We start from the raw sequence: 55494 nt of genomic DNA on the forward strand, positions 1-55494 counted from the left end.
TAGCCAAACCGGGGGGGAACGTAGGCGGGAGTGTTCGCAGTGCCCAATCGGGCACGAAAGCGGTGCAGCAGTGATACAAATTGGATCAGTCGAACAGCGTCTGCGTGGTCTCGCCGCGATGAAAGGCAAACGCCGCCTCGAGATCACTTTCGATGGTGCGTCCCCGGGACAACTGCGGCAGGTCATCCAGGCTGAAAAAGCCTACCTCGGTGGTCTCGAACCCAGCCACCGGCGCCAGTTGATCCACCCGGTCACACAGGAAATACAACTTGTAGAAATCCCGCACATCCGGCCGGTACAACCCCTTGGCCTTGTGGGTGACGCTGTACAGTGCGCGCGCCGTGACGCTGAGCCCGGCTTCCTCGCGAATTTCCTTGATGATATTTTCCGCCGCCGACAGCCCGATATCGGCATAACCACCGGGCAGCGCCCAGCAACCGTCGGTGGCTTCGCGCACCAGCAGAATCCGCTCACCCTCGATCACCGCGCCACGCACGTCGATCATCGGCGTCGAATAGCGCTGGGCGAAATCCGAAACCAGCCCGGTGATGCGCTCCAACGGCACGTTGCCCAACTGCGCCAGCATGCTGTGGGCTATCTCGGCGATTTCCTCGAGGCGTTCGCGCTCGAAATCATCGGTGCAAAAGTGCAGCCCCGTGGAGGCCAATGCTTGCAAGCGTTTGGCTTGGGCCAGCCAGGTTGTTTCCATGGACATCTCCTCGGTTGCGAATAAAGGGAAGGGTGGAAGGTTGCTACGTGGGGCACAAAAAAACCACCGCAAGGGTGGTTTTTTAACATCGCCGGTTTACTCGCCGCGATAGATGCAGCCACTGGTGCAGGTCTCGTGGATGCGGATCGCACTGAGCTCCGGCAGCAGAGGTTTGAGTTCATTCCAGATCCACTTGGCCAGCACTTCGCTGGTGGGGTTTTCCAGGCCTGGGATGTCATTGAGGTAGTTGTGGTCGAGGCGTTCGTAGAGCGGCTTGAAAATCGCCTTGATCTCCGAGAAGTCGCGAATCCAGCCGGTATGGGGATCCAGATCGCCGCTCAGGTGGATCGCCACCTTGAACGAATGCCCATGCAGGCGCCCGCACTTGTGGCCTTCCGGTACATGGGGCAGGCGGTGGGCGGACTCGAAGGTAAACTCTTTGAAGATTTCCACAGTATTTTTCAGCTCGGTCAGGTATCTGGCAGGCGGCGAGTTTAACAGCTTGATCCCGTACCGCGCATACCGCTTGGTCAGAGCGCCTGCAAGCGCTCGCCCAAGCCACCGTTATCGGCCAGTTGCAGAAACTCATCCCCCAGCCGCCGGCTCTCGCTCATCGCGGTTTGCCAGTACTTGTTGCGGCTCGGGTCGTCGCCCATGAAACGCTTGAAGTCGCTGCGGTCCGGCAGTTTGCCGTGGGGCAGGCGGGCCAGGTAGTCCTTGGACGGTGCCAGCAGCAACACATCCTGCAAGCCTTGCTGGTTGCTGCGCCGCCATGGCAGGCCCTTGTCGAACCAGCCGGGGATGACCCGGTCGGTGAAGTGCGGGTACAGCACGATGTCGTCGCCGTGGTAGGGCAGGTCGAGGTGGTAGTCCAACAGGCCGCCGTCGCGGTAGGTGCCGGTGCCTGCTCCGGGCAGGTCGCGCACGCCTTGCATCACCATGGGGATCGAACCGGACGCCAGCAGCGCCTGGCGCAGGTTGCCGAGTTCCAGCTCAAGAAAGCGTGATGGAAAATCCTTCAACGGATGCACCGGCGGGGCCTGGCGCGGGTCGTGGATGATCAGCCGCTCGAAATGCCGCGCCAGCCGCGCACGGCCGCGCAGGTTGTCGGCAATCACCGATGACAGGGCCAAGCCCAGGCGCCCGCGGTGGTCATCGGCGAGCAGGCCGTGGCTCTTGACCACCATGATGTTCAGCCGGTAGTCGGGGTTGTCCAGCACCCGCGCATCGCGGCCGGCCAGCAGGTCGTCGAGCATGCGCTGGCAGCTGCGGCTGACTTCGGCCATGGTCACGCCTTTGGCAAAGCTTTGTTCGTTGTACAGGCGGCCGAGGTCCAGCAGGCCTTGCACCGGATCGGGCAGGCAGGCGCTGGCAAACCGCCAGGAACCGATCGATGCGCCGATCAACGCGCGTTCCCGTGGCGCGCGCGGCAGCCAATCGCCGAACAACGCCAGGTCCAGGCCCTGGATTCCCAGCGCCTTGGGGCCGCCGGCCGCACCGGGAAGGATGCCGACATCCGCAGGCGCAAGGCCTTGTTCACGAATGCGCGTAAAGGCGCGTTTACCGGCCTTGAGGGTCAGGGCGGGGAACTTGATGTGGATGGCTGTCATACCGATCTCTGTTCAAGCGAGGTGTAGGAGCAAGCGTGCTCGCGAAAAACGTTAACGATACCGCGTGAATCCTGAATAAACATCGTAGCCCGTCGTGCCTGCTGGAAATTGCCATGGTGGCAATTCAGTTTCAGTTAAGTTGCAGCAGATACCGTGGCCGATGTAGGAAAAATATCGGTAACGGAGACTCATCATGAAACGCCTTACTGCTCTGGTCGCCGCCTCTATCATCGTCTCCACGGCGACTCTGGCCGGAGCCGTGGACCCCGACAAACCACTGACCGTGCCCGCCACTGTTACAATTGTCGCTTTCGACCAGCTCGAAGCCACAGCCCAGGCTTTGCACCCCGGTTCAACGCTGCTGGACACCGACCTGGACGAGGCTTACGGCAAGTATGTCTATGAAGTCGAACTGCAAGATGCCGACGGCATTGAATGGGAGGTCGAATTGGACGCGCTCACCGGGCAGGTTCTCAAGAATCATCAGGATACGTAATGAAGGTTAATTTACGCGCCGGCAGTCGAGCGGCGCTGGTGCTGGTGGTGTTTTGCTCAGGCTTGCAGGCCCGCGACCTCAACCAGGATGAAGCCCTGGCGCTGCGCCAGCAGGGAGTGATCCTGCCCCTGGAGCAACTGTTGCAGCAAGCCATGGCGCGGTATCCCGGCTCACGCTTGCTGGAAGCCGAGCTTGAGAAAAAGCACGGCCAATATGCTTATGAAGTGGAATTGGTGACCACCGACGGTGTGGTGCGCGAGATCAAGCTCGACGCCACTAACGGTGTACTGATCAAAGACGAGGAAGACTGATGCGCCTGCTCCTGGTGGAAGACAACGTACCCCTGGCCGATGAACTGCTGGCCGGCCTGCAACGCCAGGGTTATGCCGTCGACTGGCTGGCCGATGGCCGTGACGCCGCGTACCAGGGCCGCAGCGAACCCTACGACCTGATCATCCTCGACCTCGGTCTGCCCGGTTTGCCTGGCCTTGAAGTGTTGGCGCAATGGCGTGCCGCCGCGTTGGCCACCCCGGTGTTGATCCTCACCGCCCGCGATTCCTGGGCCGAGCGCATCGAAGGGCTCAAGGCCGGTGCCGACGATTACCTGAGCAAACCCTTTCACCCCGAAGAGCTGCACCTGCGCATCCAGGCGCTGTTGCGCCGTTCCCACGGGCAGGCCAACCAACCTACCTTGCAAGCCGCTGGCCTGCATCTGGACGAAGGACGCCAATGCGTACTGCGCGACGGCGATGAGATCCAACTGACGGCCGCTGAATTTCGCCTGTTGCGCTACTTCATGTTGCACCCCGAACAGATCCTCTCGAAAAGCCACCTGGCCGAGCACCTATACGACGGCGAGACCGAGCGCGACTCCAACGTGCTGGAAGTGCACGTCAACCACCTGCGTCGCAAGCTCGGCCGCAGCGTGATCGAAACCCGGCGTGGCCAGGGTTACCGGTTCGGCGCCAGCCCTGCATGAAGTCGATTCAGCGCCGCCTGAGCCTGGGCCTGATCAGCGTGATGGTGATCGTCGGCGTGGTGCTGGCGCAAACCAGCCTGTGGTTGTTCGAGGCCGGTTTGCAACGCTACCTGGAAGCCGGGCTGCGCAACGATGCCGAGAACCTGCTGGTCGCCCTGGTACGCGGGCCAAACGGTGTACAGCTGGATGAACAGCGCCTGTCGCCGGCTTACCAGCGACCGTTTTCCGGGCATTACTTCCGTATTGATTTTGCCAACATTCACTGGCGCTCTCGTTCGCTGTGGGACCAGGAGTTACCCCAGCTGCCGGAGGCTGGGCTCAAGGGCAACCTGCAGTTGGGGCCGGAAGGCCAGCAATTGCTGGTACTGCGTTCGGACTACAAACGCTTCGGCCAATCGATTTCCATCAGCGTGGCGCAGGACTACACCCCGGTGCGGGAAAGCTTTCGCCTGATGCGTCGGATCGGCCTGGTGCTGGGGCTGGCGGCGTTGCTGCTGGTGTTGTTTTTGCAGCGAGTCACCGTACGTCGCGCCTTGCGCCCGCTGGAAACCGCGCGTAACCAGATCGCCCAGTTGCAACAAGGCCAACGCTCGCAACTCGACACCCACGTGCCGCTGGAGCTGGAACCACTGGTCGCCCAGATCAACCACCTGCTGGCTCACACCGAAGACAGTCTCAAACGTTCGCGCAACGCCCTCGGCAACCTCGGCCATGCACTGAAAACGCCACTGGCGGTGCTGTTGAGCGCAGCGTCGAGCGAGGCGCTCAAGGATCACCCCGAACTGAGCAAACTGTTGCGCGAGCAATTGGAGCAGGTGCAACAACGCCTCAACCGCGAACTCAATCGCGCCCGCCTGGCCGGTGAGACGTTGCCGGGTGCCTTGTTCGACTGCGAAAAAGAACTGCCCGGCCTGCTCGCCACCTTGAGCATGATCCACGGCGAACACCTGGACCTCACTTACCACGTCGCGCCGGGGCTGCAACTGCCCTGGGACCGCGAGGATTTGCTGGAGCTGCTCGGCAACCTGCTGGACAACGCCTGCAAATGGGCGGATGCCGAGGTGCGCTTGAGCGTCAACGAGACGCCGCACAGTTACCTGCTGGCGGTGGAAGATGACGGCCCCGGCATTCCCGAGGCCCAACGGGACCAGGTATTCAGCCGGGGGGCACGCCTGGACGAACAGATCGACGGCCATGGCCTGGGACTGGGGATCGTGCGCGATATTGTCGAGGTGTGGGGCGGGGTGTTGCAGTTGCAGGAGAGCGAGCTGGGCGGCTTGAAGGCGTTGATCGAATTGCCCAAACGCCATGGCTGACACACCGTAGATCAAACTGTTGGGGCGTCCTTAACCTAAAAACTCAGAGAGCCTTTGTATCGCCACTGCGGAGTTTTCTTTGTTCAATCGTTCAATTTAAACCTGAAAGCGGCGCCGTTTTTTGACATGCGGCCCGGCCTGCTGCAAAGTGCGCGCCCTCTAATAAGACCTCTTTCAAGCCTGCACGCTGGCTGCCACCCGATGGTTGCCTGGGCGCGGGCATGCCTGTTTTTATGTTTCTGCTTGAGGTAACCATGATTAACGCAGTCATCGCCGCGGTCGGCACCATGCTGGTGCTCAGTCTGTCCCGCGTGCACGTGGTCATCGCCATTATCGTCGGCGCCCTGGTGGGCGGCCTTACCGGTGGCCTGGGCATCGAAGCCACGCTCAAGGCGTTCAACGGCGGTTTGGGTGGTGGTGCGACCGTGGCCTTGTCCTACGCCTTGCTCGGCGCTTTCGCCGTGGCGATTGCCAAGTCCGGCCTGGCCCACGCCCTGGCGGACAAGGCCTTGCTGCTGGTCGACCGTCAGGAAGCCACCGGCGGCAACCATGTCAAATGGCTGCTGATCGGCCTGCTGTGGGTGGTCGCGATCGCGTCGCAGAACATCCTGCCGATCCATATCGCGTTTATCCCGTTGCTGGTGCCGCCGCTGCTGTATGTGCTGACCAAGTTGCAGCTGGACCGGCGCCTGATCGCCTGCGTGATGACCTTTGGCCTGATCACGCCGTACATGTTCCTGCCGGTGGGCTTCGGCAATATTTTCCTCAACCAGATCCTGCTGGCCAATGTGGCCAAGAGTGGCGTGGACATCAGCCAGGTCAACGTCACCCACGCCATGAGCCTGCCGGCGCTGGGCATGGTGGTCGGGCTGCTGGTGGCGGTGTTTGTCAGCTACCGCAAGAAGCGTGTGTATGACCTGGAGAAAATCGAGCGGGTCGAGCAGGTGGCGGTGCAGTACAACCCGCTGACCCTGCTGGTGGCCGGCCTGGCGATTGCCTCGGCGTTCATCATCCAGTTGTGGCTGGACTCGATGATCATCGGTGCCCTGGCCGGGTTCCTGATTTTCTCGGTCTCGGGCATCGTGCGCTGGCGCGACACCGACGACCTGTTCACCGAAGGCATGAAGATGATGGCGATGATCGGCTTCATCATGATCGCCTCGTCAGGCTTTGCCGAGGTGCTCAAGGCCACCGGCGACGTGCGCTCGCTGGTAGAGGCCTCGGCGGCGTTCATCGGTCATAGCCGTGGGGTGGGCGCGTTGTTGATGTTGCTGGTGGGGCTGCTGGTGACCATGGGCATCGGCTCGTCGTTTTCCACGGTGCCGATCCTCGCGGCGATTTTCGTGCCGCTGTGTGTGCAGTTGGGCTTCAGCCCGCTGGCCATCGTGTGCATCGTCGGCACTGCCGGGGCGTTGGGCGATGCCGGTTCGCCCGCCTCGGACTCCACCCTCGGCCCGACCTCCGGCCTGAATATCGACGGCCAGCATCACCATATCTGGGACACCGTGGTGCCGACGTTCCTGCACTACAACATCCCGTTGCTGGCGTTTGGCTGGTTTGCGGCGATGACACTCTGATCTACAGATTCACCGCCGCAGGCCGATAACCTCTCAAGTCGCCAAATAAGAGAGAAAAGCCATGCGTCTGAGTCTGAAGGCCAAAGTCCTGTCCCTCGCCGTTGTGCCGGTGTTGCTGTTCGCCGTGGTGATCAGCCTGACCACCGTGTGGATCCTCCAGGGGCAAGCGCGCAACGAGGTGGATGAAACCCGCCAGCGCTTGCTCAATAACGCCAAGGCCACCCTGCAAAGCTATGTGGAAGTGGCCATGACCACCATCAAGCCGCTCTACGACGCGGCCGCGCCCGGCGATACGGCGGCGCGGGCCGAGGTGGTCAAGCTGCTGTCCAACACCAGCTACGGCAAGGACGGTTACTTCTTTGGCTACGACTCCGAGACCATCCGTCTGTTCAAGGGCAACAGCCCCGACGGCGTGGGCAAGAGCTTCAAGGACAACCGTGATCCCAACGGTGTCTACGTCAACCGCGACCTGGTCAAGGTCGGCAAGGACGGCACCCACTACCTGCAATACAGCTCGACCCAGCCCGGCCAGACCGAGTTGGTGCCCAAGATGGGCTACACCGAATATCTGCCCAAGTGGGACATGGTCATCGGTACCTCGGTGAACCTGGATGGCATCGAAGCCCAAGTGGCGGTGGTTGAGGCCAAGGTCGAGAAGCGCATGGAAGGCGTGCTGCTGAGCATCCTCGGCGTGGCCGTGGTGGTGCTGTTGGTGATCGCCGCCGCCGGCATCTTGCTGGCCAACACCATCCTGCGCCCGCTGCATTTGATGAAAGCCAACCTCGACGACATTGCTGCCGGCGAAGGCGATTTGACTCGCCGCCTGGCCATCACCAGCCAGGACGAGCTGGGTGACCTGGCCGGTGCGTTCAACCGCTTTGTCGACAAAATCCACGGCCTGGTGCGCCAGATCACCGAGATGACTACCCAGCTCACCGGCCTGGTCAGCCAGGTGTCGGACCAGGCCCAGCGCTCGGAGCAGGCCATGGAGCGCCAGCGTCACGAGACCGACCAAGTCGCCACCGCCATCAACCAGATGTCCTCCGCTGCGCAAGAAGTGGCGCGCAGTGCCCAAGGCGCCTCCGTGGCCGCGCAACAGACCGACGCCGAAGGCCAGGCCGCCAAGCGCGTGGTGGACGGTAGCATCGCGCAGATCCACGCATTGGTGAATGACATCCGCAGCAGTGGCGTATCCCTCGACAGCCTAAAGCAGGATGTGTCGTCGATTGTCAGCGTGCTCGGCGTGATCCGCTCGATTGCCGAACAAACCAACCTGCTGGCGCTCAACGCAGCGATCGAGGCCGCGCGGGCAGGGGAGGCCGGGCGTGGTTTTGCCGTGGTCGCCGACGAGGTGCGCGCCCTGGCCAGCCGCACGCAAACCAGCACCCAGGAAATCCAGGGCATGATCGACCGCCTGCAAAAAGGCACCGAGGCTGCCATGGATGCGATGCGCCGCTCCAGCGATGCGGGCGATGGCACCTCGGCCAAGGCCAACGAAGCCGGGGCGTCCCTGGACACCATGGCCCAGTTGATCGGCACCATCAACTCGATGAACGCGCAGATTGCCAGCGCCGCCGAAGAACAGACCGCCGTCGCCGAAGAGATCAACCGCAGCGTGCATCAGATTGCCGTGGCGGTGGACAGCGTGGCCGATGAAACGCAGTTGGGCGCCCAGACCTCGCGCAGTCTGGCGGACCTTGGTCAGCGGCTGGGGCAATTGGTCGGTCAGTTCAGGATCTAGACGTCGCGCATCAACAGGCCAAAGCGCAAATCCATCTCGGCCGGCAGGGGCACATACACCGTGTGCCCATCCCCAGGCGCCACGTCGATGGCTTCGCCTTTGGTGTTGTGCAGGCTGGCCAGGTCAAAGTGGAAGTTGCCGGCGGGTGTCATCAGTTCCAGGTGATTGCCCACCGCAAAGCGGTTCTTCACCTTGACCTCGGCCAGCTCGCCACGGCGCTCACCGGTCAACTCGCCGACAAACTGCTGGCGCTCGGACACTGAGCTGCCGTTCTGGTAGTTCTGGTATTCGTCGTGAACATGGCGGCGCAGGAAACCTTCGGTGTAGCCGCGTTGGGCCAGGGATTCCAGGTTGGTCATCAGGTTGCGGTCAAACGCACGGCCGGCCACGGCATCATCGATTGCCTGGCGATACACCTGGGTCGTGCGTGCGCAGTAGAAATGCGATTTGGTGCGGCCTTCGATCTTCAGCGAATGCACACCCATGTGGGTCAGGCGCTCCACATGTTGCACGGCGCGCAGGTCCTTGGCATTCATGATGTAGGTGCCGTGTTCATCCTCGAAGGCGGGCATCTGCTCGTCGGGGCGGTTGGCTTCCTGCAGCAGGAAGACCTGGTCGGTAGGCGCGCCGATTCCCAGTGTGGGTTCCGGTTGATACACCTGGACAATATCGCCCGTGGCGTTTTCCACCGCCGGGGTAGCCTGGTATTTCCAGCGACAGGCATTGGTGCAGGTGCCCTGGTTGGCGTCACGCTTGTTCATGTAGCCGGAGAGCAGGCAGCGCCCGGAATAGGCCATGCACAAGGCGCCGTGCACAAACACTTCCAGCTCCATGGCCGGCACCTGCTGGCGAATCTCGCCGATTTCTTCCAGGGACAGCTCCCGCGACAGGATCACCCGGCAAATCCCTTGCTGCTGCCAGAACTCCACGCTGGCCCAGTTCACCGTATTGGCCTGCACCGACAGGTGGATCGGCATCATCGGGAAGTGCCGGCGCACCAGCATGATCAGGCCCGGGTCGGACATGATCAGCGCATCCGGGCCCATGGCGATCACCGGGGCGAGGTCCTTGAGGAACGTCTTGAGCTTGGCATTGTGCGGAGCGATGTTCACCACCACGTAGAACCGCTTGCCCAGCGCGTGGGCTTCCTGGATGCCGAGCGCCAGGTTGGCGTGGTCAAACTCGTTGTTGCGCACCCGCAGGCTGTAGCGCGGCTGGCCGGCGTAGACCGCGTCGGCGCCGTAGGCGAAGGCGTAGCGCATGTTTTTCAAGGTGCCGGCGGGGGCGAGCAGTTCGGGAGCAAGGACGAGAGGCATGGGGATCAGGTCGCAAAAGGCCGCGAGCGTAGCCGAACGTGTGCCGGGCTTTATTGATCTGGGTCTACGCTTACCGCAACAAAGATGGCACTCCCAGGATTTGCGGTGGACTAAGCAGCTGGACGCAAACGCGCGGCCTGCTTTTTTGACATGGATCGGACATGAATCAAACCAACCTGCAATTCAAGACCCTGCTGTTACTGCTGGCCCTGGTGACCGTCGCCTTTATCTGGATATTGCTGCCGTTCTACGGTGCGGTGTTCTGGGCGGTGATCCTCGGCATCATCTTTGCGCCGATGCAGCGCCGCCTGCAGCAGCGCTTCGGCTGGAACCGCAACCTGACGTCCCTGACCACCTTGATGGTGTGCCTGGTGATCGCGATTCTGCCGGTGATCATTACCAGCGCTCTGCTGGTGCAAGAGGGCGCCACACTCTATAAAAATGTCGAGAGCGGCAAACTGGATGTGGCCGGCTATATCGAGCAGTTCAAGAACTTCCTGCCGCCATACTTCCAGCACCTGCTGGACCGTTTCGGCATGGGCAATCTGGAAGGGCTGCGCGAGAAGATCGTCAAGAGCGCGATGCAGGGCAGCCAGTTCTTTGCCACCCAGGCGTTCAGCTTCGGCCAGGGCACATTTGATTTCCTGGTGAGTTTTTTCATCATGTTGTACCTGCTGTTCTTCCTGCTGCGCGACGGCCCGGAACTGGTGCGCAAGGTACGCACGGCGGTGCCGTTGGCCGAGCCGCAGAAGCGTCGGTTGCAGCTCAAGTTCAATCGGGTGGTGCGTGCGACGGTCAAGGGCAACGTGCTGGTGGCCGTGACCCAGGGCGCGCTGGGTGGTTTGATCTTCTGGTTTCTGGACATTCCCAGCGCGTTGCTCTGGGCGGTGTTGATGGCGTTTCTGTCACTGCTGCCGGCGGTAGGTGCGGGGATTGTGTGGGGGCCGGTGGCGGCCTACTTCCTGTTGAGCGGTTCGATCTGGCAGGGCGTGGTGTTGGGCCTGTTCGGCGTGTTTGTGATCGGTCTGGTGGACAACGTGCTGCGACCGATCCTGGTGGGCAAGGACACCAAGATGCCGGACTACCTGATTCTGATCTCGACCCTGGGCGGCCTGTCGGTATTCGGCCTCAACGGGTTTGTGATCGGGCCGCTGGTGGCGGCGCTGTTTATGTCCAGTTGGGCGCTGTTTGTCGAAAGCAAGCCGCGGGTCAAGCTGCCGTTGCCGTAGGGGGCAGCTTCAAGCTTCAAGCTTTAAGTTTGTAGCTTGTAGCTTGCAACTGCTTCTCTGCTGCTTCTTTAGTCGTCAGCGGGCCGCTGATGGCTTCGCCGTCGCGAACCAGGTACCAGCAGGCGAGCAAACCCAGCTCTCGGAGCGGGGCGGGGACGGCGCTGCCAATGACGGACATGATTTGAACAGTGGGCATAAGAACCTCCAATCGCTATGGAGGTCACCTTACGGGGCGCGGGCGCTCAGGAAAAATCATCTGGCTCGATAGTCGACATCAACGGAAGGCGTCAGTCGACCACTTGATCGAGCATGCTCACCACTTCCTGCTCATTAAGCAGGCCTTTGCGCACCAGGTTTTCCGCCAGCAGCGCGAGAAACTTGGCGCTGCGGTGGCCTTCCAGGTGCTTGAGCTCCGTGAGGGCGCTGTAGACCTTGCTGGACGTACAGAGGCCAGCGGTGCGATGCGGGTTTTGTGTGGGCATGGTCAGTCGTCCTTGTTGTTATTGAGTGGACAGGATTGATAGTGAGAGTGTGTCGTGACACAAACATGACAGCGTGAGCCCCGTTCGGGCAAGTAGACTTTCGACCTTAATAGTGTGGGATTGCAGTCTGGGCATTGTCCTCAGAGCGACCTTGGCAGGATAAATCCGGACGTTACCCACAAAAAAAGGCCCCGCGAGTGGGCGAGGCCTGTTTCATGTGTGACGGTTGAGACTTACCAGCCGCGGCGGTAGTAGCCGTGGGGAGGGCCATAGTAGCCGCGCGGTGGACCGTAATAGACCGGCGCCGGGCGGTAATAAACTTCCTGTTGCACGTACACCGGTGGCGGTGGTGCGTAGTAGACCGGCGGCGGCGCGGCATACACCGGCTGCGGTTGCACATAGACCGGCTGCTGCACATAGACCTCACGGGGTTGGCTGGCAACCACGGAGCCCACTACGGCGGCGCCGACCAGCGCACCCAAGACGGCTGGGCCACCCCATCCACCACCACCGTGGGCGGAGGCTTGGCCTGCCATAGCGAGTGCACCTACCAGCAAGGCGATCTTGGGGATTGTACGAATCATGGTCATTCCTCGGTTAGCCCCTGCGCTTGTGGTCTGCAATCAATAGACTCAAGTAATGTCGCGGGGATACTTTTAAGACAACGTATTTCTGAAAAACAGCACGGCCGATAGGTAAAGGTTGTGTAAGGTCTGTACCGATTTGCTTACTCAAAGGAGTTATCCATGCAGATGCACCCCAACAAGGACACCCAGTTGTGCATGTCACTGTCGGCGCGTCCCGGGAACTTTGGCCTGCGTTTTCATAACCACCTGTACGAACAGCTGGGTCTGAACTTTTACTATAAAGCCTTCAGCAGCCAGGATTTGCCCGGCGCGATAGGTGGTATCCGTGCATTGGGCGTGCGTGGTTGCGGGGTGTCGATGCCCTTCAAGGAAGCCGCCATTGCCTTGGTGGACGAACTGGACGATTCGGTTCAAGCCATCGACTCCCTCAACACCATCGTGAACACCGACGGGCACCTCAAGGCCTACAACACCGACTACATCGCCATCGAACAATTGCTCAAAAAGCATGCCGTGCCTAAAGACTCGACCTTTGCCCTGCGTGGCAGCGGCGGCATGGCCAAGGCCGTGGCCAGCGCCTTGCGCGACGGTGGCTATGCCAATGGCGTGATCGTGGCGCGCAACGAGGCAGCAGGGCGGGCATTGGCCCGGAACCTGGGGTACGAATGGCGGGCTGGGCTGGGTGAACTGCGCCCGCAGATGCTGATCAACGTGACGCCCATCGGCATGACGGGCGGGGCCGAGGCGGATGCCCTGGCGTTTGAGGCGGATGCCGTGGATGCAGCAGATACTGTCTTCGATGTGGTAGCGATCCCCGCCGAAACACCATTGATCGTGCGCGGTCGTGCCAAAGGCAAGCGGGTGATTACCGGGCTGGAGGTGATTGCGATCCAGGCGTTGGAGCAGTTTGTGCTTTATACCGGCGTGCGGCCTACGGATGAACAGTTCCAGGCGGCGGTAGCCTTCGCCCGCAACTGAAGGCCACTGCTGCTCTAATGTGGGAGGGGGCTTGCTCCCGATAGCGCTGGGTCAGTCAACACTTTCATTGCCTGATACACCGCTATCGGGAGCAAGCCCCCTCCCACATTTTTACCGCGTCAGGCCTGTTCCAGTTGCGCCAACCGCTCTTCCAGAGCTGCAATTCGCGCTTCAAGCTCTTCGATACGATCCAGCGAGACTGCGCCGGCAGAGCGTTCCACCGGGCTTCCCCGTGCGGCGATAATCACCTCGATGTCCGCCGGATCGCCCAGCGCATGGGTATAGCGATCTTCCCGCTGCCCCGCCTGGCGCGGCACCAGCAGCGCCAGCCCGCGGGCAATCAGGCGTTCCAACTGGTGCACCACCTGCTCGGCATCTTCGAAGTCATGCATGCGCCCGCTGCGGGTCAGCAGTTCGTTGACCGTCTGCGGCCCACGCAAGAACAGCAGCCCGGTCAGGATCACCTGGGCCGGTACCAGTTCCAGCGCCTTGTCCACGCGATGCTCCCAACGGTCGGCGCGGCTGCCCATCACCAGACGCGTGAAGCCTTGGCCTTCCAGTGCACGCAGACTCTGGCCAACCTGGCCCTGGCTCAGGTTCATCACCGGTTCGCGGCTGGTCTTCTGGTTGCAGGCCAGGACCAGGGCGTTGAGGGTCAGGGGGTAGGTTTCCGGGTTGGTCGCCTGTTTTTCGATCAGGCAACCCAGGACGCGAATTTCCGTGCTGTTCAGGCGCGGCTCAGGGGTGTCGGTGTCGTGCTCGGCGGTCATCGCGCTTTCCCTATGCTGTGAACGCACTAGCGTAAGCCGGAAAAAATAAAAGACAAGCGCCTGGCGTGTCTATAATCGCCGCTGGTTCCAACCCTGCCATTACCCATGAGACTGCCATGACTATTTCCCTGTACGCCGCTTCCATCCCGGTCTTCAAGCAAATGCTCACCGCCCTGAGCGATGTGCTGAACAAAGCCGAAGCCCACGTCACGGCCAAGAACATCGACCCTAACGCCTTGCTGCAAGCGCGGCTGTTCCCGGACATGTTCCAACTGGTACGCCAGGTGCAGATCGCTGTCGACTTCGCCAAGGGCGTTTCCGCGCGCCTGGCCGAGATCGAAGTGCCGAAATACGAAGACACCGAAGTGACCTTCGCCGACCTGCAAGCACTGATCGCCAAGGTGCTGGCGTTTGTCGACTCCATCAAGCCGGAACAGATCGACGGCAAGGAAGGCATCGAGATCATCACTCGCCCAGGCACGCCGAAAGAGAAGCGCTTCAGCGGCCAGTCCTACCTGTTGACCTACGGCTTGCCGCAGTTCTTCTTCCACGTCACCACCGCGTACGCCTTGTTGCGTCATAACGGTGTGGAAGTGGGCAAGCGTGACTACATGGGCGCTTTCTAAGCACCCAAAAAAAGCCCGGGGTGGTTCAAGCATGAACCGCCCCGGGCTTTTTTACGCCTGGCGTTTAAGCCGACTGCTCTTCCTTGCCCAGACAGGCGGCTGCTGTAAACAGCACATCGGTGGACGAATTGAGCGCGGTTTCCGCCGAATCCTGCAGCACACCGATGATGAAGCCTACGGCCACGACCTGCATGGCGATCTCGCTGGGAATACCGAACAGGCTGCACGCCAGGGGAATCAGCAGCAGCGAGCCACCGGCCACACCCGACGCGCCACAGGCACAGACCGCCGCGACCACGCTGAGCAGCACGGCGGTCGGCAGGTCCACGGCAATGCCGAGGGTGTGCACGGCCGCCAGGGTCAGCACGGTGATGGTGATCGCAGCACCGGCCATGTTGATCGTGGCACCCAGTGGAATCGACACCGAGTAGGTGTCTTCATGCAGGCCCAGGCGTTTGCTCAAGGCCAGGTTCACGGGGATATTCGCTGCCGAGCTACGGGTGAAAAACGCAGTGATGCCGCTTTCGCGCAGGCACATCAGCACCAGCGGGAAGGGGTTGCGACGCAGTTTCCAGAACACGATGGCCGGGTTGACCACCAGTGCCACGAACAGCATGCAGCCGATCAGCACCACCAGCAGGTGGGCGTAGCCGAGCAGGGCGCCGAAGCCCGAGGTGGCCAGTGTCGAAGCCACCAGGCCGAAGATACCCAGCGGGGCGAAGCGGATCACCACGCGCACGATCAAGGTCACACCGTTGGACAGGTCATCGAGCACCGTGCGGGTGGTTGCGCTGGCATGGCGAATGGCAATGCCCATGCCGATGGCCCAGGCCAGGATGCCGATGAAGTTGGCGTTCATCAACGCGCTGACGGGGTTGTCCACCACGCTCAACAGCAGGCTTTGCAGAACCTCGCCGATGCCGCCGGGGGCGCTCACGGTTGCGTCGTGGGTGGCAAGCACCAGCGATGAGGGAAACCACATGCTGGCAATCACCGCCACCACGGCAGCCGCAAAGGTACCCAGCAAATACAGGAACAGAATCGGCCGGATATGGGTTTCCTGGCCGTGTTTATGGTTGGCGATCGACGCCATCACCAGCACAAACACCAGGATCGGCGCCACGGCCTTGAGCGCGGTAACAAATACCTTGCCGATAAACCCGGTGGCCTTGGCCGCCTCGGGCAACAGCAAGGCCAGCAGGATGCCGGCGATCAAGCCGATGACGATTTGCGTGACCTGGCTGATACGAGCCAGTCGTTGGAAAAGAGAAGGGGCAGTAGTCATATAAAGGTTGTCTCTAGTTTTTTTAAGGGCGCAGCAATGCAGGCGGAAAGGGCTGTAGGAAGCAGGTCGCGAAGTCTAGCATGCTGCTGGACCTGTCCCGCCCGCTGCGGCATTGGGTCGCCGGGGCTTCGCAAAAGCCGGACATACTCTGTTAAGATTCATCCCTCTCACCTTTCCTATCCGTCAGCGGGCCCTTCGGGCTGTCGTTGATGTCGTCGTTTCTGGAGTTTTCATGTTGTTTCCCATCCTGCTGCTGTCGGCCGCCGGCTTTACCGTGCTGACCACAGAATTCGTTATCGTCGGCCTGTTGCCGTCCATCGCCCGGGACCTCAACGTCAGTGTGTCCCAGGCCGGCCTGCTGGTGACCTTGTTCGCGTTTACCGTGGCGGCCTTTGGTCCGTTTCTGACGGCGTACTGCGCCCGTTTCCCACGAAAGCGTCTGTTTATCAGCATCCTGATCCTGTTCGGCGTGGCCAATACCGTGGCCGCATTGGCGCCGAATATCTGGGTGATGGCGTTGGCGCGCTTGATCCCGGCCCTGGGCCTGCCAGTGTTCTGGGCCCTGGCGAGTGAAACGGCGGTGGATATTGTCGGCCCCGAATACGCCGGACGCGCCATCGAGAAGATCGGCTTCGGCATCGTCTGCGCCACGGTGTTCGGGATTCCGGTGGGCACGCTGATTTCCGATATGTTCGGCTGGCGTTCCGCGTTTGCGATCCTCGCCGTGGTCGCGCTGGCCAAGGCCTTGCTGCTGTTTATCTACCTGCCGGTGACCCAGCCGAAGAACGACCAGGTGTCGTTGCGCTCGCAATTCAAGATCCTGCGCAACCCGCTGATGCAGGGCCATATCCTGCTGTCGATCCTGGTGTTCAGCGGCATGTTCACGGCTTATACCTACCTGGCGGACATCCTTGAGCGCCTGGCCGGTTTCGACGGCACGCTGGTGGGTTGGTGCCTGATGGGCTTTGGCGCGGTCGGGCTGATTGGCAACTCCTTGGGCGGGCGTGCGGTGGACCGTCACCCGCTGATCGCCTCCATGGTGTTCTGCGGTTTCATGATCGCCGGCATGGTCGCGCTGGTACCGGCGATTCACTCCACGATCGGCCTGGCGGCGGCGATGGCGGTGTGGGGCGTGACCCAGGCGGCGATGTTCCTGGTCAGCCATGTGCGGTTGATGAAGGCCGCACCCCATGCGCCGGCGTTCGCGGCGTCGTTGAATATCGCCGGGGCCAACCTGGGGATCGGCCTGGGGGCGATGGTCGGCGGGCATGTGATCGACACCCTCGGCCTGGGCAGCCTGGGCTTTGCGGCTTCCGGGTTTATCCTGGTGTCGATCCTGCTGGCGCTGTGGCTGATGACCGCCAAGCAAGCGGTCGCGTCCAACGCCTGAACGCTCAGGGCAGGGCGGTAAACAACTCTCGCCGTGCACCTTCGGTAATCGCCACGATGCCGGGGTGCTTGACCTTGCGCTCCACTGAAATCGCGTAGAACGACTCGGTGACGGCATCGGTCTGGCCAATCAACGCCACGCCGTACTGGCGCACCACCTCATCGGCGATCACGCTGGGTGCGATGAAAATCCCGCTGCCGGATTGGCCAAACGCCTGCATCAAGGCGCTGTCATCGAACTCGCCGATGATCCTGGGTTGGATCTGCTGCTCGGCAAACCAACGCTGCAAGCGGCTGCGTACCACGGTTTCCGCGCCGGGAATCAATAGGGGGGCGCCATGCAGGCACTGTGGGAAATCACCGGCGTACCTGTCAGCCAATGCCTGGGTGGCGAAAAAACTGATGCCACATTCCCCCAGTTTCTGGCTGTAGCCCTTGATGTCCAGGTGAGAGGGCATGGGGCTGTCGGAGATCACCAGGTCCAGGCGCTGGATCGCCAGATCGGCCAATAAACGCTCCAGTTTATCTTCACGGCAGGTGATGCGCAGTGGCTCGCTCAATTCCATGGTCGGCGCGATCAACCGGTACACGATGGACTTGGGCACCACATCCGCCACCCCGACGCGGAACACAATCTGTTGCTCATTGGGCTGCGCGCGCAGCATTGCCTCCAGTTCATTGCCGGTCTGGAACATCTGTTCGGCATAGGGCAGGGCCTGGCGCCCGGCCTCGGTGAGTTCAAGCTGGCGGCCTACCCGTTGAAACAGCGCAATCCCATAGGTTTGCTCCAGCAGGCTGATCTGCCCGCTGATGGTCTGGGGCGTGAGGTTCAGCTGCTCGCAGGCGCGCACGATGCTGCCGGTCTTGGCCACCACCCAGAAGTAATGCAACTGTCGATAATTAAGCATGATGGCTATCACTTCGTAAAAACCGAAGTATATGCGAGAAAAATACGAATTTTCCTGAACTGTTTGCCTGCATAGAATGCCTCGCTATCGCGGGGCCACTATTTGGACCCAATGGTTCTAACGAGGAAGACATCATGAAACTCAATTCCCTGGGCGCGGCATCGTTGCTTGCGCTTTCATTGGTGATGATCAGCGGTTGCGATCAGGTCGAAAAAAGCGCGCAACAGGTCATGGGCAAGGCCACCGAGTCGGCCAAGCAAGCCATCGATGACACCCAGAAGGCTGCCGAGCAGGCATTGAGTGAAGCGACAAACGGCCTGATCAATCCACAAAAAAAGGACGATCAGGAAGAAAACGAGTCTGAATCGAACACCAAAGAAACCTAATCTCCCAGTACAACGTCAGGACTGACCTATGGATTACCTTTTACAACTGGCCGCCAGCCCCACCGCCTGGATCGCCCTGGCCACCTTGATCGTGATGGAAATCGTGCTGGGCATCGATAACCTGATCTTTATCTCGATCCTCACCAACAAATTGCCCGAGAAGCACCGGGCCAAGGCGCGGCGCATCGGTATCAGCATGGCGTTGGTGTTGCGCCTGGGCCTGTTGAGCACCATTGCGTTTATCGTGCAATTGACTACCCCGGTGTTCGAAGTGCTCGGCCAGGCATTCTCGTGGAAGGACATGATCCTGATCGCCGGTGGCCTGTTCCTGGTCTGGAAGGCCACCACCGAGATCCATCACAGCATGGACCCGGAGCCTGAAGAGAAGACCAGCACCGGTAATGTCGTGGCCATTGGCTTTGCTGCGGCCATCGGGCAGATCCTCTTGCTCGACCTGGTGTTCTCCATCGACAGCATCATTACGGCGGTGGGCATGACCGAGCACTTGCCGATCATGATCATTGCCGTGGTGACCTCGGTGATTGTGATGCTGGTGGCGGCCGAGCCGTTGGCCAAGTTCATCAACGACAACCCGACCGTGGTGATGCTGGCCCTGGGCTTCCTGATCATGATCGGTATGACGCTGATCGCCGAAGGCTTCGGTGCCCATGTGCCTAAAGGCTACGTCTACGCGGCCATGGCCTTCTCGGCGGCCATCGAGTGCCTGAACATCGCTCGGCGCAACCGCCACAAGCGTCTGCTCGCTGCCCGGCAGTAACGCTGCAACCCCAAAGGCCGGCTGTGCTCACAAGAGCCCAGCCGGCCTTTTGCTGTCTGCTAGAATCCGCCCACTTGATAGCTTGAGGTCCACCATGAACGAGCCGATTCGCCTTACTCAGTACAGCCATGGCGCGGGTTGTGGCTGCAAGATTTCGCCCCAGGTGCTGGAAGTGATCCTGGCTGGCAGCGGCGCGCAGAACCTCGACCCCAACTTGTGGGTGGGCAACGCCTCTCGCGATGACGCGGCGGTGTACGCCATCGACGACGAGCGCGGCGTGGTCTCCACCACTGACTTTTTCATGCCGATTGTCGATGACCCCTTCGACTTCGGCCGTATCGCCGCCACCAACGCAATCAGTGACATCTACGCCATGGGCGGCGACCCGTTGATGGCCATCGCCATTCTTGGCTGGCCGGTGAACGTGCTGGCGCCGGAGATCGCCCGTGAAGTGATCCGCGGCGGCCGCTCGGTGTGCGACGAAGCCGGCATTCCCCTGGCGGGTGGGCACTCCATCGACGCCCCCGAGCCGATCTTCGGCCTGGCCGTCACCGGCATCGTGCAAAAACGCCATATGAAGCGCAACGACACCGCCACCGTCGGCTGCCGCCTGTACCTGACCAAACCGTTGGGCATCGGCATCCTCACCACCGCCGAAAAGAAGGGTAAGTTGCGTGAAGCGGATATCGGCCTGGCCCGTGACTGGATGTGCACCCTGAACAAGCCCGGCAGCCGTTTCGGCAAGCTGGCCGGTGTGACGGCAATGACGGATGTCACCGGTTTCGGTCTGTTGGGCCACTTGGTGGAAATGGCGGACGGCAGCGCTGTGACCGCACGCATCGAATACGACAAAGTCCCACGCCTGCCGGGGATCGAGGACTACCTGGACCAGGGCTGCATGCCTGGCGGCACCTTGCGTAACTTCGACAGCTACTCAAGCAAACTCGGGCGCCTGCAGGAGCTGCACAAGCGCGTGCTGTGCGACCCGCAGACCAGTGGCGGCCTGCTGATCGCGGTCACCCCTGAAGGCGACGCCGAGTTCCACGCGACGGCGGCTGAATTGGGCTTGAGCCTTGAGCCGATCGGCCAATTGGTTGAGCGACAGACCCACGCGGTAGAGGTGTTTTGATGGCAACTGACATCACCGATTACCGCGACATTTTCCTCAACGACCGGCCGATGATGGATACCCGCGCGCCGGTCGAATTCGCCAAGGGCGCGTTCCCAGGCGTGATCAATCTGCCGCTGATGACCGATGACGAGCGGCAACGCGTCGGCACCTGCTACAAGCAGCAGGGCCAGGAAGCCGCCATTGTGCTGGGGCATGAGCTGGTGTCGGGGGCGATCAAGACCGACCGTATCGAACAATGGGCACGGTTTGCCCAGGTCAATCCTGACGGTTTCTTGTACTGCTTCCGTGGTGGGCTGCGCTCGCAGATCGTGCAGCAATGGTTGAAAACCGAAGCCGGTATCGAGTATCCACGGGTCGGCGGTGGCTACAAGGCCATGCGTACCTTCCTGCTGGATACCCTTGATCAGGCGGCAGCCCACTGTGATTTCGTGCTGTTGGGCGGCATGACCGGCACCGGCAAGACCGAGGTCCTGGGCCAGTTGCGCAACGCCCTGGACCTGGAAGGCCATGCCAACCACCGCGGTTCCAGCTTCGGCAAGCGCGCCACGGCGCAACCCTCCAACATCGATTTCGAAAACCGCCTGGCGGTGGACCTGCTGAGAAAACGCGCGGCTGGCATCGAGCAGTTCGTGGTCGAGGATGAAAGCCGCATGATCGGCAGCTGCGCGCTGCCGTTGCCGTTGCACAAGGGCATGCAGACCTTTCCGATGGTGTGGCTGGAAGACAGCGTCGAAGGCCGCGTCGAGCGCATCCTGCGCGACTACGTCGTTGACCTGTGCGCGGAGTTCATCGCGGTGTTTGGTGAGCAGGGCCAGGCGTTGTTTGCCGAGCGCCTGACCCAGAGCCTGGCCAATATCCACAAGCGCCTGGGCGGCGAGCGCTTCCAGCGGTTGCAGGCGATCATGCAGGATGCCCTGGCGGAACAGCTGCGCAGCGGCGCCGTGGACCTGCATCGCGCCTGGATTGAAGGGCTATTGCGCGAATATTACGACCCGATGTACGCCTTCCAGCGTGAAAGCAAAGGCGCACGGATCGAGTTTGCGGGAGAGCAGGGCGCCGTCACGGCCTATCTGCGCGAGCGCGCCCTTAGAGGATAAACGCGCCGATCAACCCACACACCACGCCTACCAGCATGGTCAGCCCGGCCACCGTCACCAGGACCCGCGCATCGAAATCCTTGCGCAGCATCAATAGCGACGGCAGGCTCACGCTGGGCAGGGTCATCAGCAGGGCCACTGCCGGGCCGGTGCCCATGCCCAGGGTCATCATGGTTTGTACGATGGGGATCTCTGCCGCTGTAGGAATCACAAACAGTGTGCCGACAATCGCCAGCGGCACCAGCCACACCAGGCTGTTGGTCATGGCGCCGTCCACATGGGGGAACAGCCAGACCCGCGCGGCGCCTAGCACCAGCACCGCCAGGATATAGATCGGTATCGTGCTCCAGAACAGCTGCCACAGGGTACGCAGCCACCGACCGAGGAAAGGTTGCGCGTCGACCTGGCTGGCCTCGGCCACCGCGTCCAGCGCGACTTCCGGCACCTGCTCCGGCCGCGCGATGCGCTGTGCCACCAGTGACACACCCACCACCAGCACAATGCCCGCCACCAGCCTCAACGCGGTAAAGCCCCAGCCCAGTACAAAGCCCATGAACACCAGCGTCGCCGGGTTCAGCACCGGGTTGGCAATCCAAAAGGCCAGCGCCGCGCCCACCGACACCTGCTGGCGGCGCATGCCCGCCGCGACGGGGGCCGCGCAGCAACTGCACATCATCCCCGGCAGGGCGAACAGCCCTCCGCGCAAGGTCGAGCCCAGGCCGGCGCGGCCAAACAGGCGCAGCAACCAGTCGCGGGGGATCAGCACTTGCAGCAACGAGCCGAGGATCACCGCCAGCACGGCGGCTTTCCAGATCGCCAGGAAATACACCTGGGCGTAGGCCAGCGCCGCTGCCAGGGGTGAGCTTTGTTGATCGTTGAGGATCGAGGCGCCGATGCTGTGGTTATCAGCGGCGACAAACGCCTTGAAGTAGTAGGGCGACCACTTCACGTAGTAGAGGCCTACGCAGGCTACCAATAGGAATAGTGCAGGTTTCCACCAGAACGACCAGCCCCGGACGGGCTGGGTGGAGGAGAGGTTAGGCATGGTGAGGATCCGCTGATGAGTCAATTGCGACGCATCATACGCTCTCAGCTGTCGGCACTCACCTGCGTCGGTTGCGGGCAGGATTCCTCGCCGTCGTTCAAGCCCTGCTTGTAGTTGCGGCTAAGCAGCGAGGCTTTGCCGTTATGCCAGGTCAGCGTCAGCACGTACAACGTGTCGTAGTCGCTGCCGGACCAGTCGTCGGTAATCGTGTGTTTTTCGCCGGAGGCTTCACTCGCCACCTTGTTGATCAGCTCCGGCAGGTAGCCGTGGGACCAGGCGGTGTAGATGGTGGCATTGTGGTACTTGTCTTCCACCAGCTCGTCGGCCAGGTCGCTGGTGTCATTGGCCGAGAACTTGATGTTCACCGGCAGGCCCAGCTTGATGGCGCTGGGGCTGATGGTCATTAACGGGCGAATATAACTGTAGGAGTTGTCCAGTTCGCCTTCCTCGACATTGCGCGTCGGGTTGGCGGCGAACACGAAGTTGGCCTTGCCGAATTTTTCCGGCAGCAGGGTGGCCAGGTTCATTGCGCGGTTCAAACCCTGGCAATTGAGCTGCCCCAGGCCGCCGGCAGGTTTTTCGGCGTGGCGCAGGAACACCAGGGTTTGCACGCCGTCCACCGGTTGGGCGCGGCTTTCACGGGCATCAAGGGCGGCAACCATGGCGCCGCTCACCAGCAGCAGTGGCAACATGATGTATGAGTAGCGTTTGAATCGTTGCACAAGGCGCAGAGGCTTGATCTTCATTATAGGTTCGAGTCTTCGTGCGTCACGTTAAGGCGGACAAGCCTGGCCCCAGTGACGCCTGGAGGCGTCCTGCGGTGTTCCGTGTCGGGTATAGCGAGGCGCCTCCATTCACCGTTTGAGCGCACTTAAGAGTGCGCGCGGGCGTATTGGTTCGCCCACGCGGGATAATAGCCCGCTGATGTTGCGCATTGATGACCCATGCAGGACACCGGGCAGATGACTATGATGGGGACTTTCTGCCTAGCCAGGGATTTCCTGATGAACCCACTCGCCGCGTTCCCGATCAACAGTAAGTGGCCCGCCCAGCACCCTGAGCGCCTGCAACTGTACTCGTTGCCCACGCCCAACGGGGTAAAAGTCTCGATCATGCTTGAAGAGCTGGGCCTGCCTTATGAGGCACACAAGGTCAGTTTCGAGACCCAGGACCAGTTTTCCCCCGAGTTCCTGTCCCTGAATCCCAACAACAAAATCCCCGCGATCATCGACCCCGACGGCCCGGCCGGCCAGCCGCTGGCGCTGTTCGAGTCCGGCGCGATCCTGATCTACCTGGCAGAAAAAACCAGCCAGTTGCTCTCCGAAGATCCGGCGACACGTTATGAAACGATTCAATGGCTGATGTTCCAGATGGGCGGTATCGGGCCTATGTTTGGCCAGCTGGGGTTCTTCAACAAATTTGCCGGCAAGGCCTACGAAGACAAGCGCCCCCGCGACCGTTATGCCGCCGAATCCCGGCGCTTGCTGGAGGTGCTGGAAAAGCGCCTGCTCGGCCGCACCTGGATCATGGGTGATGACTACAGCATCGCCGACATCACCACCTTCCCCTGGATTCGCAACCTGATCGGTTTCTATGAATCGGGCGATCTGGTCGGCATTGCCGACTTCCCTAACGTACTGCGCGCGCTGGACGGCTTTGTCGCCCGGCCGGCGGTCATCCGTGGCCTGAGTATTCCGAGCTGACGTATGCCGACTTTCGATTTTAAACAACTGGATGTATTCAGCAGCGTGTCGCTCAAGGGCAACCCGCTGGCCGTCGTCCTGGGGGCCGACAGCCTCGGCGACCAGCAGATGGCCGACTTCGCCAAGTGGACAAACCTCAGTGAAACCACGTTTTTGCTGACACCGCGCGATCCTCGGGCTGACTACCGGGTGAGGATCTTTACGACCTTGCAGGAGTTGCCGTTCGCCGGGCATCCGACGCTGGGCAGTTGCCATGCGTGGCTCAAGGCTGGAGGCATGCCCAAAGGCGACGAGATTATCCAGGAGTGTGAAATCGGCCTGGTGCGTATCCGTCGTCAAGGCGATGAACTGGCGTTTATTGCGCCGCCGTTGATGCGCTCCGGCGCTGTGGACTCCACGTTGTTGGAGCGTGTTCGCCTGGGATTGGGCCTGGCGCCGGGGGCCATCGTGCGCAGTCAGTGGGTCGACAATGGCGCGGGGTGGCTCGCGGTGATGTTGGCTGAGCGTGATCAAGTCCTGGCTTTACAGCCGGACTATTCGCAACTGCAGGGACTGGCCGTCGGCGTGATTGCACCTTGCAACCCGGCTGACGACGACGTGGACGCGCAGTTTGAGGTGCGTGCCTTTGTCGCAGGTGACGGAGCCCAGGAAGACCCGGCCACCGGCAGCCTGAATGCCGGCGTTGCGCAATGGCTGCTCAGCGAAGGGCTCGCGCCTGAGTGCTACGTGGTCAGCCAGGGCACGGCCATGGGGCGTGCGGGGCGTATTCGCGTCGAACGCCAGGGCGATGAAATCTGGATCGGTGGCGTCGTCGCGGTGTGCATCGAAGGGCGTCTACAGCTCTAGATCAATAAATTATTACCGCCCCCGCAATACACTGTTGGCCCCTTGGCGTTTGTACTGCCGGGGCCTTGGGGCATAAGCTTTCGCCCCAAAGATTTCCAGCCACTTTTTCAGGACAGCCATGACCAGCCAGTTCCCCCAAGCCCGCCCCCGTCGCCTGCGCCGCTCCCCGGAGCTGCGTGGCTTGTTCCAGGAAACCGAGTTCACCCTCAACGACCTGGTGCTGCCGATTTTCGTCGAAGAAGAAATCGACGACTTTGTGCCGATCACCAGCATGCCTGGCGTTCGACGCATCCCGGAAAAGAAGCTGGCGGCTGAGATCGAGCGCTATGCCCGCGCCGGTATCAAGTCGGTGATGACCTTCGGCGTGTCCCACCACCTGGACGCCAACGGCAGTGACACCTGGAAAGAGCGCGGCCTGGTCTCGCGCATGTCCTCGATCATCAAGGACGCGGTGCCGGAGATGATCGTGATGTCCGACACTTGCTTCTGCGAATACACCGACCACGGCCACTGCGGCGTGATACACGGTGCCCACGTCGACAACGACGCGACCCTGGTCAACCTCGGCAAGCAAGCCGTTGCCGCCGCCCGCGCCGGTGCCGACGTGATCGCCCCCTCGGCCGCTATGGACGGTCAGGTCCAGGCCATCCGCCGCGCGTTGGATGACGCCGGCTTCACCCATATCCCGATCATGGCCTACTCGACCAAATTCGCCTCGGCCCTCTACGGCCCATTCCGCGAAGCTGGCGGCAGCGCGCTCAAGGGCGATCGCAAAAGCTACCAGATGAACCCGATGAACCGCCGCGAAGCCGTGCGCGAATCGCTGCTGGACGAACAGGAAGGCGCGGACGCACTGATGGTCAAGCCGGCCGGTGCCTACCTCGACATCATCCGCGACATCCGCGAAGCCTCGCGCCTGCCGGTGGCGGCGTACCAGGTCAGCGGCGAATACGCGATGATCAAATTCGGCGCCCAGGCGGGGGCGATTGATGAGGATCGGGTCGTGCGTGAAACCTTGGGCTCGATCAAGCGCGCGGGTGCGGATTTGATCTTTACCTACTTCGCGATGGACTTGGCGTTGGCTGGGATCTAAGGGCAGCGTAAACCCTTGGTGAGCGAACACTTGTGGCGAGCGAGCTTGCTCGCGTTGGGCTGCGTAGCAGCCCCACCCCCACGATCTACCTTAAATACTTCATCTCCCTGACTAACTGCAATCTGTGAAGATTGAATTGTGTGTTTGGACGAAGAAAATTCTTTTCAATCGCTGGTCTGAATTTTATATATTTTTTCTGGCTTTATTGTTGCTTTTATTCGTTGTTGATAGCTTCTGCGTTGTATTTTCCAAGGCAATCAAGCAGGACTTTCATAAATTGCCTTTTGTCAGTTATTTCGTCATTGAAGTAAGTGTCAAAAAGATAAAATACGGACTCGAAGTTTTCGTCTGTATTTAAGAAGTGTTGGAGGGTGTTGATGTGCCATTCTCTTTCATCTCTCTTGTATTTTATGAATTCAGGTTTGGTAAGTTTGTCAAGTAACTCGATGAGTTCTTTGTCATCATTTATGTTTTTTGATGCAATGAAGATCTCTCTTTCGGAGTCGTCAAGGTTTTCGATGTTGTAGGTGAATAATAGGCTGCGGAGGATTGAAAGTTTAGGTTGATATTTCATGTTAGTAGTCCGTATAGGCGGTGATTGGGTTTCCGTCTGTATCTAGTATTACTGTTGCTTTTCTTTGTGTTCCATATTCAAGTGTGTCTTTTTTATAGCCCTCTCCGATTGTTTTTCCCATGTCCGTGGGCTCGCGAGATGTTGCGAGGTTGGTCCGTCTGAATATTAACTTGGCACGATAGATGGCGTTCAGTTGGTCCCTATGACTAAGGTATCGAGTAGCTGCACTAGGTATCTTTGGCTGCCCGCTCATAGTGCCTCCAGCGTATCTCTCAATTACTCCGGTGGTTGGGTTTTTGCCTGTCTGTACCCTTTCAAGTTGGGATTGAAGAGTTGTCTGCGCCCCATGTTTCTCTAAAAAGTGTGCCCTTGGGAATGCCTGCTCAATCTCACTCAAACGTCTGTGGGCGTTTGCCTCTGCAAGCTCATCAATTCTTGCCTGTCGCTCCACACGTGTCAGTTGCGGTAAAGCGGGCTCTCCGTGATTGACACTTTCCGTAGGTGTCGGAACGCTCGTGCTTGGCTTACATCCATCCCCACCTGGACATGTGCTCAAGCCTAACGGATCCACCCATCCCGTTGGATTGGGCACGTACTGGTACGCGTTGATCCCACCCGCCAACTTCACCGGGTCTGGCGTGAGGTAACCACCAATATCCGGATTGTAGTAGCGATGACGGTTGTAGTGCAGTCCGCTTTCCTGATCGAAGTACTGCCCCTGAAAACGCAGAGGGTTGTCGATTTTGCCTTTGTCGAGACGGCTGATCTGGCCGTAGGCGCGGTAGTGGGCGGACCAGACGATGTCGCCGTCGGGTGCGGTGAGTTCCTGCGGTGTGCCGAGGTGGTCGAGTTGGTAGTGGTAGGGCTTGGTGTCTTTTGGGCCGAAACCTTCAAGTAGCGCCAGCGGGCGAAAGCTGTCCGGTTCATAGAGATAACTGCGATGGCGGTCCGCATGGTGCTCGGCAATCAGCTTGTCGCCTTGCCAGAAAAACTCCGTCGTTAGGCCGTCAACGGTTTTGCTGATGCGCCGCCCAAACGGGTCGTAGCGATAGCTCGCGGTTTGGCCATTGGGCTGCGTAATGCCGATCAGACGGTGCTGACAGTCATAGCGATATTCGGTGACGAGTTGATGGCCTTTGCCACGGCGTTCGCGGATCAGGTTGCCGAAGGCGTCATAGTCGTAGTGACGGTCACCCTGGATCATCAGGCGGTTGCCGGCGACGATGTCGGGGCCGGGGCGGTCGTGCATGAGCAGGTTGCCGGCGGGGGTGTGGCCGAAGCGTTCCTGCAGGTCTTGGGAGTGGTCGGCGCGGGTGAGGCGGCTTAGGGGGTCGTAGTGGTAGTGGTGGTCGCCTTTGCGGGTGTCGAGCAGGCGGGTGAGGTTGCCGGTTTTGTCGTAGTCGTATTGGCGTTGGTAGAGGTGGTCTTGTTGTTGAGTGACCGCGTGGGCGTGCAGGCGGTGTTGGTCGTCGTAGTGGTAGTGGCTGAGGAGTTGGCCTTGTTGGCGTTGGTGTTCTTGGCCGGCTTTGAATAGATGAGAGGTCAGCGGTGCGCCGTTTAACTCGACGGTGGCGAGGTGGCCGCCTTTGGCGTGGTTGAAGGCGAGGCGGTTGTTATCCGGCAGGCGCAGGTGTTGAAGCTGGCCGCAGGCGTCATAGCCGTAGCGCAAGGTGCCCCAGCCTTGGTGTTCGGCGGTGAGGCGGTTTTGTGGGTCGTATTCGTAGGCCAGCGCCCAGTGGCCGTCGTCGACGCTGAGGAGGTTGCCCTGGCGGTCGTAGGCATATTCAACAAGGCTGCCGTCGGGCAGGGTTTTTCGTACGAGGCGTCCGGCATGGTCTCGCTCATAACGAGTAACGAGCTGACTGCCATCGTCACCGGATTCGGTCTTTTCCAGCAGGTTGCCGTTGAGGTCGTAGACGTAGGCGGTGCGCTGCCCATCAAACCCGACTTCCTGCTGGATCAGGCCGTTGGGGTGATAAGCAAGTCGGTAGGTCTCGCCGATCTCATTTTCGATCTCTGTCAGCAATAACCGCACGTTGTCGTAGCGGTAGGTGACCTGGGTGCCATCGGCGTTGATGCGCCGGCTGATCAGGTGCAAACCGTCGGCATATTCGTAGCGGGTGACATGCCCCAACTCATCGCGTTCGGCGGTGATTTTTCCGTAGGGGTTGTAGCTGTATTCCCTACAAGCACCGCCGGGTAAAACGACACGCGTTAACCGACCGACACTGTCCCATTGGTACTGGGTCAGCGCCCCATGTTCATCCTCACGGGCAATCTGTCGGCCAAGATCGTCATAGCGATACCGCTTGATCCCGCCATTGGGCAGTTGTTCCTCTATGAGCTGCCCACGATCATTCCACACCAGCCGCTGACAACTGTGATCCGGGTACCAAACCCCAACCAGTTGCCCGTATTTGTCGTAGCTGTAATCCGTAACATGTCCATCGGGATCGATCTTACGAATGACATCGCCCTGGTCATTGCGCTCGTACTTCCAAACCGCCAGACCCCGCCTTACAACCCGTACGAACCCGTTGTCATGCTCGTAGGACGTGGGCTCATCATCCCCCGGAAACAACGCCACCAAGCGTCCGGCTTCTCCGTACTGATACGCCGTCACCGCCCCCAGAGGATCCTGCTCGACCGTCAGCCGGCCCTTGTCATCGTAGGATTTGAAGTGCTGCGCACCGTCCGGATCAATCCGCTGCACCAGTCGCGCCCGGTCGTCATGGACATACACTTCCTGGCTGCCATCGGCGTTGTGCACCGTGACACGGCCGTCGTCCCCCCAGGCATACCGCGTATCCATCTGGGAAAAACTGGCCCAATGCCGGACACATCGCGCCGCTTTGCCGGACCGTTCCCATTCCCAAAAGAAACTCGCCCCACCGGCCAGCCCACGCTCAAGAATCACGTGCTGATCGTCGTAGCGATAAACCTCGCTTTCGCCTATCGCATTGGTCGCCGAGACCAGCCGGCCAGCGTCGTCATAGGCGTAGGAAACGACGTTCTGCTCCGTGACCCAAACGTAGGGTTCACGTCCCTTGGCCCGCTGCACCTGGTAGTCCACCGCCACGATGCGGGCCGACGCATAGTGCAGGAACAGCGCACAACCCGCCCCGTTATCCAGCCGCTCAATGCGCCCGGAAAAATCCCGAGAAATCCGCAACAGGTTGTCATACGCATCACTGATCGAGACCAACACCCCGTCACGAAAGTGATAAAACCGCGACGCCTGGGCCAGCACCAACTCGTCCGGCAAAGAACCCAAATAGATCGCCGCTTCGGCCAAACTATTGGTGATTGCAGGTCGAGCAACAGTCGGCATCGGGAACGAAGTAATGCGATTCTCATGGTCCGTCCACACCACCGAATCGCCCGACACATCAAGCCGATGCGCCAGCGAGTGACTCCAACCAAACCCCAACCCGCCATCCACTTCCACCGCACTGGTGCGATACAACCGTGTCCACTCGAACGGCAAGATCCCATCCAACGTGCCATCGGTCAGGGTCAGCAATTCCTCCCCGGTAACCATCGACACCGGGCAGCCATTGGTTGCCGTCCTATCCGAAGAAGCCGCCGCATCGCCATTCGGGTTCTTCCCCGAAACAGGCACATCGTCGACAGGCTCCTGCCTGACCAATACCGTCTGCTGAGTCTTCCTGCGAACCGCCGGCACAGGGTTCGAAACCACATGCTCCCCAGCCTTCAACGGCGCAACCGGTACAGTCTTGATTGCTGTCGCCGGGCCACTGAGCAGCAAAGGCTTCACCGCCTCGACATGCGCCTCCAACTTCGGCCCCACCAACTGATCAGCCAGCCTCTCCAGCCACTGGCGCGCTCGCCCGGATTTGATATGTCCCAGCACCTGAGCGCCCAGGCGAATCTGCACGCCCATGCCACGGGTCGCCCAGATCAGAAATAGATTGATCAGTACCTCTCCGGTGATCTCGCCCAGCACTTCATACATCTCGGGCGGCGGTAGCAGGCGTATCCAACTGACCATGGCCGACAGATAGATAAACAGCAGCGGCTCGTCGCTGAGCACCAGCAAACCCTTGGCAATCGTGTCTTTGCCCAGCCTCAGCAGCTCATCGAGTTCGGCCTGGGAGAGGTAGGCCAACAGCTTCTCGCTGTTGGGCTTGAGATCCGCCAACAGGTCATACAGCTGCGTAACGTTGTCCCACAAATTGAAGAGGGCTTTTCCAAGGCCGCTGACAAACGCGGCTTCCAGCATTCGGCGCCGATCGAGCGGCTTGGCTTCGGCATAGCCTTTCCACTGATCCTGGAAAGTGCTGGCCCACTCTTCACGCAGGCGAGCCTCCAACCCCGAGATCACCGACTGATAAGACGCATACAGCGCCTTGACGTGATCCTTGGAAACGTTGGGGTAGAAGCTGATTCGGTACGGCTGGTTACGATCACACTCGGTGATTTCGAGGATGCCGCTGGGGCCGATGGTCTTGTGGATCGGCTCGCCCAACGGTCCGCCATTGGGATCGACGCGCTGCAGCATCACCGGCGTGTTGCCGATGGGCACGGACCGTGTGCTCTGGAACATATGCACCAGCGTCAGGGTGCCATTGGCCGGGCACGTGGCGACGGTGCTGCTGGGGATGACTGAGCGATTGATCGGCGCGACCAGCGCGACCTCATCGCCAACCTTGAAGACCTGTTCGACATCCAGCGCCGAGAAGCTCCAGAAGCTTTGCGCCCAGTCATCGAACGTATTAAGGCATTCGCGAAAGTCACGGAAGACGCTTTCAACGTCGACCGTCTTCACATCCATCGGGGTCAGGGCCAGCCTGCCAATGGCCGGGTTCAAGACGCAGCCCCTTCAACCAGGCCCTTAACGAAAACAACCATCTGCAATCCCTCGCACTGTGTATTCAGACGAGGGACTTTGCAGCGGTTTTCAGGCTGGGGCTGTAGAGCTTATCTTGCCGTTACGTGGGATCTTTCAGGGGCTATCGTCCCTTTTTGGCTGCGTATCAAAAGCCTTCAACGCTGCGCAAATGCCAGGTTCAGCCCCAGCCCCACAAACACCGCCGCAAAACTGCGGCGCAGCCAGTTCTGCACCCGTGGCGATTCGATCACCGCGCGGCGAAACCCGGTTAGACTTACCTGTCGATATCAGCAATGCCCGGCCCGTCGTTATCCAAGGAAGCCTTATGTACCCAAGCCGCCTGATCCTGTGCCTCACTACTTTGCTGGTGCTGGCCGGCTGCTCCACGTCACGCGGCCCGCAGCAACCAGAGCGCAGCGAAGCCGAGGTGAAGGCGCAGATCGTGCGCCTGCTTCCGGCTAAAGTCGCAGACCGCGACGGCTGGGCCCAGGACATCTATACCGCTTTTGACACTCAGAAGATCTACCCCAGTACCGAGAATATCTGTGCCGTATTGGCGGTGACCGAGCAGGAATCCACCTATCAGGTCGACCCGCCCGTGCCCGGCATGGGCAAGATCGCCCAGGATGAAATCCTGCGGCGTGCCGGCAAGGTGCATGTGCCGGCCTTTGTGGTGCGCAGCGCCCTGCAACTGCGCTCTCCCACCGGCAAGTCCTATGCCGAGCGCTTGAATGCCGCGCGCACGGAGAAGGACCTGAGTGGCATCTTCGATGACTTCATCAGCATGGTGCCCTTGGGCAACACGTTGTTTGGCGGCTTCAACCCGGTGCACACCGCAGGCCCCATGCAAGTCAGTATCGACTTCGCGCAGAAACAGGCGCGAGGCTATCCCTACACGGTGGATGGCACGATTCGTCGGGAAGTCTTCACCCGGCGGGGCGGCATGTACTTCGGTATCGCCCATTTGCTCGGTTATCCGGTGAGCTATGACCAGCCGCTGTACCGCTTTGCCGACTTCAATGCGGGTTGGTACGCCAGCCGTAATGCGGCGTTCCAGGCTGCGGTCAGCCGCGTGTCGGGCACTGAGTTGGCGCTGGATGGGGATTTGATTCGCTACGGCTCATTGTTGCCCGGCACCACCGAACTGGCGGTGCGCTCATTGGGCGCGAAGCTGGACATGCGCAACCCCAGCATCCGCAGCCAGCTGGAACAGGGCGAACAGCTGGATTTTGAAGATACCACCCTCTACAAGCGCGTGTTTGCCCTGGCCGACCAGGCCGCCGGCAAGCCGATGCCGCGCGCGATCCTGCCGGGCATCGTGCTCAAAAGCCCGAAGATCACCCGCAACCTGACCACGGCGTGGTTTGCCAAGCGCGTGGATGAGCGGTACCAACGTTGCATGAAGCGCTGATCAGCTATGGCGCCTGACAAATTTGCGCCACAGCCACAGCCACAGCCACACCCACAACCACACTACCGGAAACGCCAGGATCATGAACGGCAGCACATAGCTGGCGCGTGCCAGGGCGTCTGCGGTGCCGTCCACCATAAAGCGGGTTCGGCGAATTAACGCAAAGCATCGTGCAAGATTTGCAGGGCTGATGGTGATGGCTGCCGTTGGGCATGTGGCGTACATCTCAAATCCGACCCCAAGGAAGACTCGCCATGATTGCTCACGCTGTGCCCGAAGGTTTTGTCCCGCTGCCGCGCAGCAGCCCGTTGCTGGATTTGCTCGGCCCGGCGTATTGCCGAGGTGACGGCCTGCAACTGGAGATCGGCCTGCGCGCCGACAATCGTCATGCCAATGGGCGTGGGACTGTGCACGGTGGGGTGTTGGCGACCCTGGCGGATGTCGGCATGGGCTATGCCATGGCGTTTTCCAGTGAGCCGCCGTTGCCGTTGATTACAGCGAGCATGACCGTGGATTACCTGGGGGCGGTGCAGGTGGGGGAGTGGATTACCGTGCGCTTGGAACATCACAAGCGAGGGCGGCAAATGGCGTTTGCCACGGTGAGCCTGCAGGTGGGGGAGAAGGTGGTGGCGCGGGCGAACGCGGTGTTTGCCGTGCCTCAATCTGACAGGCAATGAAGATCTAATGTGGGGGCTGTATTTTCAGGGAAACCGCGTAAAGAAAAGGCCTGGCTTTTCGTGGAGCCGGGCCTTTTCGGTGTTGCTCTTTTATCAGCTGCGTTCGAGGGCCAGGGCTACGCCTTGGCCGCCACCGATGCACAGTGTCGCCAGGCCTTTCTTGGCATCGCGCTTGATCATTTCGTGCAGCAGGGTAACCAGCACGCGGCAGCCTGACGCGCCGATCGGGTGGCCGATGGCGATGGCACCACCGTTGACGTTGACCTTGTCCGCATCCCACTCCAGCTCTTTAGCTACCGCCAGGGATTGCGCGGCAAAGGCTTCATTGGCTTCGATCAGGTCCAGATCGTCCAGGCTCCAACCGGCTTTGTCCAGGCAGCGGCGGGTGGCCGAGACCGGGCCGATGCCCATGATCGCCGGGTCAACGCCCGCGTTGGCGTAGCTGGCGATGCGCGCCAATACCGGCAAGCCGAGGGCCTTGGCCTTGGCGGCACTCATCAGCAGCACCGCGGCGGCACCGTCATTGAGGCTGGAGGCGTTGCCGGCGGTGACGCTGCCGTCTTTCTTGAACGCCGGCTTGAGCTTGGCCAGGGACTCGGCGGTGGTACCGGCGCGAGGCTGCTCATCCACGGCGAAGGCAACCGGGTCGCCCTTGCGCTGGGGGATCAGGATCGGCGTGATCTCATCGACAAAACGCCCGGCCTCGATGGCGGCAGTGGCTTTTTGCTGGGACGCAGCGGCGAAAGCATCCTGGGCTTCACGGCTGATGCCGTATTTGTCCACCAGGTTCTCGGCGGTGATGCCCATGTGGTAGTCGTTGAACGCATCCCACAGGCCGTCAGTGATCATGCTGTCGATCATCTTGGCGTGGCCCATGCGCAAACCCGTGCGTGCAGCAGGCAGTACGTACGGTGCCAGGCTCATGTTCTCCATGCCGCCGGCGATGATGACCTCGGCGTCACCGCAACGGATGGCCTGGGCGCCCAGGTGCAGGGCTTTCAGGCCTGAGCCGCAGACCTTGTTCAGGGTCAGGCTCGGCACGGCGTGGGGCAGGCCGGCGAGGATCGAGGCTTGGCGTGCGGGGTTCTGGCCGCTGCCGGCAGTGAGTACCTGGCCGAGGATGACTTCATCTACTTGGGCCGGGTCCAGGCCGGTCTGCTCCAGCAGGCGACGGATCACGGCGGCGCCCAGCTCCGGTGCCGGAATGCTTGCCAGCGAACCTTGAAAGCTGCCCACGGCGGTGCGGGTAGCAGCAACAATCACGACGTCTTGCATGGAATCTGTCCTCACTGGAAGTGCATTTCTGGAACGTGGTCCGGGACGATCAGTTTACCGGCGGTCTTGCTCACAATCTCTTCAACGCTGACGCCAGGTGCGCGTTCCTTGAGGACAAAAGCGCCATTTTCGATTTCCAGGTACGCGAGGTCTGTCAGCACACGCTTGATGCAGTTGGCACCGGTCAGCGGCAGGCTGCATTGGCTGAGCAACTTGGACTCGCCGTCCTTGGAGGCGTGGGTCATGATCACGATGATGTTTTCCGCACCGGCCACCAGGTCCATGGCGCCGCCCATGCCCTTGACCAGTTTGCCGGGGATCATCCACGAGGCGATGTTGCCATGTACGTCCACTTCAAACGCGCCGAGCACGGTGAGGTCGACGTGGCCGCCACGAATCATCGCGAAGGATTCGGCGGAGGAGAAGATCGAGGCGCCGATGCGCGCCGTCACGGTCTGTTTGCCGGCGTTGATCATGTCGGCATCGATGGTTTCTTCGGTAGGAAACGGGCCCATGCCCAGCAGGCCGTTTTCCGACTGCAGCATCACTTCCATGCCTTCGGGGATGTAGTTGGCCACCAGGGTCGGAATGCCGATGCCCAGGTTGACGTAGAAACCGTCCTGCATTTCGCGGGCGACGCGTTGAGCCATTTGTTCGCGGGTAAGAGCCATTTTATGAGTCCTTATTGTTCGGGCTGGGGGCGGATTATTTGCGCACGGTGCGCTGTTCGATGCGCTTCTCGAACGTGCCGCAGATGATCCGGTCGACGTAGATGCCAGGGGTGTGGATCTGCGCCGGGTCCAGCTCGCCCGGTTCGACGATTTCCTCGACCTCGACCACGGTGATCTTGCCGGCGGTGGCGGCCAGCGGGTTGAAGTTCTGGGCGGTGTGGCGATAGATGACGTTGCCGAAGTGGTCGGCTTTCCAGCCTTTGACGATGGCGAAGTCACCGGTGATGGACTCTTCCATCAGGTACGGGCGACCGTTGAATTCGCGGGTTTCCTTGCCTTCTGCGACCGGGGTGCCGACGCCGGTGGCGGTGAAGAAGGCGGGGATACCGGCGCCGCCTGCGCGCATTTTCTCCGCCAGGGTGCCTTGGGGGGTGAGGACCACTTCGATTTCGCCGCTGAGCAATTGCTTCTCGAACAGGGCGTTTTCACCGACGTAGGACGCGATCACCTTGCGGATCTGCTTTTCTTCCAGCAGTACGCCCAGGCCAAAACCGTCGACGCCGCAGTTGTTGGAAACCACGGTGAGGTCGCGGGTGCCTTTGCGCTTGATCTCGGCGATGAGGTTTTCCGGAATGCCACACAGGCCAAAACCCCCGGCGAGCACGGTCATGCCGTCTTCCAGGCCTGCCAGTGCTTCCTCGTAGGACGCCACGCGTTTATCGAAACCTGCCATATGCACCTCTTTTATTGTTTGTGGGCCAGCCAATGAATCGAGTGTTGCGCCGACGGATTGATTTGTTAAGTTGTTTTTTAAGGTTGATTGGTTTGGAAAACAGCATAATCAGCTTCAAGCCGCAAGCTTCAAGGAGAAGCAACGGCTGCTTTTACTTGTGCCTTCAACTTGTAGCTTGGAGCTTCCAATGACCGTTAAACAGATGCGTGCCTTTCTTGCCGTGGCCCAAAGCCTGAGTTTTGCCGCCGCCTGCGAGCGCCTGCACCTCTCCCAATCGGCGCTGAGCCTGACCATCAAAGGCTTGGAAGAAGGGCTGGGCGGGCGCTTGTTCAGCCGTAATACGCGCAACGTGGCCCTCACGCCCGAAGGTGAATCCCTGTTGCCCCTGGCACGTCGGCTGATGGCCGATTGGGACAATGCCGAGGATGAACTGCGTCAGTTGTTCACCCTGCAACGCGGGCGGGTCACCGTGGCGGCGATGCCGTCGTTTGCCGGCAACCTGCTGCCGCCGATCCTGAAGATATTCCGCGCGCGTTACCCCCAGGTGAACGTGACGGTGCATGACTTGATCAATGAGCAGGTGCTGGAGATGGTTCGCGACCGCCATGTGGAACTGGGCGTGGCGTTTGAACCCTCGGAAGGCTCGTCGCTGGCCTTTACACCGCTGTACCTGGACCGCTTTATTGCGGTGGTGCCCGGTGATTCATTGCTGGCCCAGTGTGCCGAGGTCGACTGGAAAACCTTGCTGGAGCACCCGTTCATCACGTTGCAGCGGCCTTCCACGCTGCGGGTGATGCTGGAAGAGCATCTGGGGGCTTTGAAGATGAAGTTGCCGGTGGCGTTGGAAAGCCATCAATTGGCAACCGTGGGCAAGATGGTCGCCAGCGGGCTGGGCGTCAGCGCCGTACCAGCCTTGTGTGTGCAGCAGATGCAGGAGGCGGGGGCGCATTGCATCACCTTGACCGATCCGGTGATCGAACGGCCGATTGGTGTGCTGACCAAGCCAGGGCATGAACTGTCGGCGGCGGCGCAGGTGTTGTTTGATATTTTTCGGGACGAAGCGGGGAAGGGTAGGTTTCCGGCGTTGTTATAAAGCAGGGTTATAAAACAGGTATTAAAAAGCCCGCTCGAGTAAACGAGCGGGCTTAAATTTAAAGTTGCACCGTTATCAGCAGTATCTATCAATCACTTTAACTTGCGATTGGCCTTTGAGGTTCTGCCATTCGGTATTAAGTGTATGGAACACTTGCTCGATAAAGTTGCGATCGGCCGCGGCTTTCTTGCCGACATAACCCTGACCACGGCGGTACATCTTCAGGCGCGCCGCCAGTTCACGGTTATTGCGGTCGAACTCGGCTTCTTCGGTGTGGGGCGCCAGGCAGTCAATTTGCACTTCGCCCGATTTGCCAATCCACAGGATATGGTCGTCGAGTGTGTCTTTCTGCGCTGCGAACATCTCAGCCAATTCATCGATAGTTGGTTGGTTGTTCAGATTCATGTGTAAGCCCCTTGACCAGTTGGCGATCGATCAGTTGATTCCGTTAAAACTGCTTAGTTGTCTCCGGCTTCGAAAACCGGGCGTCAGTGACTGTCTGCCGAATACGGGCAGGGTCTTGAACCTGATGCATGTAGTCTTGCTGATGAACTGCTACGCAATGGTTTCATAACGAAGACAAGCAGCGTTTGAGCTCCTTGTACCGATCCTTACGGGTCGGTCAGCTTCATCAAGCTGCCTTGTGAGCAGTGCACATCCGGAAAAACAGCTCGGCGGTCAGACGAGCTTGTTCAAAACGCTTGTTACCAACGCTCCCGATCCGGGAGACGTCTAGATCATGCAAGGACAAAAAGGTTACGTCAACGGTTATGTAGTGATTATTTTTGTTCACTACATAAATCGTCGTGGGGACGGGGGGATGCGGGAGAAGGTGACTTGGGCGTCATTTTTTGTGCTGATTAGTCGCAGGCGTCAGTGGTCGATTCCGCGCTTAAGCATTGTGGGAGGGGCGGTTTTTTATGGCCCCAGCCGCTCGGCCAGTAACGGCAACAACCGCTCGCAAGAGGCTTCGATCTTCACCTGCAACAGCTCATCCCCTCGGGTCTTGCCCAAGTTGATGGCGATCACCGGCTTGCCCTGTTCGACCATCGCCTTGCACAGGCGAAATGCGGAGTAAGCCATCAGCGACGAACCTACCACCAGCAACCCCTCGGCATGCGTTACCGCCGCCATCGCCCTGGCCGCCGTCGCCGGCGCGACGTTCTCGCCAAAAAATACCACGTCCGGCTTGAGTCGCTCACCCTCGCAATGGGGGCAGCGGGGGACCTGGAAGTGCTCTTCAAACGCGGGGTCGAGCAAGGTGTCGCCATCAGGCGCCTGTACCGCATGGACCTGCGCCAGGTATGGGTTATCGACCTCCATCTGTCGCTGGATCACGTCGCGTGTGCTGTGCAGTTGGCAATCCAGGCACAGTACCCGGTGCAGGCTGCCGTGCAATTCGGTCACGTCATGGCTGCCGGCCTGGTCATGCAAGGTGTCGACGTTCTGCGTGACCAGGCCGGTGATGTGCTGGCGCTGTTGCAGGGCCGCCAATGCCCGGTGAGCGTTGTTCGGCTGGGCGATACGTACCCTCGGCCAGCCCAGCATCGCCCGCGCCCAGTAGCGGCGTCGCGCCTGCGCGGTAGCGAGGAACTCCTGGTACATCATCGGCGCTTTGCCCCGGCGCACACCTTCGCTGTCGCGGTAGTCGGGGATCCCCGACGACGTGCTGATGCCTGCACCGGTCAACACCAGGAAGCGCCGTTCGGCCATGGCGCGGTGCAGGGTGTCGAGGTGGTCTTCCTGATGTTCCAGCGTGTCGAGCATGGGGTCTCCTATTCGCCGCGGATGTATTGCTCCAACTGCTTGATCAGGTCAGCCTGTTCGGCAATGGCTTCCTTGACCAGGTCACCGATGGAAAGCAGGCCCAGCAGCTTGCCGTCTTCGACCACGGGCAGGTGGCGCAGGTGGCTGTCGGTCATGATGTTCATGCACTCTTCGACACGTTTATGGGTATCGACGGTGATAACTGGGGAACTCATCACCTCGTGGACCTTTGTGGTGACCGACGACAGCCCCTTGAGCATGATTTTGCGTGCGTAATCGCGCTCGCTGATGATCCCCACGACCGCGCCTTCCTTGACCACGGGCAAGGCCCCGACGTTTTTCTCCGACATCCGGACCAGCGCTTCAAACACGGTGTGATCCCATTGGATGGTGTGAACGTCCTGGTTTTTCTGGTCCTTGGCTTTCAGCAATTGTGCAACGGTCTTCATGGCGGCCACTCCGGTGTTGTTGTTAGGAAGTCAGCGAGTTCCCTACAGAATCCTAGACGGGCTACGTCGCTGCAAGGACCAAAGCGGCGTTAAACCCGTCGAAAAACGTCATTCGCCGGTTTTTTTCACCTTTCATCCCGCATTCGCCGGCTTTTTGGCGCGTTTGGTCGTCCCGGTTGCCTTGCGGGGTGCCGCCTTGCGCTTCTTTTTCCACGGCGCAGCACTTTGGCCCGCCGGGCTGGCGGGCCCCGTGATGGTCATGCGCATGCTGTTGCAACGCGCCACTTGCTTGCTCATCCATGCCGCCTGCTTGGCGACGAATTCTTCCAGGCTCATCTCGCCGCTTTGCACCATGTCCAGCGCCTGCTCCCAGATCGCGGTGGTGCCGGGGTCGGCGATGGCACGGGGCACCGCGTCGATCAGGCTGAAGGCTGCCGGGGTCGCCGACAGTGCCTTGCCGTTCTTGACCAGATAACCCCGGTCGAGCAACCCTTGGATAATGCCCGCGCGGGTGGCTTCAGTGCCGATGCCGGTGGTGTCCTTGAGTTTTTGCTTGAGCAGTGGGTCTTCCACCAGCTTGGCGACGTTTTTCATCGCCTTGATCAGGTCTCCTTCGGTAAAGGGCTTGGGCGGTTGGGTCCACAGGTCCTTGAGGTTGACCTTGGTCACCGCGTAATCCTGGCCTTGCACCAGTGTCGGCAAGGCCTGCGGTGCCGGTGCTTCGCGCCCCTTTGCCGGTGCGAGGGCTTCGGGCAAGGCGCGTTTCCAGCCCGGCTCGATTACCACTTTGCCCACTGCGCGCAATGCCTGGCCCGCACAGTCGAAATCCGCCTGGGTGCGATCGTATTCATGGTTGGGCAGGAACTGCGCCAGGTAGCGCGCGCGAATCAGGGTGTAGACCGCACGGTGCTTGCCGGTGAGTTGGCCAACGTCCTTGCCGGCGCCGGTGGGAATGATGCCGTGGTGCGCGCTGACCTTGGCATCGTTCCAGGCCCGTGATCGGCGATGGGGATCGATATGTGGCATCAACTCATTCACTGCCGCATCCGCACGGCCCAGTGCGGCGAGGATCTTCGGCGCCTCGCTGTGCTGGCTCAATGGAAGGTAGCCGCAGTCACTGCGCGGGTAGGTGATGACCTTGTGGGTTTCGTACAGGGATTGGGCGATATCCAGGGTTTCCTGGGCGCCGAGGCCGAGCTTCTTCGAGCAGATTTCCTGCAGGGTGCCGAGGTCGAAGGGCAGGGGCGCCACTTCGCGCATGCGTTCGGTACGCAGCTTGATCAGCCGTGCGCTGGCGGCGTTGGTCATGGCGTCGGCAGCGTCGCGGGCCAACTGCGGATTAAGGCAGCGGCCCTGGTCGTCACAGGCATCTTCGGCGGCACGCCATTGGGCGGTAAAGGTCATGGATTCGTGGCGCAGGTCCACATCAATGGCCCAGTAGGCCACGGGCACGAAGTCGGCGATGCTGCGGTCGCGGTCCACCACCAGGCGCAGGGTCGGCGTTTGCACCCGGCCCACTGGCAGCACGCCCTGATAGCCGGACTGGCGCCCCAGCAGGGTAAACAGGCGACTCATGTTCATGCCGATCAGCCAGTCGGCGCGGGAGCGGCCCAGGGCCGAGTGATACAGGCTGAACGTTTCGGCGCCTGGCTTGAGCGCCGCCAGGGCCTTGCGGATGGAGGCATCGTCCAGCGCCGACAGCCATAGCCGCTGGATCGGCCCGCGATAGCGGCAATGCTCGACCAGTTCGCGGGCGATCATCTCGCCTTCACGGTCGGCGTCGGTGGCGATCACCAGTTCCTGGGCTTCCCCCAGCAAACGCTTGACGGCCTTGAACTGGCTGGCGGTCTTGGGCTTGACCAGCATCTTCCATTTTTCCGGGACGATCGGCAGGTCGGCCAGTACCCAGCGTTTGTATTTGGCGTCATAGGCGTCGGGCGGGGCGGTTTCCAGCAGGTGACCGATGCACCAGGTGACGGTGACCCCATTGCCCAACCAGCAACCGTCGCCGCGGCGACTGGCACCGAGCACAGCCGCAATATCCTTGGCCTGGGAGGGTTTTTCACAGAGGTACAGCCGCATGGTCAGCCCATTCGTTACACAGTTGAATGGGGAGCAGGATGGGCAAAAGAAGGAAATTGAGCAACCATTATCTGTATGGATGTACAGCTGAAAGTTTCAAGCTGCAAGCTTCAAGAAAGAGCCGATTGGCTTTTACTTGGCGCTTGCAGCTTGCCCCTTGAAGCTTATTCAGTTGTTATCGATGTCCACATGCCGCGTTTCCTTGAGGCAGAACATCCCCACGATCAGGCTCACCCCCGTCACCGCCACCGGGTACCACAAGCCATAGAAGATGTCGCCGGTGTACACCACCAGCGCAAACGACACGGTCGGCAGGAACCCGCCAAACCAGCCGTTACCGATGTGGTAGGGCAGGGACATCGAGGTGTAGCGAATACGTGTCGGAAACAGCTCCACCATCAGCGCCGCAAGCGGGCCATAGCACATGGCGGCGATCAGGATCAGCACCACGATCAGCACTACCACCATGACCTTGTTGACCTGGGCCACATCCGCCGAAGTCGGATAGCCGGCCAGGGTCACCGCACCGCGCAGCGCTGCCTCGTCGAAGCCATCGATACGCACTTCACCCACGCTGACCTGCACCGGGCTGCCCGCCGGGGCGGCGGCGCTGCTGTAGGGCAGGCCTTGCTTGACCAGGAAGGTCTTGACCTTGTCGCACGGGCTGTCAAATTTCGCCTTGCCTACCGGATCGAACTGGAAGGTACAGGTGGCCGGGTCGGCCAGCACGGTGATCGGTGCCTGGCGGCTGGCCTGGTCCATCGCCGGGTTGGTGTAGTGCGCCAGGCCCTTGAAGATTGGGAAGTACAGCGCGGTCGCCAGCAGCAGGCCGAGCATCAGCACCGGCTTGCGCCCGACCTTGTCCGACAGCCAGCCAAAGAAGACAAAGAACGGCGCGCCAATCACCACGCTGATGATCAGCAGCATATTGGCCAGGGCCGGGTCCATTTTCAGGAACTGCGTGAGGAAAAACAGCACATAGAACTGCGACGCATAGAACGTCACCGCTTGCCCGCCGTTGATGCTGAACAGCGCGATCAGCACCACCTTGAGGTTTTCCCATTTACCGAAGGACTCACGGATCGGCGCCTTGCTGGCCTTGCCTTCCTCTTTCATTTTCAGGAATGCCGGCGACTCATGCAGGCTCATGCGGATCCAGGTCGAAATACCCAGCAGCACAATGGAAAACAGGAACGGAATACGCCAGCCCCAGACTTCGAACTGATCGCCGGTAAAGTACCGGCACGCCAGCACCACCAGCAACGACAGCAGCAAACCAAGGGTCGCGGTGGATTGTATCCAGCTGGTGTTGAGGCCGCGTTTGCCGGCCGGCGCATGCTCGGCCACATAAGTGGCTGCGCCGCCGTATTCACCGCCCAAGGCCAGGCCTTGCAGCATGCGCAGCACGATCAGGATGATCGGCGCGGCGATGCCGATGCTGGCGTAGGTCGGCAGCAGCCCGACGCAGAAAGTCGCCACACCCATCAAAATGATGGTTACCAGAAAGGTGTACTTGCGCCCGATCATGTCGCCCAGGCGGCCGAACACCAGCGCACCGAACGGGCGCACCACAAAGCCGGCCGCAAAGGCCATCAAGGCAAAGATAAACGCCGTGGTGTCGTTGACCCCGGCAAAGAACTGCTTGCTGATCACCGCCGCCAGGGCGCCGTAGAGGAAAAAGTCATACCACTCGAACACCGTCCCCAGGGACGAGGCGAAGATGACTTTTCTTGATTCGCTACCGATGCTCGCGTTGGTCGCCGAGCCCAGGGGTTGAGCATGTTCTGACATTGGGAAGTCCTCACAGTGATTATTTATTGTTGTTCCACTGTCGGCGCCAGGTTTGGCGCCGCTATTCAGATTGCATGAACCAGTTCTTTCTCCGGGGCGAGACTCCTTGTGTTCGGCGAAAGGATCAACTGCGCGGCTTTTTCCGCGATCATCAGCGTGGGTGAACAGGTATTGCCGGACGTAATGCGCGGCATGATTGACGCATCGGCGATGCGCAGGCCGGGCACGCCATGCACGCGCAGTTGGGCGTCGACCACCGCGTCTTTATCGCTGCCCATGCGGCAGGTGCCGACCGGATGGAAGATCGTCGTGCCGATACGCGCGGCGGCTTCATGCAGTTGCTCTTCGGTTTGCAGTGCGTCGCCGGGCAGGTATTCCACCGGTTTGAACTGGCTGAGGGCTGGTGCGGCGACGATACGTCGGGTCAGGCGAATCGCGTCGGCGGCCACCCGCAAGTCTTCCGGATGGCTGAGGTAGTTGGGCCGGATCAGCGGCGCATCCGCCGGGCTGGCCGAGCGGATATCGATGCGGCCACGGCTTTGCGGGCGCAGGTCGCAGACCGAGGCGGTAAACGCCGGGAACCCGTGCAGCGGTTCGCCAAAGCGCTCCAGGGACAGCGGCTGCACGTGGTATTCAAGGTTGGCCGAGGTCTGTTCCGGGCCCGAGCGGGCAAATGCGCCGAGTTGGCTGGGCGCCATCGACAGCGGGCCGCTGCGGTCATACAGGTAGCGCAGGCCCATGCCCATCTTGCCCCATACGGTGCCCGCGATCTGGTTCAGGGTGCGGGCGTTTTCCAGCTTGTAGATCAGCCGCAGTTGCAGATGATCCTGCAAGTTGCCGCCGACACCCGGCAGTTCATGCAGTACATCGATGCCCAGTGGCTTGAGCACGCTGGACGGGCCGATCCCCGAGCGTTGCAGGATCCCCGGCGAGCCCACGGAGCCGGCGCACAGCACGATTTCCTTGCGGGCCTTCCAACTCATTTGCTGGCCGTTTTGACGCCCGAGCACGGCCGAAGCGCGGCCGTTTTCCAGCACCACGCGGTCCACCTCGACTTCGGTCAGCACCGTCAGATTGGGCCGCTGGCGGATCGGCTTGAGAAACGCCTTGGCCGCGTTCCAGCGCACCCCGGCCTTCTGGTTGACCTGGAAGTAGCCGCACCCCTCGTTATCGCCCTGGTTGAAGTCGCTGATGTTTGCGATGCCGCTTTGCGCCGCCGCCTCACGAAACGCATCGAGGATCGGCCACGACAGCCGCTGCTGCTCAACCCGCCATTCGCCGCCGTCGCTGTGGAATTCCGAGCCGCCCGCAAAGTGGTTTTCGCTCTGCTTGAACAGTGGCAGCACGTCTTTCCAGGCCCAGCCCGGGTTGCCTGCGGCCGCCCAGCCATCGTAGTCCTGGGCCTGGCCGCGCATGTAGATCATGCCGTTGATCGAGGAGCAGCCACCGAGCACCTTGCCCCGTGGGTAACTCAGCGCACGGCCTTGCAGGCCTTCCTGGGCTTCGGTCTTGAAGCACCAGTCGGTGCGTGGGTTACCGATGCAGAACAGGTAGCCGACAGGGATATGGATCCAGGGGTAGTTGTCGCGGCCGCCGGCTTCGAGCAGAAGCACGCGGTGGGCGGGGTTGGCGGACAGTCGATTGGCGAGCAGGCAGCCTGCGGGGCCGGCGCCTACCACCACATAATCGTATTCAGCAGTTGCAATGGGCATCTGAGGTCTCGCTTGTTTTTCTTATTGGCTCCATCCTAGTTGTTAGTTTTCGTCTTAAAAATGTTAGTTTTTACCCAGCTGCTGTGCGTTTTTAAACAGCGCTGCCTGGGGCGCATGCAATGGAGGCGACATGTTCGACTGGAATGACCTGCGGTATTTTCTGGAGTTGCAGCGCAGCGGCCGCCTGCTCACCGCCGCGCAGCGCCTGAAAACCACGCACGCCACCGTGGCCCGGCATATCGAAGCCATCGAGAAGAGCCTCGGCACCGCGCTGTTCGTGCAGCACGCCCAGGGCTACGAACTGACCCCCGCCGGCGAAGCCCTGCTCAAACACGCCGAAGCCATGGAAAACGTCGCGTTGCTGGCCGAGGACGAACTGACCCACTCCGCTGCGCCCCTGGGCAAGATCCGCCTCGGGGTGGCCGAAGGCTTGGGGGTGATGTTCCTCGCCGGCCGCATGGGCGGGCTGTTCGAACGTTATCCCGGCCTGGAAGTGGAACTGCTCGCCGTGCCGCGCTTCGTCAGCATCCTCAACCGCGAAGCGGAGATCAGCATCCACCTCGAACGCCCCAGCGTCGATCAACTGGTCACGCGCAAGCTCACCGATTACCGCCTGGCGCTCTACGCCAGCCGCGCCTACCTGGCGCGCACCCCACCGATTGAAAGGCGCGAAGACCTCGCTGCCCATTCATGGATCGATTACGTCGACGACCTGCTGTTCAGCCAGGAACTGAAATTTCTCAACAGCTTCTGCCGCAACCCCAAGGTGGTGTTCCATAGCACCAGCGTCATCGCCCAGCACCAGGCCGCACGCTCCGGTTTGGGGATTGCGGTGTTGCCGTGCTTCATGGCGTCGGGCGACCCGCAGCTGGTGCCGTTGCTGCCGGGTGAGGGGATCCAGCGCAGCTACTGGATCAGCTCGCGCCGGGAGTTGCACAAGTCGGTGCGGTTGCGGGTGTTGTGGGATTACGTGGTGGAGTTGTGCGCGCGGGAGCAGCCACTGTTGCTCGGCGAATCCAACGGATGAAACCCTCCACATTGATCGGTGGTGTTGGCTGAGCCGGCTTAATCGCGCAATTCGAATTCAGCACTGCCCAAGCGCTCCCCATTCACCAAGACATGCACCGCATGCCTGCCGGGATAGTGCTTGCGCGTCGTCAACTCGCGAATATGCTGCTCGCGGCGCAGGCTGTGCTGTTCACCCGCGCCCAGCGTAAACGCCTTGAGCTTGAACACCTTGGCCGCGCTGTGCCCGGCGCTTTTGACGTAATCGATGGCGTAGTCCACCACCAGTTTTTGCGCAGTGGCGGCGGTGGATTCCAGGCTGAACGACAGGTTGATCCGCTCGCCCAGGGTGATCACCGCCGGCGTCACGCTCAGGTGGTGGAGCTTCACCTCGGCCTTGGCGCCTGCGCCCATGAGGGTCAGCGCGCGGGTGTTGCCCTGCTTGATCAGGCTGCGCAGCGCATGGCGGGCGATCCAGGCAGTGTGCGGGTTGTCCAGGTCCCAGCCTTCGATCAGGCTGAGTACCCAATCCGGGTGGTCCTTGGTGATGTCGTTGAGGTGGTTGGCCACGGATTTGCGTACGTAGAGGCTGCTGTCGGCCTTGAGGTTGTCGAGGATCGATGCGCACAGCTCAGGGTTGGCCTGCACCGCGGCCAGGCGAAACGACCACGGCAGCCGGGGGCGCGAGCCTTCGCTGGCGAGGCGGCGCACGTGTTCGTTGTCATCCAGCGACCACGTTTGCATGATCGCCAAGGTGCGTTCGAAGTCGTGGAGCAAGAAGTGTCTTATGGCGAACTCAGCCGAACCAAAGGTGGTGAAGTATTTGAGCGCGGCCATGGAGCGCTTGAAGTCGCCCAGGCCATAACTTGCCACGTAGTGCGGCAGGAACAGGCAGACAAATCCGCTGTTCAGGCGCGGGGCCAGGGCGTAAAGCAGTTTGAGGCTCTGTGCATAGTCCAGCGGGATCACCGCGTGCAGGCTTTCGCTGACCCGCGCCATCCGCTGCATCACCGACAACTCGGCCAGCCCGGCCTTGGCATGCCTGAGAAAGCCCTTGGCGTCGAACGCCGGGTACACCGCCGTCATTTCGCTGGCGATGTGGTGCAGGCGTTCGAGGTTGAAGATTTCCTTGAGGGCCGGGGCGCTTTGGTCGGTCATCGGTTATTCCAGGGTTAAAGAAACCAGCGGTATTCCCGCGCGTTGATCTCTTGTTGAAAGGCCAGGTGATCCTGGCGTTTGTTCTCGCAGTACACGTCGATAAATTCAGCACCGAGCTTATCGCGCAACACCGGCTGATGCTGCATGGCGCGCACGGCATCGAGCATTTCCACGGGGAAGTCGGTGCCGCTGCCGCGGTCCTCGTTCAGTGGCGCGATGGGTTCGCGCTTGGCTTCAAGGCCATGCTCAAGGCCGACCAGGATCGCCGCCAGCACCAGATACGGGTTGGCGTCGGCACTGGCCAGGCGATGTTCGATGCGCAGGTTGCGCGGGTCGGAGTCGGGGATGCGCACGCACGCGTCGCGGTCTTCAAACCCCCAACTGGCGCGGGTCGCCGCGTTAACCGTACCGCCCAGGCGGCGGAAGGCGTTGTGGTTGGGCGAGAAGATCGGCATGCAGTGGGGCAGCAACTCCAGGCAACCGGCCACGGCATGGCGCAGCGGTTGCTGCTGGTGCGCCGCGAGCACATTGTTGCCCGCGCCGTCATACAGGCTGACATGCACGTGCATGCCACTGCCGGGGAATTGCAGGTAAGGCTTGGCCATGAAGCTGGCGCGGTAGCCGTGTTTCAGGGCCACGCCACGGGTGCTACGGCAGAACAAGGCCGCCCAGTCGGCGGCGCGCAGGCCGTCGTCGAGGTGACCGAAATTGATCTCGAACTGGCCAGGACCGAGTTCGGCGGTGATCACCGTGATGTCGATGCCTTGGTCCTTGGCGGTCTGCGCCATATCGTCCAGCACCTCGCTGAAGCGCGACAGCCGTTCAATATGCAGGTTGGGCTGGTCGTCGGTGTCATCGCTCAGCGGGTCGCGAGCGAATTGCGGCAGGCCGTTGTCGAGTTTTTTGTCGAACAGGTAGAACTCCAGCTCGAAGGCCACCACCGGGTGAATGCCTTTGTGGTGCAGGCGCTCCAGCACGTTGGCCAAGACTTCGCGAGGTTCGAATTCGATCGGCGCTTCGGTGCCGTCCGAGGTGATCAACATCTGCCCCAACGGCTGCGACTCCCAGCTCACCGGCTTGAGTGTGCCGGGCACCAGGCGGCGGTTGGCATCCGGGTCACCATCGTGGAAGCAGTAGTCGCCGATCTTGAACAGCCCGCCCTGAACCCCCAGCAGCACGGCGTTTTGCGGCAGCTTCAAAGGGCTGCCGGCGGCGACCTTTTCCAGCATCTCGATGGGGTAGCGCTTGCCGTAGAAATGCCCGGGGATGTCCAGGGCGATCAGGTCGACATAACGCACGTCGGGATGGTTCTGGCGAAAGGTCCGTACTTCGGCCAGTAACGTGGAGGCTTGGCTTTTCAAGGGTGTTGCTCCTAGTTGTAAACCCACAGCACGCGGGCGGGCAGGTCGGTCAGGTTGGCGTAGCGGCAGTGGGCGAAACTGGCCAAGTGGAAGCTGTCACCGGGGCCGAGGGTGACCGAATCAGCCTCGCCCTCTACCCACAGCGTCAATTCTCCTTCCAGTACAAATCCGGCCTGCTCGGCGCGGTCGCTCATGGTCTGTTCGCCGCTGTTGGCGCCGGGGGCCAGCAGGCTGTCGAGCATCGAGAAGGCACCCTTCATGCTGGGGGAGACCAGGATGTCGGTGATGCCGTTGGCGTAATACACCGTGCGGCGTTCGTTAGGGCGAGTGACCCAACTCACGGCCTTGGGTTTGGACAAGCTGTAGAAATAGGTGGTGGGCACGTCGAGGGCATGGCTGATGGCGGTGAGATCCGCCACGGTCGGACGCGACAAGCCGCGTTCGACCTGGGACAGGAAGCCCACCGAACGCTCGATCTTCTGTGCGAGTTGGGCGAGGGTAAGCTTCTTGTACTTGCGCAGGTCGTGGATCAGGATCGCCAGGGCGTCGAGTTCTTCTTGCTGGTTCATGAAATTTATATCTAATAATTTCATGAAAAATTACAGGATTAATTTCACGATGGCAATGGGCGCGTGTAAGCCAGTGAATGTCCTGTAGCGAGCGGGCTTGTCCCGCGTTGGGCTGCGCAGCAGCCCTATTAAAGAAGAACGCGGTGTATCAGACACTCTGTAGCGGCTGGTTTTGGGGCTGCTTCGCACCCCAACGCGGGACAAGCCCCCTCGCCACAGAGGTAGTGGGGCCTCCCTCATCACAGGGGGCAAGGTTCAGCAGTCTGAATGATTTTGTGCGCCTGCGGTCCGAAGCTGGGTACGCATCATTCATTGAAGGAGCACCCATGAAGTCCAAAACCCTAGCTGCTTGTGTTCTGGTCGCCGCCAGCCTGTCCACCGCCAGCGTTGTCGTGCAGGCCGGCGATACCCCGCAGGAAACCGTGCAGCCTTCGAACATCAATACCCGTGATTTGAAAGAAGGCGACCGCGCCCCCGACATCCTGATGCGTAAGGAGTCGGCGGTCAGCGACTGGAAGAAACGCGGTCTCAAGCAGCCTGAAGCCGACAGCCAATGGTCACGGGTGGGCGACAAGTTCGTGCTGCTCAAAACCACTAATGGCACCATTCTCGAGATCACGCCCGTCAAGAAATGACGCAACTTTTTTCCTGGTTCTTGCGTTAAGGTAACCGGCCATAAAGACCGCGTTACCTTAGACGAAAGAGAGCAGGATGCTTGCCACAATAAGAAACTACCCCCGCGCCGTGAACCTGTTGTTGTCCGCCACGTTGCTGCTGACGTTGGCCAAGGCGATCACCTTTCCTTACCTGGTGATCTACCTCACCCACCACTTTGCCCTCGACATCACCCAGGTTGGGCTGGTGATCGGCAGCTCGTTGATCGTCGGCTCGCTGCTCAGCGTGTATGGCGGTTTCCTGGTCGACCGCATCAACAGTTATCGGCTGTTGCTGGGGTTGAGCGTGCTGTTTGTGTTGGGGTTTATCGGCACAGTGCTGGCGCAGAATATCTGGGCGTTCTACAGCTGCCTGATCCTGATCAACCTGGCCTACGCGGTCATCGATATTGCGGTAAAGGCCGGTTTCGCCAGCTTGCTGCCGGAAGATGCACGCAGCGAAGTGTTTTCCATCAAGTACACGCTGACCAACATCGGCTATGCCGTGGGGCCGTTCTTTGGGGCGATGGTAGCCAAGCTGGACATCAGCCTGCCGTTCATCTTGTCGGCGCTGTTGGGGGTGGGGTTTTTCCTGCTGTACTGGCGTTGGGGCGATCGCACCCTGGCAACAATCGATGTCACGCAAAAGCCGGTACCGTTCCTGGCTGTCGGCCGCGTGCTGCTGCGTGACCATCGCCTGGTGTGCTTCACCCTCGGTGGTGTGCTCAGCGCCGTGGTGTTTGGCCAGTTCACTGCCTACCTGTCGCAGTACCTGGTGACCACCACCAGCGCTGAATACACCTACACCGTCATCAGTGCCGTGCTCACCACCAATGCCGTGCTGGTGATCGCCTTGCAGTACGTGATTGGTCGACGTATTTCCCACCGTTACCTCAGCCAATGGCTGATCGCAGGCTTAGGCATGTTCATGCTGGGCTTGATCGGTTTTGCACTGTCCACCAACGTGTTGTGGTGGGTGCTGGCGATGGCGGTGTTTACCGTGGGGGAAATCATCGTGTTCCCGGCCGAGTACATGTTTATCGACCGGATCGCCCCGGACCACCTGCGAGGCATGTACTACGGGGCGCAGAACCTGTCCAACCTGGGGGCTGCGTTGGGGCCGGTGTTGTGCGGGCTGGTACTGGCCAGCCTGCCGGCCCACTACATGTTCTTTATGCTGGGGGCGTTCATCGTCGCGGGTGGCGTGTTCTATTTCATTGGTTCGTCGTTGAAGGCAACTCGTCCAGCGTGAGCTTGCCCATGTTGTTGCTCTGCAGCTCGTAGCGCAGTTCTTCGACCATTTTTTCCACGTCTTGCGCGGTCTGCAACCGGTTGGTGCTGATCCCGGTGACGACCAGGTCGACCCGGCCGGTTTCGGCGTCGTAGACCTTGAGGGTCAGTGATGCGTCGCGGCACAGTGTGAATTCGCAGGTCAGTGGCGCCAGGCCTTCTTCGATGCAATTTCGCAGTTGAGAGAGGGTAAACATGTGTGTTCCTTCAGGGTGTCGTTTCGCGCGGCACAGATTCAAGTCCTGTGCCCACCCTGAAAGGTTAAGGATTACCCTGCTGCGCAATAAGGCGAATTCGCACTAGCTTCACTAGTGCATTTGCACTTTATTTTTTGCTCTTGACCCGTAATTCCCCGGCAAACAGCCCGCGTTCACGGGCCCAGACGATTGCCGCGCTGCGGCTGTGCACCCCCAGCTTGGAATACACCGTAGCCACATGGTTACGCACGGTGTTGGGTGCCAGTTCCAGGCGCGAGGCGATCTCCTTGTCGGCCAGGCCTTCGCAGATCAAGCCGAGCACATCGCGCTCACGGGCGGTCAGGTCGGTGAAGGCCACGTTCGGCAGGTTGGGGCTGTTGACGCTCTTGGCGTTGGCCAGTTTCTCGATCAGGGTCTGGCTGAACCAGGACGCGTCCTGCATCACTTCCTCGATGGCCGCCACCAGCTCCAGTTCCGAGCGCTTGCGTTCGGTGATGTTCATCATCACCAGCAGGTAGCAGGGCACATCCTGAATGATCACCGTATCGGCCGAGACCACGCAGTCGATCACCTCATTGCCTTTCTTGCGCACCTTGAGGTCCTGGCCATCGAGGTTGCCGGCTTTCTCCAAGGTAGCGAACAACTGGGCGGCCGCCTGCTGGCTGTCGATGAAGTTGATGTCTTCGATGGACTTACCGATCAGCTCTTCACTGGTGTACCCGGTAATGCTCATGAACGCTTCGTTGATATCCACCACCTGCCGGTTGCTGGCGCTGCACACCAATGTCGGTACCGGCGTCAGTCGAAACGACTTGGCGAAGCGCTCTTCACTCTGGCGCAAGGCGATTTCGGCTTTGCGGCGTGGCTCCAGATCGGTGAAGGAAAACAGCATGCAGTCTTCTTCGTTCATGTCCAGCGGCTGGCCGGCGACGATCACCAGTTTGCTGCCGCCTCCGGGCAGTTTCAGCTCGGCTTGCATCTGTGGGATGGTCGCGCCTTCCCCCAGGCGCTGAACGGCCAGGTCCCTGCGCTCAGCATGTTCCAGCACGTCCAGCTCATACACTGAGCGGCCGATCACCTGGTCACGGTTGTAGCCGGTCATTTCCAGGAAGCCCTGGTTCACCTTGATATAGCGCAGGTCGCTCAGGCGGCAGATCACCGCCGGCGCCGGGTTGGCGTTGAAGGTTTTTTCGAAGCGCTGTTCGGCGCTGGCCCATTCGGTAGCGTCGCTGAGGATCAGCACCAGCAACTCCGGTTCGCCGTGTGAGTCGTTGATCACCAGGCTGCGCAGGCGATGGACCCAAGTCTTTTCTTCGTCTGCGGTGGGGCTGACTTCGACCACCACGTCGCTGAACTCATCGCCCGCCGCAGCGCGGGCCAGGGGGTAGCTCTCCAGCAATACGGGATGGTTGTTGCGATAACGCAGGGCAAAGCGTTCGGCGTACTCCTGGGTGTTGGCGCCCAGTGCCGCAACGTCGTCCACACCGTGCATGTTCAGCGCGGCTTGATTGGCCCAGAGGATGGTCTGGTCGACCTCGGCAAGGATGATCCCGTCGGACAGCCCGGAGATGATCTGCTGCAGCTGGCGGCGGTTGGTTTCTTTGGCTAGGACATCCTGGGTCATGATTTCTCCGGGGCTTGGGCGCATGGGAGTACGACACCGGGGCCTTAGGATAGTGCACAGAATTTCATCAGCACCGCGTGCATATGCACCAGGGGCTGTCGTGCATGACGACGCGTCGGGTGCCTGTGGTCTGACTGACATACCTGTCAACTCTGACAGTAGGCAGTGCGCACCAATCTTCGTAGGCTGAGGCTTCATCACCTTGGAATATTGGAGCAGGAACCTGCCATGATTAAATCCGAACTTCTTGATTACCTGGCCGTGGAAATTTCATCTGCCCAGCAACGGATTTCACCCAAAATGACCAAGTCCGACAAAGTTGATACGGGCAGGCTGGAGTTTTTAACGGCGTTGCGGGCTGTTGTCGCTGGGAGTGCCACGCCAGAAAACTTGGGCACCGTCGGCGCCGTCAATGATGTTTTGCAGAAGCTGGGGCTGCTTGAGCCCAAGAAGACCTTGCTGAACGAGCTTGAAGCGTGAGCGCTTAATTACACATGAGGTGAGGGCGCCTGCCCCACACCGCATGTGGTGTAATCAGCGCGGCTGCACACACTCCAGTGTCCGGTCCACCATCACACTGGCCATGTCCACCAGGTGCATGACCGAAAGCACGATCAACAAAAGATCGGGGCACAAAAACTCACATTAGTGCGCTGGCATAAGGGTTTTGCAGACCGTCATCATTACGTCCCACAAGCCCGCTTGAAGGTTGAGCGGGCTTTTTTATTGGTGTGTCTCGTGTGTACAAAAAAACCATTGCCATTTGGCGGTGTGTAATATACACACCTAAGGGTGAGGCGATGAGACGTCGAGAGGTGATTGACCTGCTGGTTGCGGATGGTTGGTTTGAGGTGGCAGTGAAGGGCAGTCATCATCAGTTCAAGCACCCCGCAAAGCGGGGAAGAGTCACCGTCCCTCATCCCAAGTCAGAGATTGCCAAGTGCACTCTGCACAGTATTTTCAAATCAGCTGGTCTCAAATAATTGCCTGCTGGATGAATTGGGCGAGCTCCCACGGGTTCGATCAGAGGAGGAATAATGAAATTCCCAGTGGTAGTACACAAAGATGCTGATTCGGATTACAGCGTGACAGTCCCAGATGTTCCGGGGTGTTTCTCGGCGGGCGGGTCTTTTTCCGAAGCGCTGGACAATGTCCGTGAGGCATTGGCTCTGCACCTTGAAGGCCTGGTTGCCGATCAGGAACAGCTTCCTCAGGCGCTGGAGGTTGATGCCCATTTGGGTAATCCGGATTTTGCCGGGGGGGTCTGGGCGATAGTCGACTTTGATCTCACGCCTTATCTGGGGAAATCGGTGCGGTTCAATGCCTCTCTACCGGAACACCTCTTGCAGCGGATTGACGAGCGTGTGCAAAAGGATCATCGCTACGCATCGCGGTCAGGTTTTTTGGCGACGGCAGCGCTGCGTGAGCTCTCTGCGTAAGTAAACATATGCAAGCACTATGTGTCGGCTTATGGCGTGCTCAAGTCGGGCCAACCCTGTGACCCGAACCTTGCGCTTACCCGGTGAGGGTTAAGACGGTCTCTACGGGATTTGTGTGGCGTGGCGGTATCGATAGACCTTAGCTACGGATATGCGCCAACTCGTGGGAGTTCAATAGTGGTCAGGGCTCCCCCTGACCACCCCCTTCAGCCCGCCAGCCAACCTACGATTGGCACAATCATCAACGTACTCAAGGCCATTGAAACTACATTGCCAATGTAGGGATGAAAATGAGCAGGCAGTTTCGCCGCAATTGCACAGGCCAACGGCGGTGCGATCAGTGCACCCAGCAATGCACTTGAAGTCATCACCATCCAACTGCCACCGTGGGTCAACACCGCTGCCGGTACCACCGATACCAACGGTACATAGGTAGGATACCAACCCCGTTTTATCCATTGATGACGCCAGATCACTACGCCAAAAGCCGACGTCAGCGCCTGCGCTCCCACCATGTGCAAGAGTAGGCCGGAGCCATAAGCCGGGCTCATGGGGTTGAGGGCATAGGCGAGCAACACGCCTGCCAACAGCCCGAGACTGGCCAGCTCATTGCCGAAAAACGGCGCTTCGGAAAAGTCCGCCAGCACTCGGCGCAGGCTCCAGAACACGCCATAACGGGGCGGGATAACAGGTATCGGCCGGGCTGGAGCGATAGCGTCCGAACGCACCAGCGAGGGCACCCGACGACACAGTGCAAATGCGATGACACTTCCGATAGCCATGCCCAGCACGTTACCGATCACGGCGGGTAAACCCAGCGGAACACACACCAGATTGACGATCAACAAGCACAGTGGAGTCACCAGCAAAGCCCCCAGCACTGCACCATTGAGGGCGACCTTCCAACCGCTGCCAAACATGAGCACTATCGCTGCTGGTAATGAAACAAACGCCGCAAACGTAGGCTGCCAGGTTTCGGCGGTAACGCTCCAACCCCACAGCAGGTTGCTCAGCAACAGCCCGATCAACGAAC

At 60.5% G+C, this 55494-nt stretch carries 55 protein-coding genes and 2 pseudogenes (1 of these 57 cut by a window edge); 26 read left to right on the top strand and 31 right to left on the bottom strand.

Features of this window, described 5'->3' with window-relative positions:
* Positions 1–85: 85 nt before the first annotated feature.
* From AB1462_RS15150 to AB1462_RS15160, 3 genes are all read right to left on the bottom strand, one after another.
* Positions 86–709, bottom strand: coding sequence for an NUDIX hydrolase (locus AB1462_RS15150; protein ID WP_090402120.1), 624 nt, complete (start codon positions 707–709; stop codon positions 86–88).
* A gap of 96 nt (positions 710–805) precedes the next feature.
* Positions 806–1162 carry a 6-carboxytetrahydropterin synthase QueD gene (gene queD / locus AB1462_RS15155; RefSeq protein ID WP_003190259.1) on the bottom strand — a complete coding sequence of 119 codons (357 nt, stop codon included), beginning with the start codon at positions 1160–1162 and terminating at the stop codon, positions 806–808.
* Between the two features lie 77 nt (positions 1163–1239).
* Positions 1240–2319, bottom strand: a complete 1080-nt coding sequence (locus AB1462_RS15160) for a patatin-like phospholipase family protein (RefSeq protein ID WP_259194323.1) — start codon at positions 2317–2319, stop codon at positions 1240–1242.
* 193 nt (positions 2320–2512) lie between these two features.
* Here AB1462_RS15160 and AB1462_RS15165 point away from each other — a divergent pair, with 193 nt between their 5' ends.
* From AB1462_RS15165 to AB1462_RS15190, 6 genes are all read left to right on the top strand, one after another.
* A complete protein-coding gene (locus AB1462_RS15165) occupies positions 2513–2815 on the top strand; it encodes a PepSY domain-containing protein (RefSeq protein ID WP_259194322.1) in 303 nt (100 codons plus the stop codon).
* A complete protein-coding gene (locus AB1462_RS15170; RefSeq protein ID WP_090402128.1) occupies positions 2815–3126 on the top strand; it encodes a PepSY domain-containing protein in 312 nt (103 codons plus the stop codon). The genes AB1462_RS15165 and AB1462_RS15170 overlap by 1 nt, the downstream gene beginning before the upstream one ends.
* Positions 3126–3794, top strand: coding sequence for a response regulator transcription factor (locus AB1462_RS15175; protein ID WP_027603141.1), 669 nt, complete (start codon positions 3126–3128; stop codon positions 3792–3794). The genes AB1462_RS15170 and AB1462_RS15175 overlap by 1 nt, the downstream gene beginning before the upstream one ends.
* Positions 3791–5110 carry a sensor histidine kinase gene (locus AB1462_RS15180; RefSeq protein WP_259194320.1) on the top strand — a complete coding sequence of 440 codons (1320 nt, stop codon included), beginning with the start codon at positions 3791–3793 and terminating at the stop codon, positions 5108–5110. Before AB1462_RS15175 ends, AB1462_RS15180 begins: the two co-directional genes overlap by 4 nt.
* A 257-nt stretch (positions 5111–5367) precedes the next feature.
* The gene (locus tag AB1462_RS15185; protein WP_167361148.1) at positions 5368–6687 is read left to right on the top strand and encodes a Na+/H+ antiporter NhaC family protein; all 1320 of its coding nucleotides are present in this window, start codon (positions 5368–5370) and stop codon (positions 6685–6687) included.
* A 61-nt stretch (positions 6688–6748) separates the two neighbouring features.
* Entirely contained in the window at positions 6749–8428 is a 1680-nt protein-coding gene (locus AB1462_RS15190) for a methyl-accepting chemotaxis protein (protein WP_259194319.1), read from the top strand.
* Here AB1462_RS15190 and yegQ read toward each other — a convergent pair.
* Positions 8425–9744: a tRNA 5-hydroxyuridine modification protein YegQ gene (yegQ, locus tag AB1462_RS15195; RefSeq protein ID WP_090402136.1), complete on the bottom strand. Its 1320-nt coding sequence runs from the start codon at positions 9742–9744 to the stop codon at positions 8425–8427. The genes AB1462_RS15190 and yegQ overlap by 4 nt on opposite strands.
* A 161-nt stretch (positions 9745–9905) precedes the next feature.
* Between yegQ and AB1462_RS15200 the strand changes: the two genes are divergently transcribed.
* The gene (locus tag AB1462_RS15200) at positions 9906–10973 is read left to right on the top strand and encodes an AI-2E family transporter (protein WP_090402138.1); all 1068 of its coding nucleotides are present in this window, start codon (positions 9906–9908) and stop codon (positions 10971–10973) included.
* Positions 10974–10989: 16 nt separating this feature from the next.
* On the opposite strand, the gene AB1462_RS15205 is transcribed toward AB1462_RS15200, so the two are convergent.
* The 3 genes from AB1462_RS15205 to AB1462_RS15215 all read right to left on the bottom strand — a co-directional run bounded on the left by AB1462_RS15205 (position 10990) and on the right by AB1462_RS15215 (position 12045).
* Positions 10990–11169: a hypothetical protein gene (locus AB1462_RS15205; RefSeq protein ID WP_090402140.1), complete on the bottom strand. Its 180-nt coding sequence runs from the start codon at positions 11167–11169 to the stop codon at positions 10990–10992.
* A 91-nt stretch (positions 11170–11260) separates the two neighbouring features.
* A complete protein-coding gene (locus tag AB1462_RS15210; RefSeq protein ID WP_003173044.1) occupies positions 11261–11455 on the bottom strand; it encodes a hypothetical protein in 195 nt (64 codons plus the stop codon).
* 233 nt (positions 11456–11688) lie between these two features.
* Positions 11689–12045, bottom strand: a complete 357-nt coding sequence (locus tag AB1462_RS15215; RefSeq protein ID WP_090402142.1) for a hypothetical protein — start codon at positions 12043–12045, stop codon at positions 11689–11691.
* A 156-nt stretch (positions 12046–12201) separates the two neighbouring features.
* On the opposite strand from AB1462_RS15215, the gene AB1462_RS15220 reads away from it, so the two are divergent.
* On the top strand, positions 12202–13020 hold the full coding sequence (locus AB1462_RS15220; protein WP_259194318.1) for a shikimate 5-dehydrogenase: 819 nt from the start codon (positions 12202–12204) through the stop codon (positions 13018–13020).
* A gap of 119 nt (positions 13021–13139) precedes the next feature.
* Here AB1462_RS15220 and AB1462_RS15225 read toward each other — a convergent pair whose 3' ends face one another.
* Positions 13140–13790 (bottom strand): DUF480 domain-containing protein, encoded by a 651-nt coding sequence (locus AB1462_RS15225; RefSeq protein WP_065926946.1) that lies wholly within the window; start codon positions 13788–13790, stop codon positions 13140–13142.
* Positions 13791–13906: 116 nt separating this feature from the next.
* Between AB1462_RS15225 and AB1462_RS15230 the strand changes: the two genes are divergently transcribed.
* Positions 13907–14416, top strand: a complete 510-nt coding sequence (locus AB1462_RS15230; protein ID WP_367247148.1) for a DUF1993 family protein — start codon at positions 13907–13909, stop codon at positions 14414–14416.
* A gap of 64 nt (positions 14417–14480) precedes the next feature.
* Here the strand turns inward: AB1462_RS15230 and sstT are convergent, their stop codons facing one another.
* Positions 14481–15701, bottom strand: coding sequence for a serine/threonine transporter SstT (gene sstT, locus AB1462_RS15235; protein WP_367247150.1), 1221 nt, complete (start codon positions 15699–15701; stop codon positions 14481–14483).
* 232 nt (positions 15702–15933) lie between these two features.
* Here sstT and AB1462_RS15240 point away from each other — a divergent pair, with 232 nt between their 5' ends.
* Positions 15934–17091, top strand: coding sequence for an MFS transporter (locus AB1462_RS15240; RefSeq protein ID WP_367247151.1), 1158 nt, complete (start codon positions 15934–15936; stop codon positions 17089–17091).
* Between the two features lie 4 nt (positions 17092–17095).
* On the opposite strand, the gene nhaR is transcribed toward AB1462_RS15240, so the two are convergent.
* On the bottom strand, positions 17096–17998 hold the full coding sequence (gene nhaR / locus AB1462_RS15245) for a transcriptional activator NhaR (protein WP_259194316.1): 903 nt from the start codon (positions 17996–17998) through the stop codon (positions 17096–17098).
* Between the two features lie 134 nt (positions 17999–18132).
* Between nhaR and AB1462_RS15250 the strand changes: the two genes are divergently transcribed.
* From AB1462_RS15250 to mnmH, 4 genes are all read left to right on the top strand, one after another.
* Positions 18133–18384: a hypothetical protein gene (locus tag AB1462_RS15250; protein WP_027603160.1), complete on the top strand. Its 252-nt coding sequence runs from the start codon at positions 18133–18135 to the stop codon at positions 18382–18384.
* A gap of 28 nt (positions 18385–18412) precedes the next feature.
* Complete coding sequence (locus AB1462_RS15255; protein ID WP_065926954.1) at positions 18413–19162, top strand: TerC family protein; 750 nt, start codon at positions 18413–18415, stop codon at positions 19160–19162.
* Positions 19163–19256: 94 nt separating this feature from the next.
* The gene (gene selD, locus AB1462_RS15260) at positions 19257–20291 is read left to right on the top strand and encodes a selenide, water dikinase SelD (protein ID WP_259194315.1); all 1035 of its coding nucleotides are present in this window, start codon (positions 19257–19259) and stop codon (positions 20289–20291) included.
* Positions 20291–21391, top strand: a complete 1101-nt coding sequence (gene mnmH / locus AB1462_RS15265) for a tRNA 2-selenouridine(34) synthase MnmH (RefSeq protein WP_367247152.1) — start codon at positions 20291–20293, stop codon at positions 21389–21391. Before selD ends, mnmH begins: the two co-directional genes overlap by 1 nt.
* Here the strand turns inward: mnmH and AB1462_RS15270 are convergent.
* Together AB1462_RS15270 and AB1462_RS15275 are read right to left on the bottom strand one after the other, a co-directional pair.
* A complete protein-coding gene (locus tag AB1462_RS15270; protein ID WP_259194313.1) occupies positions 21381–22436 on the bottom strand; it encodes a permease in 1056 nt (351 codons plus the stop codon). The genes mnmH and AB1462_RS15270 overlap by 11 nt on opposite strands.
* Positions 22437–22480: 44 nt before the next feature.
* Entirely contained in the window at positions 22481–23182 is a 702-nt protein-coding gene (locus AB1462_RS15275) for a histidine phosphatase family protein (protein WP_367247154.1), read from the bottom strand.
* Positions 23183–23440: 258 nt separating this feature from the next.
* On the opposite strand from AB1462_RS15275, the gene AB1462_RS15280 reads away from it, so the two are divergent.
* From AB1462_RS15280 to hemB, 3 genes are all read left to right on the top strand, one after another.
* Positions 23441–24139 carry a glutathione S-transferase N-terminal domain-containing protein gene (locus AB1462_RS15280; RefSeq protein WP_367247155.1) on the top strand — a complete coding sequence of 233 codons (699 nt, stop codon included), beginning with the start codon at positions 23441–23443 and terminating at the stop codon, positions 24137–24139.
* A 3-nt stretch (positions 24140–24142) separates the two neighbouring features.
* Entirely contained in the window at positions 24143–24985 is an 843-nt protein-coding gene (locus AB1462_RS15285) for a PhzF family phenazine biosynthesis protein (protein WP_090402163.1), read from the top strand.
* A gap of 118 nt (positions 24986–25103) precedes the next feature.
* Positions 25104–26078, top strand: coding sequence for a porphobilinogen synthase (gene hemB, locus AB1462_RS15290; protein WP_090402165.1), 975 nt, complete (start codon positions 25104–25106; stop codon positions 26076–26078).
* A 214-nt stretch (positions 26079–26292) separates the two neighbouring features.
* On the opposite strand, the gene AB1462_RS15295 is transcribed toward hemB, so the two are convergent.
* From AB1462_RS15295 to AB1462_RS15305, 3 genes and pseudogenes are all read right to left on the bottom strand, one after another.
* The gene (locus AB1462_RS15295; protein WP_090402167.1) at positions 26293–26652 is read right to left on the bottom strand and encodes a hypothetical protein; all 360 of its coding nucleotides are present in this window, start codon (positions 26650–26652) and stop codon (positions 26293–26295) included.
* 1 nt (position 26653) lies between these two features.
* Positions 26654–31447: an RHS repeat-associated core domain-containing protein gene (locus AB1462_RS15300; protein WP_367247269.1), complete on the bottom strand. Its 4794-nt coding sequence runs from the start codon at positions 31445–31447 to the stop codon at positions 26654–26656.
* Positions 31448–31659: 212 nt separating this feature from the next.
* A pseudogene (locus AB1462_RS15305) lies at positions 31660–31767 on the bottom strand (LysE family translocator); the annotation flags it as partial.
* Between the two features lie 62 nt (positions 31768–31829).
* Here AB1462_RS15305 and AB1462_RS15310 point away from each other — a divergent pair.
* Positions 31830–32915, top strand: a complete 1086-nt coding sequence (locus tag AB1462_RS15310; RefSeq protein WP_090402169.1) for a DUF1615 domain-containing protein — start codon at positions 31830–31832, stop codon at positions 32913–32915.
* Here AB1462_RS15310 and AB1462_RS15315 read toward each other — a convergent pair.
* Positions 32916–33053: pseudogene (locus AB1462_RS15315) on the bottom strand (hypothetical protein); the annotation flags it as partial.
* Between the two features lie 116 nt (positions 33054–33169).
* Here AB1462_RS15315 and AB1462_RS15320 point away from each other — a divergent pair.
* Positions 33170–33592, top strand: coding sequence for a PaaI family thioesterase (locus AB1462_RS15320; protein ID WP_090402171.1), 423 nt, complete (start codon positions 33170–33172; stop codon positions 33590–33592).
* 93 nt (positions 33593–33685) lie between these two features.
* Here AB1462_RS15320 and AB1462_RS15325 read toward each other — a convergent pair whose 3' ends face one another.
* Genes AB1462_RS15325 through AB1462_RS15335 form a run of 3 tightly spaced genes read right to left on the bottom strand, consistent with a single transcriptional unit; the run spans position 33686 to position 36271 of the window.
* Positions 33686–34867, bottom strand: a complete 1182-nt coding sequence (locus tag AB1462_RS15325) for an acetyl-CoA C-acetyltransferase (RefSeq protein WP_090402173.1) — start codon at positions 34865–34867, stop codon at positions 33686–33688.
* A gap of 11 nt (positions 34868–34878) precedes the next feature.
* Complete coding sequence (locus AB1462_RS15330; RefSeq protein ID WP_032886654.1) at positions 34879–35538, bottom strand: CoA transferase subunit B; 660 nt, start codon at positions 35536–35538, stop codon at positions 34879–34881.
* 34 nt (positions 35539–35572) lie between these two features.
* Positions 35573–36271 (bottom strand): CoA transferase subunit A, encoded by a 699-nt coding sequence (locus AB1462_RS15335; RefSeq protein ID WP_090402174.1) that lies wholly within the window; start codon positions 36269–36271, stop codon positions 35573–35575.
* A 187-nt stretch (positions 36272–36458) separates the two neighbouring features.
* Here AB1462_RS15335 and AB1462_RS15340 point away from each other — a divergent pair, with 187 nt between their 5' ends.
* Positions 36459–37364, top strand: a complete 906-nt coding sequence (locus AB1462_RS15340; protein ID WP_367247158.1) for a LysR family transcriptional regulator — start codon at positions 36459–36461, stop codon at positions 37362–37364.
* 75 nt (positions 37365–37439) lie between these two features.
* Here the strand turns inward: AB1462_RS15340 and AB1462_RS15345 are convergent, their stop codons facing one another.
* The 6 genes from AB1462_RS15345 to AB1462_RS15370 form a co-directional block, all read right to left on the bottom strand.
* Positions 37440–37769: a hypothetical protein gene (locus tag AB1462_RS15345; RefSeq protein WP_025854475.1), complete on the bottom strand. Its 330-nt coding sequence runs from the start codon at positions 37767–37769 to the stop codon at positions 37440–37442.
* 513 nt (positions 37770–38282) lie between these two features.
* Positions 38283–39131: an NAD-dependent protein deacetylase gene (locus AB1462_RS15350; RefSeq protein WP_367247160.1), complete on the bottom strand. Its 849-nt coding sequence runs from the start codon at positions 39129–39131 to the stop codon at positions 38283–38285.
* A gap of 8 nt (positions 39132–39139) precedes the next feature.
* Positions 39140–39580 (bottom strand): CBS domain-containing protein, encoded by a 441-nt coding sequence (locus tag AB1462_RS15355; RefSeq protein ID WP_090402180.1) that lies wholly within the window; start codon positions 39578–39580, stop codon positions 39140–39142.
* Between the two features lie 132 nt (positions 39581–39712).
* Positions 39713–41662: a DNA topoisomerase III gene (locus AB1462_RS15360; RefSeq protein WP_367247162.1), complete on the bottom strand. Its 1950-nt coding sequence runs from the start codon at positions 41660–41662 to the stop codon at positions 39713–39715.
* 168 nt (positions 41663–41830) lie between these two features.
* Positions 41831–43453 (bottom strand): MFS transporter, encoded by a 1623-nt coding sequence (locus tag AB1462_RS15365; protein ID WP_090402184.1) that lies wholly within the window; start codon positions 43451–43453, stop codon positions 41831–41833.
* A 65-nt stretch (positions 43454–43518) separates the two neighbouring features.
* Entirely contained in the window at positions 43519–45165 is a 1647-nt protein-coding gene (locus tag AB1462_RS15370) for a GMC family oxidoreductase (protein WP_090402186.1), read from the bottom strand.
* Between the two features lie 130 nt (positions 45166–45295).
* Between AB1462_RS15370 and AB1462_RS15375 the strand changes: the two genes are divergently transcribed.
* Positions 45296–46192 (top strand): LysR family transcriptional regulator, encoded by an 897-nt coding sequence (locus AB1462_RS15375; RefSeq protein ID WP_315336542.1) that lies wholly within the window; start codon positions 45296–45298, stop codon positions 46190–46192.
* A 38-nt stretch (positions 46193–46230) separates the two neighbouring features.
* On the opposite strand, the gene AB1462_RS15380 is transcribed toward AB1462_RS15375, so the two are convergent.
* The 3 genes from AB1462_RS15380 to AB1462_RS15390 are packed head-to-tail and all read right to left on the bottom strand — an operon-like array spanning position 46231 to position 49258.
* Entirely contained in the window at positions 46231–47328 is a 1098-nt protein-coding gene (locus tag AB1462_RS15380; RefSeq protein ID WP_259194308.1) for a DNA alkylation repair protein, read from the bottom strand.
* 14 nt (positions 47329–47342) lie between these two features.
* The gene (locus AB1462_RS15385; protein ID WP_259194307.1) at positions 47343–48689 is read right to left on the bottom strand and encodes a glutamine synthetase family protein; all 1347 of its coding nucleotides are present in this window, start codon (positions 48687–48689) and stop codon (positions 47343–47345) included.
* Positions 48690–48700: 11 nt separating this feature from the next.
* Positions 48701–49258: a helix-turn-helix domain-containing protein gene (locus AB1462_RS15390; protein WP_259194306.1), complete on the bottom strand. Its 558-nt coding sequence runs from the start codon at positions 49256–49258 to the stop codon at positions 48701–48703.
* 326 nt (positions 49259–49584) lie between these two features.
* On the opposite strand from AB1462_RS15390, the gene AB1462_RS15395 reads away from it, so the two are divergent.
* Together AB1462_RS15395 and AB1462_RS15400 are read left to right on the top strand one after the other, a co-directional pair.
* On the top strand, positions 49585–49893 hold the full coding sequence (locus AB1462_RS15395; protein WP_090402194.1) for an RcnB family protein: 309 nt from the start codon (positions 49585–49587) through the stop codon (positions 49891–49893).
* 76 nt (positions 49894–49969) lie between these two features.
* The gene (locus tag AB1462_RS15400) at positions 49970–51163 is read left to right on the top strand and encodes an MFS transporter (protein ID WP_315336548.1); all 1194 of its coding nucleotides are present in this window, start codon (positions 49970–49972) and stop codon (positions 51161–51163) included.
* Here the strand turns inward: AB1462_RS15400 and AB1462_RS15405 are convergent.
* Positions 51126–51398 carry a DUF1652 domain-containing protein gene (locus AB1462_RS15405; RefSeq protein ID WP_090402197.1) on the bottom strand — a complete coding sequence of 91 codons (273 nt, stop codon included), beginning with the start codon at positions 51396–51398 and terminating at the stop codon, positions 51126–51128. The genes AB1462_RS15400 and AB1462_RS15405 overlap by 38 nt on opposite strands.
* Before the next feature lie 127 nt (positions 51399–51525).
* Complete coding sequence (locus tag AB1462_RS15410; RefSeq protein WP_259194304.1) at positions 51526–53022, bottom strand: helix-turn-helix transcriptional regulator; 1497 nt, start codon at positions 53020–53022, stop codon at positions 51526–51528.
* A gap of 228 nt (positions 53023–53250) precedes the next feature.
* Between AB1462_RS15410 and AB1462_RS15415 the strand changes: the two genes are divergently transcribed.
* The 3 genes from AB1462_RS15415 to AB1462_RS15425 all read left to right on the top strand — a co-directional run bounded on the left by AB1462_RS15415 (position 53251) and on the right by AB1462_RS15425 (position 54461).
* Positions 53251–53502 (top strand): hypothetical protein, encoded by a 252-nt coding sequence (locus AB1462_RS15415; RefSeq protein ID WP_259194303.1) that lies wholly within the window; start codon positions 53251–53253, stop codon positions 53500–53502.
* Positions 53503–53822: 320 nt separating this feature from the next.
* Positions 53823–54005 (top strand): type II toxin-antitoxin system HicA family toxin, encoded by a 183-nt coding sequence (locus AB1462_RS15420; RefSeq protein WP_259194302.1) that lies wholly within the window; start codon positions 53823–53825, stop codon positions 54003–54005.
* Positions 54006–54059: 54 nt separating this feature from the next.
* Positions 54060–54461, top strand: a complete 402-nt coding sequence (locus tag AB1462_RS15425; RefSeq protein WP_065947540.1) for a type II toxin-antitoxin system HicB family antitoxin — start codon at positions 54060–54062, stop codon at positions 54459–54461.
* 206 nt (positions 54462–54667) lie between these two features.
* Here AB1462_RS15425 and AB1462_RS15430 read toward each other — a convergent pair whose 3' ends face one another.
* Positions 54668–55494, bottom strand: partial view of a hypothetical protein gene (locus AB1462_RS15430; RefSeq protein WP_259194301.1) — the 3' portion only. The gene runs 343 nt beyond the window's last position; the window shows 827 of its 1170 coding nt (coding positions 344–1170); the start codon falls outside the window, past its right edge; it ends in the stop codon at positions 54668–54670.

It is taken from the genome of Pseudomonas sp. SB113 (assembly GCF_040754745.1).
GTDB classification, from domain to species: Bacteria; Pseudomonadota; Gammaproteobacteria; order Pseudomonadales; family Pseudomonadaceae; genus Aquipseudomonas; species Aquipseudomonas grimontii.

What these genes read in the sequence shown, in the direction of transcription:
- AB1462_RS15170 (WP_090402128.1), top strand. Translation starts at nt 2,815, where the DNA reads ATGAAGGTTAATTTACGCGCCGGCAGTCGAGCGGCGCTGGTGCTGGTG.
- AB1462_RS15310 (WP_090402169.1), top strand. Translation starts at nt 31,830, where the DNA reads ATGTACCCAAGCCGCCTGATCCTGTGCCTCACTACTTTGCTGGTGCTG.
- AB1462_RS15325 (WP_090402173.1), bottom strand. Translation starts at nt 34,867, where the DNA reads ATGCAAGACGTCGTGATTGTTGCTGCTACCCGCACCGCCGTGGGCAGC.
- AB1462_RS15150 (WP_090402120.1), bottom strand. Translation starts at nt 709, where the DNA reads ATGGAAACAACCTGGCTGGCCCAAGCCAAACGCTTGCAAGCATTGGCC.
- AB1462_RS15295 (WP_090402167.1), bottom strand. Translation starts at nt 26,652, where the DNA reads ATGAAATATCAACCTAAACTTTCAATCCTCCGCAGCCTATTATTCACC.
- AB1462_RS15250 (WP_027603160.1), top strand. Translation starts at nt 18,133, where the DNA reads ATGAAACTCAATTCCCTGGGCGCGGCATCGTTGCTTGCGCTTTCATTG.
- AB1462_RS15205 (WP_090402140.1), bottom strand. Translation starts at nt 11,169, where the DNA reads ATGCCCACTGTTCAAATCATGTCCGTCATTGGCAGCGCCGTCCCCGCC.
- AB1462_RS15230 (WP_367247148.1), top strand. Translation starts at nt 13,907, where the DNA reads ATGACTATTTCCCTGTACGCCGCTTCCATCCCGGTCTTCAAGCAAATG.
- AB1462_RS15180 (WP_259194320.1), top strand. Translation starts at nt 3,791, where the DNA reads ATGAAGTCGATTCAGCGCCGCCTGAGCCTGGGCCTGATCAGCGTGATG.
- AB1462_RS15380 (WP_259194308.1), bottom strand. Translation starts at nt 47,328, where the DNA reads ATGACCGACCAAAGCGCCCCGGCCCTCAAGGAAATCTTCAACCTCGAA.
- AB1462_RS15365 (WP_090402184.1), bottom strand. Translation starts at nt 43,453, where the DNA reads ATGTCAGAACATGCTCAACCCCTGGGCTCGGCGACCAACGCGAGCATC.
- AB1462_RS15200 (WP_090402138.1), top strand. Translation starts at nt 9,906, where the DNA reads ATGAATCAAACCAACCTGCAATTCAAGACCCTGCTGTTACTGCTGGCC.
- AB1462_RS15220 (WP_259194318.1), top strand. Translation starts at nt 12,202, where the DNA reads ATGCAGATGCACCCCAACAAGGACACCCAGTTGTGCATGTCACTGTCG.
- AB1462_RS15350 (WP_367247160.1), bottom strand. Translation starts at nt 39,131, where the DNA reads ATGCTCGACACGCTGGAACATCAGGAAGACCACCTCGACACCCTGCAC.
- sstT (WP_367247150.1), bottom strand. Translation starts at nt 15,701, where the DNA reads ATGACTACTGCCCCTTCTCTTTTCCAACGACTGGCTCGTATCAGCCAG.
- AB1462_RS15215 (WP_090402142.1), bottom strand. Translation starts at nt 12,045, where the DNA reads ATGACCATGATTCGTACAATCCCCAAGATCGCCTTGCTGGTAGGTGCA.
- AB1462_RS15255 (WP_065926954.1), top strand. Translation starts at nt 18,413, where the DNA reads ATGGATTACCTTTTACAACTGGCCGCCAGCCCCACCGCCTGGATCGCC.
- AB1462_RS15395 (WP_090402194.1), top strand. Translation starts at nt 49,585, where the DNA reads ATGAAGTCCAAAACCCTAGCTGCTTGTGTTCTGGTCGCCGCCAGCCTG.
- AB1462_RS15280 (WP_367247155.1), top strand. Translation starts at nt 23,441, where the DNA reads ATGAACCCACTCGCCGCGTTCCCGATCAACAGTAAGTGGCCCGCCCAG.
- AB1462_RS15360 (WP_367247162.1), bottom strand. Translation starts at nt 41,662, where the DNA reads ATGCGGCTGTACCTCTGTGAAAAACCCTCCCAGGCCAAGGATATTGCG.
- AB1462_RS15335 (WP_090402174.1), bottom strand. Translation starts at nt 36,271, where the DNA reads ATGGCAGGTTTCGATAAACGCGTGGCGTCCTACGAGGAAGCACTGGCA.
- AB1462_RS15415 (WP_259194303.1), top strand. Translation starts at nt 53,251, where the DNA reads ATGATTAAATCCGAACTTCTTGATTACCTGGCCGTGGAAATTTCATCT.
- AB1462_RS15165 (WP_259194322.1), top strand. Translation starts at nt 2,513, where the DNA reads ATGAAACGCCTTACTGCTCTGGTCGCCGCCTCTATCATCGTCTCCACG.
- AB1462_RS15340 (WP_367247158.1), top strand. Translation starts at nt 36,459, where the DNA reads ATGACCGTTAAACAGATGCGTGCCTTTCTTGCCGTGGCCCAAAGCCTG.
- AB1462_RS15345 (WP_025854475.1), bottom strand. Translation starts at nt 37,769, where the DNA reads ATGAATCTGAACAACCAACCAACTATCGATGAATTGGCTGAGATGTTC.
- AB1462_RS15425 (WP_065947540.1), top strand. Translation starts at nt 54,060, where the DNA reads ATGAAATTCCCAGTGGTAGTACACAAAGATGCTGATTCGGATTACAGC.
- AB1462_RS15405 (WP_090402197.1), bottom strand. Translation starts at nt 51,398, where the DNA reads ATGTTTACCCTCTCTCAACTGCGAAATTGCATCGAAGAAGGCCTGGCG.
- AB1462_RS15160 (WP_259194323.1), bottom strand. Translation starts at nt 2,319, where the DNA reads ATGACAGCCATCCACATCAAGTTCCCCGCCCTGACCCTCAAGGCCGGT.
- yegQ (WP_090402136.1), bottom strand. Translation starts at nt 9,744, where the DNA reads ATGCCTCTCGTCCTTGCTCCCGAACTGCTCGCCCCCGCCGGCACCTTG.
- AB1462_RS15355 (WP_090402180.1), bottom strand. Translation starts at nt 39,580, where the DNA reads ATGAAGACCGTTGCACAATTGCTGAAAGCCAAGGACCAGAAAAACCAG.
- AB1462_RS15375 (WP_315336542.1), top strand. Translation starts at nt 45,296, where the DNA reads ATGTTCGACTGGAATGACCTGCGGTATTTTCTGGAGTTGCAGCGCAGC.
- AB1462_RS15320 (WP_090402171.1), top strand. Translation starts at nt 33,170, where the DNA reads ATGATTGCTCACGCTGTGCCCGAAGGTTTTGTCCCGCTGCCGCGCAGC.
- AB1462_RS15420 (WP_259194302.1), top strand. Translation starts at nt 53,823, where the DNA reads ATGAGACGTCGAGAGGTGATTGACCTGCTGGTTGCGGATGGTTGGTTT.
- AB1462_RS15330 (WP_032886654.1), bottom strand. Translation starts at nt 35,538, where the DNA reads ATGGCTCTTACCCGCGAACAAATGGCTCAACGCGTCGCCCGCGAAATG.
- AB1462_RS15275 (WP_367247154.1), bottom strand. Translation starts at nt 23,182, where the DNA reads ATGAAGATCAAGCCTCTGCGCCTTGTGCAACGATTCAAACGCTACTCA.
- mnmH (WP_367247152.1), top strand. Translation starts at nt 20,291, where the DNA reads ATGGCAACTGACATCACCGATTACCGCGACATTTTCCTCAACGACCGG.
- selD (WP_259194315.1), top strand. Translation starts at nt 19,257, where the DNA reads ATGAACGAGCCGATTCGCCTTACTCAGTACAGCCATGGCGCGGGTTGT.
- AB1462_RS15400 (WP_315336548.1), top strand. Translation starts at nt 49,970, where the DNA reads ATGCTTGCCACAATAAGAAACTACCCCCGCGCCGTGAACCTGTTGTTG.
- AB1462_RS15270 (WP_259194313.1), bottom strand. Translation starts at nt 22,436, where the DNA reads ATGCCTAACCTCTCCTCCACCCAGCCCGTCCGGGGCTGGTCGTTCTGG.
- AB1462_RS15210 (WP_003173044.1), bottom strand. Translation starts at nt 11,455, where the DNA reads ATGCCCACACAAAACCCGCATCGCACCGCTGGCCTCTGTACGTCCAGC.
- nhaR (WP_259194316.1), bottom strand. Translation starts at nt 17,998, where the DNA reads ATGCTTAATTATCGACAGTTGCATTACTTCTGGGTGGTGGCCAAGACC.
- AB1462_RS15410 (WP_259194304.1), bottom strand. Translation starts at nt 53,022, where the DNA reads ATGACCCAGGATGTCCTAGCCAAAGAAACCAACCGCCGCCAGCTGCAG.
- AB1462_RS15390 (WP_259194306.1), bottom strand. Translation starts at nt 49,258, where the DNA reads ATGAACCAGCAAGAAGAACTCGACGCCCTGGCGATCCTGATCCACGAC.
- AB1462_RS15300 (WP_367247269.1), bottom strand. Translation starts at nt 31,447, where the DNA reads ATGGATGTGAAGACGGTCGACGTTGAAAGCGTCTTCCGTGACTTTCGC.
- AB1462_RS15190 (WP_259194319.1), top strand. Translation starts at nt 6,749, where the DNA reads ATGCGTCTGAGTCTGAAGGCCAAAGTCCTGTCCCTCGCCGTTGTGCCG.
- hemB (WP_090402165.1), top strand. Translation starts at nt 25,104, where the DNA reads ATGACCAGCCAGTTCCCCCAAGCCCGCCCCCGTCGCCTGCGCCGCTCC.
- AB1462_RS15370 (WP_090402186.1), bottom strand. Translation starts at nt 45,165, where the DNA reads ATGCCCATTGCAACTGCTGAATACGATTATGTGGTGGTAGGCGCCGGC.
- AB1462_RS15285 (WP_090402163.1), top strand. Translation starts at nt 24,143, where the DNA reads ATGCCGACTTTCGATTTTAAACAACTGGATGTATTCAGCAGCGTGTCG.
- AB1462_RS15240 (WP_367247151.1), top strand. Translation starts at nt 15,934, where the DNA reads ATGTTGTTTCCCATCCTGCTGCTGTCGGCCGCCGGCTTTACCGTGCTG.
- AB1462_RS15175 (WP_027603141.1), top strand. Translation starts at nt 3,126, where the DNA reads ATGCGCCTGCTCCTGGTGGAAGACAACGTACCCCTGGCCGATGAACTG.
- AB1462_RS15225 (WP_065926946.1), bottom strand. Translation starts at nt 13,790, where the DNA reads ATGACCGCCGAGCACGACACCGACACCCCTGAGCCGCGCCTGAACAGC.